The following is a 57,671-nucleotide window of genomic DNA, read 5'->3' on the forward strand; positions in this document are numbered from 1 at the left end:
ACATGGCGCAGGTGTGCGCCACGCAAATTCGCGACTGGCTTAAGGCCGGGCATTCTGGCGCAGCGCAACTGGTAAGTGGCAAAGCATCCAGCCCGGTACGCGCGTCGGACATTAGCGTATTGGTTCGTAGCCGCCAGGAGGCGGCGCTGGTCCGTGATGCACTGACGCAACTGGCCATTCCCTCTGTCTACCTCTCCAACCGTGACAGCGTATTTGAAACGCTGGAAGCACAGGAGTTGCTGTGGGTACTGCAGGCGGTGATGACGCCGGAGCGTGAGAACACGCTGCGTAGCGCGCTGGCAACGTCAATGATGGGGCTGAATGCGCAGGATCTTGAAGCGTTAAATAACGACGAAAATGCCTGGGATGCGGTGGTCGAAGAGTTCGATGGCTATCGTCAGATCTGGCATAAACGCGGCGTGATGCCGATGCTGCGTGCGCTGATGACAGCTCGCCAGATTGCGGAGAACCTGCTGGCGACGGCGGGAGGCGAACGTCGACTGACCGACATTTTACATATCAGCGAACTGTTGCAGGAAGCGGGCTCGCAGCTGGAAAGCGAGCATGCGCTGGTGCGCTGGTTGTCCCAGCATATTCTTGAACCCGACAGCAACGCGTCAAGCCAGCAGCTCAGGCTGGAAAGCGACAAGCATCTGGTCAAAATCGTCACCATCCATAAATCGAAAGGGCTGGAATATCCGCTGGTCTGGCTGCCGTTTATCACCAATTTCCGCGTCCAGGATCAAGCTTTCTATCACGATCGCAGCTCTTTTGAAGCGGTGCTGGATCTCAGCGATGCCGAGGAGAGCGTTGAGCTAGCCGAAGCAGAGCGTCTGGCGGAAGACCTGCGTTTGCTGTATGTCGCGCTAACCCGTTCGGTATGGCACTGCAGCCTTGGCGTTGCGCCGTTGGTACGACGTCGGGGCGATAAAAAAGGGGATACCGATGTGCATCAGAGCGCCCTTGGTCGCCTGTTGCAAAAAGGCGAGCCGATGGATGCCGTGGGTCTGCGTAGCGCGATTGAAGCGCTTTGCAGCAACGATATTGCTTGCCAGACCCCCGCGCAGCCTGACGGTGAACCCTGGCAGGTTGCGCAGGCTGTTAGCAGCGAACTGAGTGCAAAAATACTGCAGCGTAAGCCCGGTGATAGCTGGCGCGTGACCAGTTATTCCGGTCTGCAACAGCGTGGACAGGGTATCGCGCAGGATCTGATCCCACGACTGGATATCGATGCCGCAGGCGTCGGTGAGGTTATTGAAGAATCAGGACTTACACCGCATCAGTTCCCGCGCGGCGCTTCGCCAGGTACGTTCTTGCATAGCCTGTTTGAAGATCTCGATTTTACGCAACCGGTGGATCCGCATTGGGTCGAGGAGCAACTGGCGTTGGGCGGTTATGACGCACACTGGACGCCGGTTTTGACCGAATGGCTGGACGCCATTTTGCAGGCGCCTCTCAACGAGACGGGCGTGAGTTTGAGCCAGCTATCCGCGCGTGAAAAACAGGTGGAGATGGAGTTTTATCTGCCGATTTCGCAGCCGTTAATGGCCAACCAGCTTGATGCGTTAATTTGCCAATACGATCCGCTCTCGGCGGGGTGCCCTGCGTTGGACTTTATGCAGGTTCGCGGCATGCTGAAAGGCTTTATTGACCTGGTATTCCGCCACCAGGGGCGTTATTACCTGCTCGATTACAAATCGAACTGGCTGGGCGAAGACAGCTCTGCCTATACGCAGCAGGCGATGGCCTCTGCCATGCAGGCGCATCGCTACGACCTTCAATACCAACTTTATACCCTCGCGCTGCATCGCTACTTACGCCATCGTATTGCTGATTACGATTATGAACGCCATTTTGGCGGCGTTATCTATCTCTTCCTGCGCGGCGTTGACAGTGAAAATCCGCAGCAGGGAATTTACGCGACCCGACCTGACGGAGAGTTGATTGCATTGATGGACGAGATGTTTGCCGGTGCGGTGCAGGAGACGATGTTATGACAATCCAGAAACGATTTCTGGAGGCTGTTGAGCAAAAACAGCTCCGGCCTCTGGATGCTCAGTTCGCGCTGGCGGTTGCCGGAAGTGACAACCCAGCTGTTGCGCTGGCTGCGGCGTTGCTCAGCCGTGAAGCGGGAGAAGGGCACGTCTGCTTACCGCTATCACGGTTATCTCTGAGCGAGGACGCGCATCCTCTGTTAAGCGCCTGGCTCGCTGAAACGGGCGAGCCTGAAGACTGGGCGGAATGTCTGCTGGCTTCCAGTGCGGTAAGCCGTGGCGAGCAACCTACGCCGCTAGTGCTGTACGGCGATCGCCTGTATCTGAACCGGATGTGGCATAACGAACGTACGGTAGCTCGCTTTTTTAGTGAAGTGAACCACGCCATTGAAGTGGATGAACAACGGCTGACCCACACGCTGGCATCGCTGTTCCCATCCTCTGAGGAGGTTAACTGGCAAAAAGTGGCCGCTGCTGTCGCGCTGACCCGCCGGATATCGGTGATCTCCGGCGGACCGGGGACGGGAAAAACGACAACGGTTGCAAGGCTGCTGGCGGCGTTGATTCAAATGGCAGACGGTGAGCGCTGTCGTATTCGACTGGCGGCGCCAACGGGAAAAGCGGCTGCGCGCCTGACCTCCTCACTAGGAGCGGCGCTACGAGAGCTACCGCTAACCGACGAGCAAAAGAAACGCATCCCCGATGACGCCAGTACGCTGCATCGATTATTAGGCGCTCAGCCTGGCAGTCAGCGTCTGCGTCACCACGCGGGAAACCCGCTGCATCTGGATGTGCTGGTGGTGGATGAAGCCTCGATGATCGATTTGCCGATGATGTCGCGCCTTATCGATGCGCTGCCGCCGCACGGGCGGGTGATTTTTCTGGGCGATCGCGACCAGCTCGCTTCCGTCGAAGCGGGGGCGGTGCTGGGGGATATCTGTGCTTTCGTCGGTGACGGGTTTACCCCGGAACGCGCCCGCCAGCTCAGTCGCCTGACCGGAAGCGCTATTCCGGCAGGTACGGGAACTCAGGCTGCTGCTCTGCGCGACAGTCTGTGCCTGCTGCAAAAGAGCTACCGTTTCGGCAGCGATTCCGGAATCGGTCAGTTGGCCGCTGCGATTAATTGCGGCGATAAATCTGCGATAAAAACGATTTTCCAGCAGGGATTTAGCGACATCGAAAAACGCACTCTACACAGCAGCGAGGATTACGCCGCGATGCTGGATGAGGCGCTGGCGGGTTATGGGCATTACCTGGATTTGCTGCGCGAGGCCGCAGAGCCGGGAGCTGTCATTCAGGCCTTCAATGAGTATCAACTGCTATGCGCCCTGCGGGAAGGTCCGTTTGGCGTTAGTGGTTTGAATGAACGCATTGAGCAGGTGATGGCGCAAAAACGTAAAATACATCGTTCGATGCATAGCCGCTGGTATGAGGGAAGGCCGGTGATGATCGCGCGCAATGACAGTTCGCTGGGATTATTTAACGGTGATATCGGCATTGCCCTCGACCGTGGACAGGGCCTGAGAGTGTGGTTTGCGTTGCCGGATGGTTCTATCAAATCGGTGCAGCCCAGCCGCTTGCCTGAACATGAAACCACCTGGGCGATGACGGTGCACAAATCGCAGGGATCTGAGTTTGACCACGCGGCGTTGATTTTACCCAGCCAGCATTCACCCGTGGTTACCCGCGAGCTGGTCTATACCGCCGTTACCCGCGCGCGTCGCCGCCTGTCGCTGTATGCCGATGAGCAGATATTGAGCCGCGCCATTGCCACCCGCACTGAACGTCGCAGCGGACTGTCAGCATTATTTAATGACGGCATGATGTAGATGTAGGCCGGATAAGGCTGTTATGCCGCATCCGGCAACCACTCCTATGCCAAATCCGCCATCAGCACTTTTGACCGCCGCTGATAGTTGTACATCTCTTTCTTGCTTTCCGGCAGCAGGTCGATATCCACCGGCGTGAAGCCGCGCTCCTGGAACCAGTGGATGCTGCGTGTGGTTAACACAAACAGCTTGCTCAACCCCATTTGCCGGGCCTGCGCGGCGATTCGTTCCAGCAACACTTCCCCGCGTGACGAGCTACGGTAGTCCGGATGCACTGCCACGCACGCCATTTCGCCAATTCTCTCTTCCGGGAAAGGGTACAGAGCGGCACAGGCGATGGTCAGGTTATCACGCTGAATAATCGTGAATTTGTCGATCTCCATTTCCAACTGCTCGCGCGAGCGGCGAACCAGAATACCTTGCTGCTCCAGCGGGCGGATAAGCTCCAGAATCCCGCCGATATCGTTAATGGTAGCGCGACGGATCTGCTCGGCGCTTTCCATCACGATCTGCGTACCGATCCCGTCGCGGGAGAACAGTTCCTGCAGCAATGCACCATCTTCCTGATAGCTGATCAGATGGCAGCGGCGTACGCCACTGCGACAGGCCTTCACTGCCCCACGCAGGAAGCGCACCGTGCCGGAGCTGTAATCGCCTTTCTCTTCCTGCAACTCAACGCGAGCCTGAGCTTCGTTAGGAAACAGCTCGGAAATAATATCGCCGTCATCGTTGGTGACACCCTGAGAGGAGCAAAAGCCGATCATTTTCTCGGCCTTCAGTTTGATAGCCAACTGCGTGGCGACCTCTTCTGACGTCAGGTTAAAGCTCTCACCGGTGACGGAAACGGCAACCGGGCCCATCAGCACAATTGCGCCGCTGTCTAACTGGCGGTGAATGGCATCTTCATCAATACGACGAATACGCCCGCTATGGCAGTAATCTACGCCGTCATCAACGCCCAGCGGCTGAGAGATAATAAAATTACCGCTGACCACATTGATGTGAGCACCCTGCAATGGCGTATTATTTAGGCTCATCGACAGGCGGGCGGTAATATCAAGCTGAAGTAAACCCGCAGCCTGTTTGACCAGCTCCAGCGTTTTAGCGTCGGTAACGCGCGTATTTTTGTGGTACACCGGCTCATGATGATGCGCCGCAAGATTGGCATCAATCTGCGGTCGTGCGCCATAGACCACGACCAGGCGGATGCCGAGGCTATGAAGAAGACCAATGTCATTGACGATACTGGAAAAGTTTTCATGCTCGATGGCTTCGCCGCCCAGCATAATGACAAACGTTTTTCCCCGATGGGTATTGATATAGGGAACAGAATGGCGGAATCCCTGTACCAGTTCGGTTCTACGCTCCTTCACCACGGCACACCCTCATTGCATGATTATTCGTAATTTGTGTATTTTTATTCTGTTTTTGCGCTGTGCGCAAGCGTAATTTTTACCCATGCCGAAGATTTTTCTCAGTAATGCCGTGAATATAAAAAGAATGTTTACCCTTTTATAGATGACAGATTATGCGTCATTCGCTAAAGTTTCCGGTCAATTCGGACGTTTTACGTATTACCTCTAAAAAAGATTTCTTTGCTCGGGAGAAGCATGTCGGGATCCAATTCAGCAATCAGTCGCCGCCGTTTATTGAAAGGTGCGGGTGCTATGTGGCTTTTGAGCGTCAGCCAGGTGGGTCTGGCGGCCGTGAGTCAGGTCGTTGCCGTCCGTATCTGGCCTGCGTCCAGCTACACTCGCGTCACGGTAGAATCTAACCGTCTGCTGAAATACAAACAGTTTGCCCTGAGTAATCCTGAGCGTGTGGTTGTGGATATTGAAGACGTTAATTTGAACTCGGTGCTCAAGGGCATTGGGACGCAGATTCGTCCTGACGATCCGTATATTAAGTCTGCGCGCGTTGGCCAGTTTGATCCAAAGACCGTGCGGATGGTGTTCGAGCTGAAACAGAATGTGAAGCCGCAACTTTTCGCGCTGGCTCCGGTGGCAGGCTTTAAAGAACGTCTGGTGATGGATCTCTATCCCGCGAATGCCCAGGACGTTCAGGACCCGCTGCTGGCATTGCTGGAAGATTACAACAAGGGCGATCTGGATAAACAGGTGCCACCTGCACAAAGTGGCCCACAGCCGGGTAAAGCGGGGCGCGATCGTCCCATTGTCATTATGCTGGATCCGGGCCACGGCGGAGAAGACTCCGGTGCGGTGGGGAAATACAAGACGCGTGAAAAGGATGTGGTGCTGCAGATTGCCCGCCGCCTGCGAGCCCTCATAGAGAAAGAGGGCAACATGAAGGTCTTTATGACACGAAATGAAGATATCTTCATTCCGCTTAAAGTCCGCGTGGCGAAAGCGCAGAAGCAGCGTGCTGACCTGTTTGTCTCTATTCACGCCGATGCCTTTACCAGTCGACAACCCAGCGGTTCGTCGGTGTTTGCGCTCTCGACCAAAGGCGCGACAAGTACCGCCGCTAAATATCTGGCGCAGACCCAGAACGCTTCGGATCTCATTGGTGGCGTCAGTAAGAGCGGTGACCGCTACGTCGACCACACCATGTTCGATATGGTGCAGTCGCTGACCATCGCCGACAGCCTGAAGTTTGGTAAAGCGGTATTGAACAAGCTTGGCAAAATCAACAATCTGCACAAGAATCAGGTTGAACAGGCCGGGTTTGCGGTACTAAAAGCGCCAGATATCCCGTCTATTCTGGTCGAAACGGCATTTATCAGTAACGTTGAGGAAGAGCGTAAACTCAAAACGGCGACCTTCCAGCAGGAAGTTGCAGAGTCGATTCTGGCAGGGATTAAAGCCTACTTTGCCGATGGGGCGACGCTGGCGAGAAGGGGATAACAAAAAAGCGCTGAAAAGCGCTTTTTTTATGGGCAACAGAAACAAAAAAACACCCGTTAAGGTGTTTAATGTGTTGGTTGCGGGGGCCGGATTTGAACCGACGACCTTCGGGTTATGAGCCCGACGAGCTACCAGGCTGCTCCACCCCGCGTCACCGTACTGCTTATATTTTATCAAATTTGATTGGTTGCGGGGGCCGGATTTGAACCGACGACCTTCGGGTTATGAGCCCGACGAGCTACCAGGCTGCTCCACCCCGCGTCACCGTACTGCTTATACTTCATCAAATTTTAATTGGTTGCGGGGGCCAGATTTGAACTGACGACCTTCGGGTTATGAGCCCGACGAGCTACCAGGCTGCTCCACCCCGCGTCCGTGGATGCGCACTATACTCTGCTCGCATTTTCATGCAACCCTTTTTTCACCTTGATCACGTTTTTAGGGTGAAAATGAACAAAAACAACGCATTCTGGATTATTTTTTGCTCAAAATTTGCGTTCGGGTATGTATACGCATTTCATTAGGTTCGGGGGTTTGTTATCTTCGTCTCGCATTCAGGCAACATAAGACGAGAACAATGAAAGGACGTTGGGCAAAATATCTTCTGGCGGGAGCTGTAGTCGCGATGCTCGCCGCGTGTTCCTCAAAACCCACCGATCGTGGGCAGCAGTATAAAGACGGGAAATTTACCCAGCCTTTCTCACTGGTGAACCAGCCTGATGCGGTTGGCGCGCCAATCAATGCCGGTGATTTCGCCGAGCAGGTTAATCAAATTCGCAGCGCTTCGCCACGTTTGTACGGCAACCAGAGCGACGTCTACAACGCTATCCAGCAATGGTTACGTGCGGGCGGTGATACGCGCAGTATGCGCCAGTTTGGTATTGATGCCTGGCAAATGGAAGGGGCGGACAATTACGGTAACGTCCAGTTTACCGGTTACTACACACCGGTTATCCAGGCGCGCCATACGCGCCAGGGCGAGTTTCAGTATCCTATCTATCGCATGCCGCCAAAACGTGGGCGCTTACCCTCTCGTGCCGAGATCTACGCGGGCGCGCTAAGCGACAATTATATTCTGGCATACAGCAACTCCCTGATGGATAACTTCATTATGGATGTTCAGGGCAGTGGCTACATCGATTTTGGCGATGGCAGCCCGCTCAACTTCTTTAGCTATGCCGGGAAAAATGGCCACGCCTATCGCAGTATCGGTAAAGTGCTTATCGACCGTGGCGAAGTGAAAAAAGAAGATATGTCGATGCAGGCTATTCGCCACTGGGGTGAGACGCACAGCGAAGCCGAAGTGCGTGAGCTGCTGGAGCAGAACCCATCGTTTGTCTTCTTTAAACCGCAATCTTTTGCTCCGGTGAAAGGGGCCAGCGCGGTGCCGCTGATTGGCCGCGCGTCCGTAGCTTCTGACCGTAGTATCATTCCTGCGGGCACAACGTTACTGGCGGAAGTCCCGTTACTGGACAATAACGGCAAGTTTACCGGCCAGTACGAACTGCGCCTGATGGTGGCGTTAGATGTGGGTGGGGCTATTAAAGGGCAACACTTCGACATCTATCAGGGTATTGGCGCTGACGCCGGACACCGTGCCGGGTGGTATAATCACTACGGTCGCGTATGGGTACTAAAAACAGCGCCGGGTGCGGGTAACGTGTTCAGCGGTTAATTGCCGGATGGTTCTTCGCTTATCAAGCCTACATTATTGAGTAGGCCTGATAAGGCGTAGCCGACATCAGGTAGTCAGACTGCTCGGTATTAATGAATTTGAGGTTCTATGTCTGTGGTTATTAGCGATGCCTGGCGCCAACGTTTTGGTGGTACGGCACGTCTGTATGGCGAAAATGCGTTGCAGCTGTTTGCCCAATCGCACGTTTGCGTGGTTGGGATTGGCGGAGTAGGGTCATGGGCGGCGGAAGCGCTGGCGCGAACCGGTATTGGCGCTATCACACTCATTGATATGGATGATGTGTGCGTCACCAATACAAACCGCCAGATCCATGCGCTGCGTGATAACGTCGGTCTGGCAAAAGCTGAAGTGATGGCGGAGCGTATCCGACAAATTAACCCGGAGTGCCGGGTGAACGTGGTCGATGATTTTGTTACGCCAGATAACGTTGCTGAATATATGAATGCAGGATTTTCGTACGTCATCGATGCGATTGATAGCGTGCGCCCAAAAGCGGCACTGATCGCGTACTGTCGGCGTAACAAAATTCCGCTGGTGACCACCGGTGGTGCGGGCGGACAGATCGATCCTACGCAGATTCAGGTCGTTGATTTGGCAAAAACCATCCAGGATCCGCTGGCGGCCAAGCTGCGTGAGCGGCTGAAAAGCGATTTTGGCGTGGTGAAAAACAGCAAAGGCAAGCTGGGCGTGGACTGCGTGTTCTCGACCGAAGCGCTGGTTTACCCGCAGGCGGATGGCTCGGTATGTGCTATGAAAGCGACGGCGGAAGGGCCGAAGCGTATGGATTGCGCGTCCGGGTTTGGCGCGGCTACCATGGTGACAGCCACCTTTGGCTTTGTTGCTGTCTCCCATGCGCTGAAGAAGATGATGGCGAAGGCCGCGCGTCAGGCCTGATTGTGTCGGATGGCGCTATGCTTATCCGACCTACGGTTCGTGCAGTGTTGTAGGCCGGATAAGACGTATCTGCGTCGTCATCCGACTTTCTGGGCCGCCTCGAGAATCGCCTCGTTTAGAGCATGCAGCCCCTGGCTACGCGAGGCGCTGAGCTGCGCGCGTAAACCCAGTTCGTCAAATAACGCCATCGGCGAACGCGCCAGTAACTCGGCTGCGGTTTTACCTTCGACCGCCGTGAGTAATACCGCCAACAGCCCGCGTACTATTCGACCTTCGCTGTCGCCGAAGAAATGCAGAGTGCCATTCTCATGAAGAGTATGCCCCAGCCAGACGCGGTTTTCGCAGCCCGAAATTTCTTTGGCCTGCGCCTTTAGCGTATCCGGAAGCGCCGGCAACTGCTTACCCAGCAGAATCAGCTGGCGATATTTATCTTCCCACTGAGTAAGCGGGATAAAGGTATTGCGTAACGTCTCTTCGGTTACGGTTGTGCCAAACGGGTGTCCGGCGAACAGAGGGCTTGTCATTAATCCACCAATATTTCCAGCGCGCGGTCGACGGCTGCGACCAACGCATCCACATCGCTTTGGGTATTATAAGGGGCAAATGAGGCGCGTAGTGTTCCGGATACGCCAAGTTCCGCCAGCAGAGGCTGTGCACAGTGTTGCCCCGCGCGCAGCGCAATGCCATATTCGGCCAGCAGAGTGACCATATCGCTGTGATGAACACCCGCGAAATCAAAGGCTAACAGACTGGAGTCCTGGCAGCGGAAGGAACGAAAGCCAGGGCGTTTCGCCAGGGCATCTTCTGCCAGCGTCGCCAGACCCCGGCTCCAGTTTTCGGCCTGTGCAACGTCGACGTCCGCCAGCCATTCGAGCGCCGCGCTTAGCCCGATAACGCCTGCAACGTTAGGCGTACCGGCTTCCAGCTTCCATGGTGCGGGCTGAGTGGTGAAACCGTCAAAACTGACTTCGCTAATCATCTTACCGCCCCCAAGCCAGGGAGACATGGCTTCCAGCAGTTCCGGCTTACCGTACAGCACGCCAATACCGGTGGGGCCATATAGCTTGTGGCCTGAAAACGCATAGAAATCAATATCCAACTGCTGTACATCGGCAGGGTAATGCACAATTCCCTGGGCACCATCAACCATCACCACCATGCCAGCCGCATGGGCGAGCGTAATGGCGCGGGCCAGATCCGGGCAGCCACCAGTGACGTTCGACATTTGCCCGAGCGCCAGAATGCGGCTGCGCGGGGTAATGAGCTGCGTGAGGCGCTCAACGTCTGGCAATAAATGGGGGTTGAGTGGGAGTTTGACGACCTTAGCCCCCGTTTGCTCCGCGACCATCAGCCAGGGAACGAGGTTGGCGTGATGTTCCGCTGCGCTAACGATAATCTCATCACCCGGTTGTAGGCGTGGGCGCGCATAGCTTTGGGCAACCATGTTGATCGCTTCCGTTGTGCCGCGGGTCCAGACGATGGTTTTGTCATCCGACGCATTAATCAGGTGTGCGACTTTTTCCCGCGCGGCTTCATAGCGTGCGGTCAGGCGCTGGGCTTCAGCAAACTGGCTGCGATGGACGTTCCCGGCACTCAGGCTATAAAACTGATGGGTTGCCTCAATGACCGCCTGCGGCTTCAGTGCCGTAGCAGCGCTGTCGAGATAAACGCCAGCATCGTTGAGTGCGGGAAATTGTGCGCGAAACTGCGCGGGGTTAAAAGCGTTCATGGTATTCCTCAGTTCAGTAAACCGATCGTGGCGCAAAAAGGGCATTGATACAAGGGTTGTGCTAACCATCGGAATACTCTGGATATCCTGGCAAAGCCCGTTCAGTGTCTTATGCTAAATAGCGTTAGGCGAACAATTTTGCCTGTTACGGAGTATGTTTTTAATAGCATAAATCGCTTTAAGGAGAAGAAGATGAAAAAGACTGCCGCCATAATTTCTGCCTGTATGCTGACTTTTGCCCTGAGCGCCTGTTCTGGTTCGAATTACGTGATGCACACCAATGATGGCCGATCAATCGTAGCTGATGGTAAACCACAGACCGATAATGAGACGGGGATGATTTCGTATAAAGACGCTAACGGCAACAAACAGCAGATTAACCGTACTGACGTGAAAGAGATGGTAGAACTGGAGCAATAATAGCAGGTCGGCCATCGACGAAACGTGGACAAAAAAAAGCACCGCAATTTGGCGGTGCTACATTAATCACTATGGACAGACAGGGTAAATGTACAGGAAGTGAAAAAGGGTAGCTTTGCTACCATGGTCTGAATCGCAGACCAATTGCAAACACAACAACACAACATCACAACCGTAAGCCAAAAGCCCACCAGAACACGCATTCCGATAAAACTTTTCGTTCCGGCTTCAGGAAGTGCCGCCACTATAGGTATTTGCTGGTAGAACCTCAACGGACAATTTATAATGGCTCAGATAAAAAAAACTAATAGGTTACAGCCTGTTAGCTAATTGTTAAATTCATTTAACATCAAAGCCTAAAAGTCATGTCAAAACGATTACCACCCTTAAATGCGTTACGTGTTTTTGATGCTGCCGCGCGTCATTTAAGCTTTACTCGCGCAGCAGAAGAGCTTTTTGTGACGCAGGCCGCAGTAAGTCACCAAATCAAGTCACTTGAGGATTTTTTGGGGCTAAAACTGTTTCGTCGACGCAATCGATCTTTGCTGTTAACGGAAGAAGGTCAAAGCTACTTTCTCGACATTAAAGAGATTTTTTCGCAATTAACCGACGCGACGCGTAAACTTCAGGCACGCAGTGCAAAAGGTGCGCTTACCGTGAGTTTATTGCCCAGTTTTGCGATCCAATGGCTGGTGCCCAGACTCTCTAGCTTTAACTCAGCTTATCCGGGAATCGATGTCAGGATCCAGGCGGTGGACCGTCAGGAAGACAAACTGGCTGATGATGTTGATGTGGCGATTTTCTACGGACGCGGCAACTGGCCGGGTCTGCGCGTGGAAAAATTGTACGCAGAATATTTATTGCCGGTCTGCTCTCCGCTGTTGCTTACCGGTGATAAACCGCTAAAGACACCGGACGACCTGGCAAAACACACTTTATTGCATGATGCGTCGCGACGAGACTGGCAAGCCTATACGCGCCAGCTTGGCCTGAATCATATCAACGTACAGCAAGGACCTATCTTCAGCCATAGCGCCATGGTGCTACAGGCTGCAATCCATGGACAGGGGATCGCGCTGGCTAACAATGTCATGGCGCAGTCCGAAATTGAAGCCGGACGTCTGGTCTGTCCGTTTAACGATGTTCTGGTCAGCAAAAACGCATTTTATCTGGTTTGTCATGACAGTCAGGCAGAACTGGGTAAAATAGCCGCCTTCCGTCAGTGGATTCTGGCGAAAGCGGCCACGGAACAAGAAAAATTCCGCTTTCGTTATGAACAATAATTTACGTAGGGTATTCAAATGACCAGCCGTTTTATGCTGATTTTTGCCGCCGTAAGTGGCTTTATTTTTGTGGCGTTGGGCGCCTTTGGGGCACATGTTCTGAGTAAAACCCTCGGTGTTGTTGAAATGGGGTGGATTCAGACCGGCCTTGAGTATCAGGCGTTTCATACGCTGGCTATCTTTGGCCTGGCCGTCGCCATGCAACGGCGCATTAGTATTTGGTTTTACTGGAGTAGCGTGTTTCTGGCATTAGGTACAGTGCTGTTTAGCGGCAGCCTGTATTGTCTCGCGCTCTCTCATTTACGCCTGTGGGCGTTTGTTACCCCTGTTGGCGGCTTCAGCTTCCTCGTAGGCTGGGCGCTGATGTTAGTGGGCGCTATTCGATTGAAACGTAAGGGCGTTAGCCATGAATAAGGTTGTATTGTTGTGTCGCCCGGGTTTTGAAAAAGAGTGCGCCGCAGAAATTACGGATAAAGCAGGACGCCGGGAAATCTTCGGTTTTGCCCGCGTGAAAGACAATGCGGGTTACGTCATCTTCGAATGCTATCAGCAGGACGATGCTGAAAAGTTAGTGAAAGAGCTGCCGTTTAGTTCGCTGATTTTTGCTCGTCAAATGTTTGTGGTGGGCGAGTTGCTGCAATACTTACCGCCGGAAGATCGCATTACGCCGATCGTTGGCATGTTGCAGGGCGTGGTGGAAAAGGGTGGCGATCTGCGAGTAGAAGTTGCCGACACCAATGAAAGCAAAGAGCTGGTTAAATTTTGCCGTAAATTTACCGTACCGTTGCGTGCAGCGCTGCGCGAAGCGGGCGTACTGGCAAAGTATGAAACGCCAAAGCGTCCGGTGGTTCACGTCTTCTTTATTGCCCCTGGCTGTTGTTATACCGGCTATTCCTGGCCTGACAATAACTCACCGTTTTACATGGGGATTCCGCGTCTGAAGTTTCCAGCCGATGCGCCGAGCCGTTCAACGCTCAAGCTGGAAGAAGCGCTGCACGTGTTTATCCCTGCCGATGAATGGGATGAGCGTCTGGCGAACGGGATGTATGCGGTGGATTTAGGCGCCTGCCCGGGCGGATGGACCTATCAGCTGGTTAAACGCAACATGTGGGTTTACTCCGTGGATAACGGCCCGATGGCGCAAAGCCTGATGGATACCGGACAGGTCACCTGGCTGCGTGAAGACGGATTTAAGTACCGTCCGAATCGCAACAACATTTCGTGGATGGTCTGTGACATGGTGGAGAAGCCGGCGAAGGTTGCCGCGCTGATGGCACAATGGCTGGTCAACGGCTGGTGTCGTGAGACGATCTTCAACCTCAAACTGCCGATGAAAAAACGCTACGAAGAGGTGTCACAGAACCTGGCTTACATTCAGGCCCAGCTTGATGAACATGGTGTAAATGCCCAGATTCAGGCGCGTCAGTTGTATCATGACCGTGAAGAAGTAACCGTTCACGTACGTCGTCTGTGGGCTGCCGTCGGCGGTCGTCGCGACGAGCGATAAGGCTACAACCCAGGTCGGATGGCGGCGTAATCGCCCTATTCGGCCTGGATTGCTTCAATCAGCTGTGTATCTGAAACAATATGCGTCACATCATCCAGATGCCCAATTCTGGCCTCTCCCGAACGATTAAATTTACTTTTATCGATCAGTAATAAAGACTGCGATGCACGCTTAAGCAGAATGGATTTGAAGTCTGCGTTGGTTGCATTTGAGTCCCAGAGCGCACCGTCGCTGTCGATCCCTTCGCAGGAAAAAATAAACAGGTCAATCTCGAGTGGTTTTAGCTGCGAGATAAGCGAGGGATTAACGTAGCAACCGTATTTGCGCTCAAGACGACCGCCGGAGCTGATAAGCTGAATGTGTTCACGTTTAGCCAATTCCTGGCAGATGGGCTGGCTGTTGGTAAAAACGTGAATGTTGATGTCCGGTAACTGTCGCGCCAGATACCAGCAGGTAGAGCTGGCGTCTAAGGCAATTACCATACCTTCTTCGATCCATGCCAACGCTTCACGGGCGATATCCGCTTTGTGTGCATAGTGGCTTTTGAGTCGAATATGAAATGGGTCACCGCTGTCCTGATTTTCCCGGTGAATAACTTTGGCCCGACCGTGGTTGCGTAACACTTTTCCCTGGGTCTGTAACTCGCTGAGATCGCGGCGGATGGTCTCTTTGCTGACGTTAAGCTGCAAAGCCAGGGCTTCGGTTGTCAGGCTTTTGTGGTTAGTAAGCAGATCTACGATTGCCTGCTGGCGCGCCGCTTTCATGTTCTGATCCTCATCTAATGATGAATGCCCGTACCTGACGGGCATTCTGACCAGAGATTACGGCGTTACCCCTTTTTTTAAAAGAATATTCCCGTACTTTGCCCGCTCTCCTGTGATAACGATCGCAAACGCCTTTTGTGCTCGTTCGTAAAAGGCATAGCGGTCAATACGCGTGATGTCCGGGCAGGGGGTCTGTAATGAAAGTGCCTGACGATAGCGAGCCTCAACGTCAGGATCGAGAGTGTCACCTTCAACCGCAGCCATCATCACCAGCGGTGGGGCGTAGCTGTCCAGTTCAAATAGCGGAATAAGCGCCCGCAGCAGATCGCTGACCAGCAGACCGTCAGCGCGGATGACCTGCGGCCCCATGCTGTTGGCCGGGAAGTGGGCATCGGAAAAGATAATCTCATCGCCGTGTCCCATTTCGGCCAGCACTTTCAGTAAGTCGGGGGAAATTAAGGGAGATATCGTTTTAAGCATGTTACTCGACTCCTGTGAGTTCGGATTCGGTTTGCGGATAGAAGTAACGGTACTGATAGCGCACCTGTTCGCGCGCCTGCTCCGGGGAGGTAAATTCCCCGATGCCTGACCAGGCAAACATTGCGGCGCCTGCCACGGTAGTTTCGGCATCATCCAGCACTTTGACTGGGATCCCGAGTACGTTCGCTTTGATTTGGTTCCACAAGATGTTGCGGCTGCCCCCGCCAACTAATAGCAGTTCAGTGGCCTGGAAATGGCCGATTTTTTCCAGCGTTTGCAGATTCCGCTGCAGCTGTTCTGTCAGTCCTTCCAGCGCGGCGCGATAAAAGTGTCCACGGGTAGTATTGAGGGTAACCCCTTGCCAGCCCGCATTCTGACAGGCCAGCAGGTCGCAGTGCATCTTCACCCCTTCGGCACCAGCGGGAATATCCCGAGCTTCATCAATCAACGTTTGCCAGGGCGTGTCCTCGGTCCATAACAGCTTTCGAACCCATTCAAGCACGCCGGAGGCCAGCCACTGCATTCCGGGATTGTTAAGCCCAGCCTGACTATCCAGCTCACAGGTGGAGCCCGCATAATGGCTGAGCAGGGAGGTATTTACCTGCGCACTGCGCACCATCAGAATTTCCCATGTGCCGGAAGAGAGTACCGGTTCATCCTGTTGGGCTCCTGCGCCAAATAGCGCAAACTGTGTGTCGTGTCCGGCAGAGATGACCGGAATACCCTCTGGAAGTCCGAGCTGGCTGGCGGCCTCGCGTTGCAGTACCCCAATTTGTTCGCCTGCTTCAACCAGGCGCGGAAACAGGCGACGCGGTATGCCTGTTGCCTGCAAAATGTCCTGGCTGAAATCACGTTGCTGGATATCCAGCATCTGGCTGGTTCCCGCCATGGTGATGTCAGTTGTGAACTCGCCGGTTAAACGTTGGTTGATAAGCGACGAGATAAACAGCCAGGCGTGCGCCTGTTCCAGTAATTGCGGGTGGTTCTCTTTCAGCCATACCAGTTTGTACAGCGTATTGAAGCTAAACGCCCCAACGCCGGAGATTTCCTGCAGTTGCTGCGGTGACATGTAGCGATGGATATTCTCCATAACCGCTGCGGTACGTGGGCATTTCCAGCTGATCACCGGATACAGTTGTTTTCCGTTCTTATCCACCAGCGCGCCATCCACGCCGAAGGTGGTGACGGCGATCCCGCGAATTTGGCAGGCGGCCAGTTGTAAGGAAAGCCGCTGACAGCAGTCGGCAAAGCGTTGCAGAATGGCCTCCAGCGACCATTGGTGCCAGGCACTGTTTTCTGCGGCGATGTCACTGGCGTTCGGGGTCGCTGCGCGGGCGACAATCTTTCCCTGTCGGTCAACGGCAATGGCCCGCACGTTGGTCGCGCCACAGTCGAGAACCAGAATAACCTCTTGTTTCATAATTGCTCCTGGGAGATTACCTATTTCCGGATGGCGGCTTCGCCTTATCCGGCCTACAAAACCGTGTGCTTCGTAGGCCGCGCCGCCATCAGGCAATCGCTCGATGTTTAACGCTTATACAGCGGACCGTAGTTCTGACAAGCGCGGTAATCCTGACCTTCCGTATCCATACCGTGGGCGGCCCAGGAGGAAGGACGATAAATTTTCTCGTCTTCCACGTTGTGCATGCACACCGGGATACGCAGCATGGCAGCCAGAGTGATAAAGTCCGCACCTACGTGACCAATCGTCAGCACCCCGTGGTTAGCGCCCCAGTTAGCCATGACGGAATAGACGTCGCTGAACGGGCCCTTGCCGGTTAAGCGCGGAGCAAACCAGGTGGTTGGCCATGTGGAGTTGGTACGCGCATCAAGCTGGTCGTGCATATCTTTCGGCAGCTCCACGCTCCAGCCTTCCGCGATTTGCAGCACCGGCCCCAACCCTTTGATGATGTTGATACGGCTCATGGTGAACGGCACACCGCCTTCAGTCAGGAAGCGAGATGAGTAACCGCCCCCACGGAAGTATTCGTGAATAGCCGGGCACCATTCGGTTGCCGCCAGGCATTCATCCGCCTCTTTCTGCGAGATTTCCCAGTGTGGTTTCATGGTCGGTTTACCTTCGCTGTCGCGCTGTTTGCAGGAACCGTCCAGTGCCGCAGAACCGGAGTTAATCAAGTGAATAATGCCGTGCTCAGCAAGACCGGTCAGTGGTTTACCCGTGACGCGTTCAACCGCCTCTGGCGACCAGTAGGTGCGCACATCGGCAAAGACCTGGGCCGTGCCGGTGAGTTGATGGCCGAACAGCATCGCCACGCCGTTCAGGCTGTCGTTTTCTGTCGCGACAACGAACGGTTCACGAACGCCATTCCAGTCAAAGGAGCTGTTGAGCAACGCTTCGGCGGTATCGCCATTTGGGTATTGATCGGTCCAGTGACGCTGGCCCTGGAAGCCTGCGGCGATCGCGTTATAGCCCAGGGATTCTTCGACCAGACCTTTGTCTGCCAGCTTTTTGTTACCCTGCATCATGTCGCGAATGCACATAGCCATCAGCAGACTTTCTTTCAGCACCGCGCGGCTTTGTTCTGCGTTACGCTTATATTGTTGTGCGTTCTGATCTTCGCCGTAGCGGAAGTTTTTGTCCGCCCACGCCAGCGCCATTTCCAGCTCGGTTTCATCATAGATTTTCTGGTCAATGCGACGACGCAGCTCGGTCATATCAACCGCCTGCACCTTCATACCCAGCCAGGATTCAAAGAAGTTATGGTCGACGATAGAACCGGCGATGCCCATTGATACTCCACCGACAGACAGGTAGCTTTTCCCTTTCATACTGGCAACCGCTAAACCGGCACGGGCAAAACGCAGCAGTTTTTCTTCAACATCGGCAGGGATAGAAGTGTCGTCTGCATCCTGTACGTCATGACCATAGATGGAGAAGGCAGGAAGGCCTTTTTGGCTGTGAGCTGCCAGTGCGGCGGCCAGGTAAACCGCCCCCGGACGTTCCGTACCGTTGAAGCCCCAGATCGCTTTCGGGCGCATCGGATCCATGTCGATGGTTTCACTGCCGTAGCACCAACATGGGGTAACTGTAATCGTCACGCCAACATTCTGGCTGCTGAATTTTTCTTCACAGGCCGCGGATTCTGCCATGCCGGCGATACAGGTATCGGCAATCACACATTCAATTTGTGCGCCGCAGGCATGACGAAGTTTTTCAGTGATAAGCGCTGCGATAGCTTTAGCCATATTCATGGTTTGCTCTTCGAGCGACTCACGTACACCCATACGACGTCCGTCAATAACCGGGCGAATACCAATTTTTGGTAAGCTGATTTTTTTCATCACAGATTCCTCACGTTATTCGGATAAATATTCAGTTGGCTGCCGTTTGTGAACGGAAGCGGGCAAAAATAAAGATGATGGCGAAGCAAAGCGCCGGGACCAGTTCAGCGGTCGGGATATTGCCAGCGGCATCGCTGACAAAGCCCATCACCGGGGTCACAATGCCGCCGCCAATGATGGTCATGACGATAAAAGACGAGCCATATTTGGTGTCTTGTCCCAGATTTTTGATCCCCAGAGAAAAAATGGTTGGGTACTGAATCGACATAAATGCGCTGCACAACGTCAGGGCCAGCAGGCCGATCTGGCCACCGGTGAAGGCGGAAATCAGGCACAGGATCATGGCAAGCAGGGCATATGCGGCCAGCACTTTATGCGGCGCAAAGCGACTGATAAGCCAGGTGCCGGAGAAACGACCGATAAAGAAGCACACCATGGTGCCGGTCAGGTAGTTGGCGGCGAAACCTGGCGTCATGCCTGGGATCTCTTCGATTGCGTAGCGAATCAGGTAGCTCCAGCAGGCAGTTTGTGCACCGACGTAGCAGAACTGCGCCAGTACCGCCCAACGCCAGTGGCGAATGCGCACCAGGCGGGAAAGGGACGCGGAGAATGAACTCTGAGCGTTGTCACTGTGATCGTCACTTTGCAGGGTCGGAAACTTGGTAAACATGATCAGCAGGGCGACCAGCAAAACGACCGCGACGATGATCATATAAGGGGTTTGAACCGATAACACCAGGCTGTGCTTGTAGGCGCTTAGCTGTTCTGGCGCCATCTTATCGAGTACGTCTTGAGATTGATGTGGCACATTAGACAAAATAAGACTTTGCCCAAAAACAACCGCAATAATGGCACCAAATGAGTTAAAAGTTTGCGCGAGATTTAATCGGAAGTGACCACCGCTTTCCGGGCCCAGTACGGTTACAAAAGGGTTGGCAGCCGTTTCCAGACAACCTAAGCCCGCCGCAATAATAAATAGGCCAATCAGGAATAAGGTGTAATTCATTACCTCAGCCGCTGGCCAGAATAATGCTGCACCGATGGCATATAAGAATAATCCGGTAATAATGCCTGCTTTATAACTTAGTTTTTTCATCAGGATCCCGGCTGGGATTGGAATGACGAAATAACCAAAATAAAAAGCAGATTGAATCAGACCAGCCTGAAAGTTTGTTAATGTAAATGCTTGCTGAAATTGTGGTAATAAAATGTCATTAAGATTATTGGCAACCGCCCAAAGAAAAAACAGTGAACAGAGTAACGCGAAGGGAATGACATAATTTTTTGTCTGCCCCCGCTCTACCGCATGAAAACTTTGTGTTTGTATTGATGTGTTTCCCATAGCATCCTCATCAGTTCATAAGCATGTTCAACAGCTTAAGAGTACGATTGGTGATTTTTACCAACCTGCTAATCCAGGTGAGTTCCGGTAACCTGCCAGATAAAATTGGCCTTCATGAATGAACTCATGAATTCATTTTCAAATAAAAACCGGCCATTAATATGATGGTGGTCACATTTATGCTCAGGGTGTGGGTTTATGTGATTATCATCACTTTAATTTCTTTAAAACAATGACCGTTTGAGGAAAATAAATTAAAAAGCCACAGGGATAATGCCCGAATTAATTAGTTAAGTGGAAAACGGGCAATGGTAACAATTTATTCGCAAATGACCGTTTTACAATGGTTTTATTAAGAACGGACATTTTGCAATTGTAATATTATGCTTGCATGTTTTTATTCATCGTTATTAGTTGATGAACATCACAAAATCCAGTGCTAAAAATTCCCTTCTCTTTATTCAGCATGATGATAGTTAGCAAATACCCGCTTAAATCAACAGAGCGTCGAGGTATTAGCAATGTTCTGTTGTCGAATTTTGACTCACTGAGAGAGGTAAGTAATGGAACGAAATACGCTGGCACGGCAGATTATCAATACCTGCCTGGAAATGACCCGTCTGGGGCTGAATCAGGGGACTGCGGGTAATGTAAGTGTGCGTTACCAGGACGGGATGTTAATTACCCCGACGGGTATTCCCTATGACAAACTCACCGAATCCCACATAGTGTACATCAATGCTGAGGGGCAGCACGAAGAAGGGAAATTACCTTCCAGCGAGTGGCGGTTCCATATGGCCGCTTATCAGACGCGTCCCGATGCTCAGGCGGTGGTCCATAATCATGCCGTGCATTGTACTGCTGTTTCTATTCTCAACCGGCCAATCCCGGCAATCCATTACATGATTGCGGCGGCTGGCGGTAACTCAATTCCCTGTGCGCCATATGCGACGTTTGGCACGCGTGAGCTTTCCGAGCACGTTGCGGTAGCGCTGAAAAACCGAAAAGCAACGCTGTTGCAGCATCATGGGCTGATCGCCTGCGAAGAAAATCTGGAAAAAGCCCTGTGGTTAGCGCATGAAGTGGAAGTGCTGGCGCAGCTTTATCTCAGCACGCTGGCGATTACCGATCCGGTTCCGGTACTGGATGATGAGGCTATCGCTATTGTGCTGGAAAAATTCAAAACATACGGATTGCGTATTGAGGAATAGGAGATAAAACGATGGCGAACAGAATGATTCTGAACGAAACGGCATGGTTTGGCCGGGGCGCTGTTGGCGCATTAACCGATGAAGTTATTCGTCGTGGTTATCGCAAAGCGTTGATTGTGACTGATAAAAATCTGGTGCAGTGCGGCGTTGTTGAGAAGGTGACTTCCCGAATGGATGCTGCAGGTCTGGCATGGGAAATCTATTCAGGCGTTATTCCTAATCCAACCATTGCGGTAGTGCAGGAAGGATTGAGTGTCTTTCAGCAAAGCGGCGCAGACTATCTGGTCGCCATTGGTGGAGGCTCCCCGCAGGATACCTGTAAAGCGATTGGCATTATTAACAATAACCCAGAGTTTGCGGATGTACGCAGCCTTGAAGGGTTATCGCCGACACGCTTCCCGAGCGTGCCAGTTATGGCTATCCCAACCACTGCGGGAACGGCGGCGGAAGTGACCATTAACTACGTGATCACTGACGAAGAGAATCGGCGTAAGTTTGTTTGTGTCGATCCACATGACATCCCGCAGGTGGCGTTCATTGATGCTGACATGATGGACGGCATGCCTGCTGCATTAAAAGCGGCTACTGGCGTAGATGCACTGACTCATGCCATTGAAGGCTACATCACGCGGGCTGCGTGGGCGCTTACCGATGCGCTGCACATTAAAGCCATCGAAATTATTGCCGGGTCATTACGCGGTTCCGTTGCGGGCGACAGCCAGGCGGGGGAAGCGATGGCTCTGGGCCAGTACGTTGCCGGGATGGGTTTCTCCAACGTAGGTCTGGGATTAGTGCATGGTATGGCGCACCCGTTAGGCGCGTTCTACAACACGCCGCACGGCGTCGCGAATGCCATTTTGCTGCCGCACGTGATGCACTATAACGCCGAATTCACCGGGGAAAAATTCCGCGATATTGCCCGGGTAATGGGGGTTAAGGTTGAAGGACTGACGCTGGCAGATGCACGCAAAGCGGCGGTGGATGCCGTCTTCACCCTTAATCGCGATGTAGGTATCCCACTGCATCTACGCGATGTTGGCGTCCGTAAAGAGGATATTCCTGCGCTGGCGCAAGCCGCATTTGACGATGTTTGTACCGGGGGAAATCCGCGTGAAGCGAGCCTTGGGGATATCGTTGAGCTGTACCATACTGCCTGGTAATCACCTGGCGCTTATCCGGCCTACAGGGTTGTACGATAAGTAGGCCGGATAAGCGCAGCGCCATCCGGAAATAAGACTACCGCGCCAGCCGTAACTGCTGTAGGTTTCCGTCGATATGTAAGTCCGTTTGCAGCCGCGCGATATCGCGGCACAAAAACGCCATCTCCCGATGTTCTTCGAGTTTCTTGCGCCATTTCTCCGGTACGTCATCCAGATGTTCATACAGCGCCTCCAGCGTTGGAAACTGTGCCAGCAGTTGTGTGGCGCTTTTAGGACCAATACCGGCAACCCCCGGTATTTTAGAACTGCTGATCCCGGCCAGTCCCCAATAATCTGGCAGCTGTTGCGGCAGTACGCCGAACTCTTTCTCGATAAACGGCGCATCCAGCCAGCGTTTCTGGAAATAATCGCGAATCCGCAGCGTTGGGGAGAGTAGCTGACAGTAGCCTTTATCGGTTGAGACGATAGTCGCCTGGTGTCCCGCCTGGCTAACTTTCACCGCCAGAGTGGCGGCTAAATCATCGGCTTCATTCCCGCTGGATACCCAGCAGCAGACGCCGCGCTGTTCAAAAGCGGCGCGTAAGGCGGACATTTCCTGGTGTAAATCGTCAGGCATCGGCGGGCGACCGGCTTTGTAGTCAGGTAACCGTTGGTGACGCCAGCCGCTGTTACGCGCTTCGTCATCAAATACCGCCACGGCGTGCGTGGGTTGACTGTGCACAATCAGCTGATCGAGCGCGTGCTGGCATGTCTCCACGCAGGGGGAGCCCTGTACGGCGTGAATACGGCGGATGAGATTCAGTGCATCAACAATGAGCAGGTGGACGGCCAAGGTGTTCTCCCTAACAAATTAGTCTGTAGGGTAACATTCACGACGAGTGGAGACGAGCATTGCGAAAGAGCGCTATCCGAAAGCCTGATAAGCGAAGCGCCAGCAGGCAATAAAAGCCGGATGCGGCGAGCGCCTTATCCGGCCTACAGATACGAAAATGTGCTGAGAATTAATCGCAGGTGACAATCTTCATCGCCAGACCACCACGAGAGGTTTCGCGGTATTTGGCATTCATGTCTTTACCGGTTTCGTACATGGTCTCGATAACTTTATCGAGGCACACGCGTGGTTCACTGGTACGGCGCAGCGCCATACGTGCAGCGTTCACCGCTTTAACCGAAGCAATGGCATTACGCTCAATGCACGGTACCTGAACCTGGCCGGCAACCGGGTCGCAGGTCAGACCCAGGTTGTGTTCCATACCGATTTCTGCCGCGATGCACACCTGCATTGGGCTACCGCCCAGCAGTTCAGCCAGACCAGCCGCTGCCATGGAGCAGGCGACGCCAACTTCACCCTGACAGCCGACTTCGGCACCAGAGATAGAGGCGTTCATCTTGTACAGTGAACCAATGGCGCTCGCGACCAGCATGTAGCGTGCCAGCGAGTTAGCGTTCACTTCACGGATAAACTTGTCGTAATACGCCAGTACGGCAGGAACAATCCCGCATGCACCGTTGGTTGGTGCAGTCACCACGCGTCCACCGGCTGCGTTTTCTTCGTTCACGGCCAGCGCGAACATGTTGATCCAGTCAACAACCGCCATCGGGTCGGTGGTGGTTTTGTCGCTGCTGACCAGCATGCGACGCAGCGCAGCAGCACGACGCGGAACGCGCAGTTTGCCCGGCAATACACCTTCGGTGGTGATGCCGCGTTCAATCCCGCTACGCATCACTTCCCAGACGTTAGCAAAGTGCTGTTCCAGCTCTTCTTTGCTGTGCAGCGCCAGTTCGTTTTGCATCATCAGACCGGAAAGCGACAGGCCGGTTTCCTGGCAATGACGTTGCAAATCAGCTGCGGATTTATACGGATATGGCACGTTTACCGGAGAGTTGTTCGGTAAACCAAAATGTTCTTCATCAACGATGAACCCACCGCCAATGGAATAGTAAGTCTGGCTGTAAATGGCCTTTTCGCCCGCCAGTGCGGTAATGCGCATCCCGTTTTCGTGCAGGGACAGATTGTCCGCATGGAAATTCATGCACTTATCGACCGGGAACTCGACCTCATGTTGACCGTCTGCCAGCAGCAAACGCCCATGAGTATTCACATCCTGGATAAAGGACGGAATGGCATCAATGTCTACGGTATCCGGCAGATTACCCGCCAGGCCCATAATAATCGCGATGTCGGTATGGTGACCTTTCCCCGTCAGAGATAAAGAGCCATAGACATCAACCACTACGCGGGTTACGTCAGTGAGAATTCCGCGTGCAATCAGGTCATCCGTGAATTGTTTGCCTGCTTTCATCGGGCCAACAGTGTGGGAGCTGGAAGGGCCAATGCCGATTTTGAAAATATCGAATACGCTAATCATGAGGCGTCCATTGTGTATCGAGGTGCGCCGCCCCGAGGAGCGGCGCAGGGGAATTAACTGAACAGAGAGTAGAAAATAGCGGAGATAGCGATCAGGCCCATAATCACAACGAAGACGTTGCTGATATGGCCGCTGTACTTACGCATTGCCGGTACTTTCTGAATGGCATACATCGGCATCAGGAACAGAATCATCGCGATGATTGGGCCACCCAGGGTCTCAATCATGCCGAGGATGCTTGGGTTCAGCGTCGCCACAATCCAGGTGGTTACCAGCATGAACAGCGCAGTGATTTTGTTCAGTTTGTTGATTTCGATGGATTTGCCTTTGCCGCGCAGAGACTTAATCACCATACCATTGAAGCCTTCACGTGCGCCCAGGTAGTGGCCCAGGAAGGATTTGGTGATAGCGATAATCGCGATGATCGGTGCCATCCAGGCAATAATCGGCGCGTTAAAGTGGTTCGCCAGGTAAGACAGAATCGAGATGTTCTGCTCTTTCGCTGCTGCCAGGTCTGCCGGAGTCAGGCTGAATACACAGCTGAAGACGAAGAACATAACGGTCAGTACCATCATGATGTGAGCGAATGCCAGAATCTTGGAGCATTTTTTCTCTGCTTCATCACCGTACTCTTCACGCTTCGCCACGGCGAAGGAGGAGATGATCGGGGAGTGGTTGAAGGAGAACACCATTACCGGAATTGCCAGCCACAGGGTCAACAGCAGGCCGTTGCCGGTGGTTGCCGCAGAGTCAAAAGACATGGTTTCCAGAATCGCACCGCTCCACTGAGGGATCAGGTACAGCGCCAGCAGCATCAGCGCCGCAACGAACGGGAATACCAGGATGCTCATCGCCTTAACGATCATCTGCTCACCGAAGCGCACGATGGTCATCATGCCGACAATCAGGATCAGTGACAGGATTGCGCGCGGCGGCGGCGTAATCGCCAGCTGGTGGGTCAGGAAGCTTTCAACCGTGTTGGTGATGGCTACGCTGTAAACCAACAGAATCGGGTAGATAGCGAAGAAGTAGAGCAGGGTAATCAGTTTACCTGCACCAACACCAAAGTGTTCTTCTACAACTTCGGTGATGTCTTCACCCGGATTTTTACCGGACAGCACAAAGCGAGTCAGGCCACGGTGTGCAAAGAAGGTCATTGGGAAGGCAAGGATCGCCATGATGATCAGCGGGATCATACCGCCTACGCCTGCGTTAATCGGCAGGAACAATACACCCGCCCCAATCGCCGTGCCGTAAAGGCCCAGCATCCACATGGTGTCTGTTTTGCGCCATGCGCTGCGGGTCTGGCCCGTAACGATAGTGCTGGTTTGAGTGTTTTCCATCTATTTCTCCTGGAGGAAGCTTAAAAAGTCGGGTTTGGGGTCAATCCAATGAGAAAGTACCCGACTGTAAATCGAAATTCGTTGAGCGATTTTTATATAATTTTTCGCCGTAATAATTTTCGGGCGGAAAGATACATTTTAGTAATGAATGTATCAGTGATCGGGATCCCAAATGCAATAATCCACCTTTTATGTGGATAAATTTGGGCCATTAATCTGTTAAAAAATAGTCAAAGCGAATTTACGGGCGCGAAGGCTAACATTAACGACATATCTCATGAAAGCGAAGGCGCGAAGATAGGCGTGTTCAGCTGTAAAAACTGTTGTTTTTAGATGATTTCGGCGACTAATAATAATTTTCTAAGATAAATCACGGTTGGTTTTTCAAGGTAATCGTTTGCGTAGCTCGCTGTTTTTTATGAATCATCACTGACATTTATATGATTGTCGGAGTTATGTGACTGGTATCACTAAAAAAAGCCGGGAGGCAAGTGCGCCAAACCCGGCTTTGATATGGACAAAACTGTCACCGCTATAGCGCTGCTAGCGGGTGTTGAAGGTTAGGCGCAGATCTCGTAACAAGGGATATACGCAGTGCCCGGTAACTTCATACGATGTTGTGCAACAAAGCCCTGCAGGAGATCGTCCATGCGGCGCATCATTTCGCGGTCACCGTGGATTTTGTACGGGCCAAACTCTTCAATAGCGCGGATCCCGACTTCCTTCACGTTACCTGCCACAATACCGGAGAATGCACGCCGTAAATCGGCGGCCAATACTTCAACGGGTTGATCCGGGTACAGCTTCAGGTTGGCCATGTTTTCATGGGACGGCTCGAACGGCATCTGCAGATCGGGCGCGATACGAATCGACCAGTTAAAGCTGTAAGCATCTCCTGTGTCGCGACGGTTTTCTTTCACCAGCGGCATCGCTTTTTTCATCAGACGCGCCACTTCTGCCGCATCGTCAATGATGATGCGATAGTGGCGACGCGCATCTTCCCCCAGCGTGTGCACGATAAATTCGTCCAGCACGCGGAAGTAATCCGCACTCTCTTTTGGTCCGGTCAGGATCAGCGGTAGAACCTGATCTTTGTTGGCAGGATTCATCAGGATCCCCAGCAGATACAGCAGCTCTTCTGCTGTCCCTACGCCACCCGGGAAGATGATAATACCGTGGGCGATACGCACGAACGCTTCCAGACGTTTTTCAATGTCCGGCATGATGATCAGTTCGTTTACCAGCGGGTTAGGCGGTTCAGCGGCGATGATTGACGGTTCGGTCATGCCAATAAAGCGGCTGTCTTTGTATCGCTGCTGGGCGTGGCCGACCGCAGCGCCTTTCATTGGCGCTTCCATCGCCCCCGGACCGCAGCCGGTACAGATGTTCAGTTCGCGCAGGCCCAGTTGGGTGCCGACGCGACGGGCGTACAGGTATTCATTCTCGTTGATTGAGTGACCGCCCCAGCAGACGACCATGTTCGGCGCTTCACCAACGTGCAGCGCCCGTGCATTACGCAGGATCGAGAATACGAGGTTGGTAATATGCACCGAGCTTTCGAGATCCAAATGCTGAAAACGACCAGCGTTATGGATCTGGCCATTGACGAACAGAATGTCACGCAGCACGGCAAACAGGTTTGCCTGTAGTGCACGAATAATGCGTCCGTCAACAAACGCATCTTCAGGTGGGTTGATCAGTTCCAGCTTCACGCCCCGTTCGCGGCGCAGTACGTTAATATCGAAACTTTCAAAGCGTGACAGCAGTTCTTTGCTGTTGTCGGTCAAACTGCCGGAGTTCAGAACGGCAAGCGAACAGTTACGAAACAGTTGATACAGGTCGCTGCTGGCCGTGCGTTTAAGCATATCGACTTCCAGCTGCGACAACATGTCCATTGAGCCAAGCGGGCTAATATGTGTAATCAAGTAAACTCCTTATGGGACGCAACACGTCATTCCCTATTGATTACAATAGCCCTGGCTTATGACCTTTCACAACCTTGCGCGCGGAATCCGACACGCAAAATTGAGAAAAAAGATTACTGACGTACCAGACGACCGGTTGCCGGAGTGAAATCGGTGTTGGTGCGCCATGGGTTAATGTCCAGGCCGCCACGTCGCGTGTAGCGTGCGTAGACGCTCAGTTTCTCTGGCTGGCAGAAGCGCAGAATGTCATTGAAAATACGTTCCACGCACTGCTCATGAAATTCATTATGGTGGCGGAAGGAGACCAGATAACGCAGCAGCTTCTCTCTGTCGATTTTCCGTCCACGATACTGAATTTGTATGGAGCCCCAGTCGGGTTGATGGGTAATCAGACAGTTGGATTTCAGCAGGTGGCTGACCAGCGTCTCTTCCACTGCTTTTTCACCGCTCACGGCATTTTCCAGATACGCAGTGCTGAACTGGTAGTTGTCGATGACGATATCCTGATTGTCGATACAGGTCCCATTAAAGTGGGCTATCGGCTGCCCTTCCAGTTCGTCAAGGCGGTACAGCGCCACGCTGACATCACCTTGAGCGCAGGCGCGAAGATCGTTTTCCAGTGTCTGGCGTACCGCGTCCCAGGAATCAAAACGCGTCTGGTTAAAACTGTTCAGGTAAAGCTTAAAGCTTTTCGACTCAATCAGATTTACGCTGGTGTAATCCAGTTCCACGTGACCGACCGCGACTTGCGGTAAGCCGTTGGCATTCAGCCACGACAGTTCATATAGCGTCCAGATATCCGCACCGTGAAAAGGCAAGTTATCGGCCTTTAAATCCAGCGGGTCGCGATTCAGGCTGCGCGGAACGCCCTGCAACAGACTTGCATCGTAATTGTCTCGGTAATCCGTTGATTTACCAAGAGTCAGGCCGTTAAGCGCCTGATGATTTTCATAAGAGGACATGTTTCACCGTCATAAACCAGATACACTATGCGACAAGTGTATCCTGGCTTTTGTGAAGAGAGAAATCAGTGGACGAATTGACAGCGCAGGCGTTGATAGCCTTTACGACGCGTTATTGCGACGCATGGCATGAAAAAAACAACAGTTGGCCGCTCAGCGAAGAGCTGTATGGCGTACCTTCTCCGTGTATCATTTCTTCCACAGACGATGCCGTATTTTGGCGGCCTCAACCTTTTGTCGGCGAAAATAACCTCAATGCGGTTGAACGGGCCTTTGATATTGTGGTACAACCTGCCGCTCACGCTTTTTACACCACCCAGTTTGCTGGTGATATGCACGCGCAGTTTGCGGATGAAAAGCTCACGCTGCTGCAAACCTGGAGTGAAGATGACTTCAGGCGCGTTCAGGAAAACCTGATTGGTCATCTGGTTACGCAAAAGCGCCTCAAGCTATCACCTACGCTTTTTATTGCCACACAAGATAATGAGCTTGACGTCATTTCGGTGTGCAATCTGTCCGGTGAAGTGTGCAAAGAAACGCTGGGAACCCGTAAACGAACGGTGCTGGCGGCTTCACTTGCGGAATTCCTCACTCAACTTAAGCCAGTTCTGTAATCCAGTTTGCCCTGAATCTTGTGAGAGATCTCTTACAAACCCTGTAGGACATTGCCAGGTGATAAGTAAAGACTTAATGAATTGATAAAATAATAATTTATTATTATTCAATTGGTTAGTGTCTTATTGTCAACTTTCATACGAAAATAATCGTAAGGGTAAGCCTGTAAGCATCTTGTAAGACAAAGCGAAACAGGCGATTCTATATCTGTCGACAAGGAGTCGCACAACGAAGAGAACATCAGGATGATGGCTCTTCGACAGGACACACCAGGACGGTGTTGCAAGGACAGGCTTCAGGACGAAGCAAAGAGGAAGACGCTGGATGCGTTAAAGGACACCTCCAGGATGGAGAATGAGAGCCGGTCAGGATGTTCGGCGGGTCTGGATGGCCAGGATACTTCAGGATGAAGTTTTCACATCGGGGTGATGTGAGCAGGATGCAAAAGTTCAGGATGAACACGGTCGTAAGACCACAGGAAAAGTTGTCACGGATGAGCAGGGAGCACTAAAAGTAGCTGGAATGCTGCGAAACGAACCGGGAGCACTGTTTTTACAGTGCTCCCTTTTTTTATTTCCCTTCACTAGTGCTATTCTTCGCGCCAGATTTTTTCATCATTGAGGTTAATTTCATGACGACTCATGACCGTGTGCGCCAGCAGTTACACGCACTTGAAGCGCTACTGCGTGAACATCATCACTGGCGGATGGATGAGCCAGCAGAGCATCTGTTTACCAGTACGCAGCCTTTTTGTATGGATACCATGGAGCCGGTCGAGTGGCTGCAGTGGGTGTTGATTCCCCGCATGCATACGTTGATTGATAACGCGCAGCCGCTTCCGCAGGCTTTTGCCGTCGCACCGTATTACGAAATGGCGCTGGCAGCCGATCACCCGCAGCGCGACATTCTCCTGGCTGCATTGCAGGAGCTGGATGCGCTGTTTACAAGTGATAACGCCTGATGCTGGAAATTCTTTATCAGGACGAATGGCTGGTCGCCGTCAATAAACCTTCGGGCTGGTTGGTTCACCGCAGTTGGCTCGACCGGGATGAGAAAGTGGTGGTGATGCAAACGGTGCGCGACCAAATTGGTCAGCACGTATTTACCGCCCATCGACTCGACAGACCAACCTCCGGCGTGCTGCTGATGGGACTGTCCAGCGAAGCCGGGCGTTTACTGTCCCAGCAGTTTGAACATCATCAAATTCAGAAACGCTATCATGCGATTGTGCGTGGCTGGCTGATGGATGATGCCGTGCTGGATTACCCGCTGGTCGAAGAGCTGGATAAGATTGCCGATAAGTTTGCCCGCGATGATAAAGGCCCGCAGCCTGCTGTCACCCATTATCGTGGCCTGGCAACGGTAGAAATGCCGGTAGCGACCGGGCGTTATCCGACTACCCGTTACGGGCTGGTGGAGCTGGACCCTAAAACCGGTCGCAAGCACCAGCTCAGACGCCATCTGGCGCACTTGCGCCATCCGATTATCGGCGACAGCAAGCATGGTGATTTGCGGCAAAACCGCAGCGCCGCGGAGCATTTCGGTTGCCAGAGATTGATGCTGCATGCCAGCCAGCTTGCGCTGACCCATCCTTTCACCGGCGAACCGCTGGTTATTCGCGCCGGGCTGGATGACGTCTGGATGCAGGCGTTATCACAGTTTGGCTGGCGTGGACTTCTCTCTGAGAATGAAAGGGTTGAGTTCAGCGGGCTGTCAGGTCAGGATGAGCAGATAGATTCTTAAGTCCCAGGAGATTACGGTTATGGCGGAAATTGGAATTTTTGTCGGCACGATGTACGGAAACGCGCTGCTGGTTGCCGAAGAGGCCGAAGCTATTTTGACGGCGCAGGGTCATAAAGCTACGGTGTTCGAAGATCCGGAGCTTAGCGACTGGCAGGCATATCAGGATAAATATGTACTGGTGGTGACTTCCACGACCGGGCAGGGCGATCTGCCGGATAGCATCGTGCCGCTGTTTCAAGGGATCAAAGATAATCTCGGTTTCCAGCCAAATCTGCATTACGGGGTAATTGGGCTGGGCGACAGTAGCTACGTTAATTTCTGCAATGGCGGCAAACAGTTCGATGCCTTGTTGCAGGAACAAAGCGCCCACCGTGTAGGAGAAATGCTGCTGATTGATGCCAGCGAGCATCCTGAACCGGAAAGCGAATCCAATCCCTGGGTAGAAAACTGGGGAACCTTGCTTAAGTAACTCCCTCGCCCGTACGGGCTGCAACCCCCATTTGAACCGCAAGCCGGGCCAGGCGAAGCCGCCACCCGGCAATAAAACCCCAATTACGTGAACTAACTTCCACTACTTTGGGCTTATGCCCCAAACAACTTCTCACTGCCTCCCTAATGTTGTGTTCATGCACGGTGAGGGCAAGTGGCACTCCTTCATATACTTTTCCCGTCAGTTCCCGGAATGGCAGCGAGTCAGAATAAAACGGCCCTGAGCTGTACCAACACTGCCACACACTAACCTCTCATTCTGATCACCCTACAGGTGCTGTACAGAATGAACTGGCGAAAGCCAGGATTCAGGAGTGCAACAATGAGTTCATTAAGTCAGGCGTCGAGCAGCGCGGAAAAACGCACTAACGCTCGCTACTGGATAGTGGTGATGCTGTTTATCGTCACATCCTTCAACTACGGCGATCGCGCCACCTTATCCATTGCCGGTTCGGAGATGGCCAAAGACATTGGTCTGGATGCGGTAGGGATGGGGTATGTATTCTCCGCTTTCTCATGGGCCTATGTTATCGGCCAGATTCCTGGCGGCTGGTTGCTCGACCGCTTTGGTTCAAAACGCGTTTATTTCTGGTCCATCTTTATTTGGTCCATGTTTACCCTGTTGCAGGGTTTTGTCGATATCTTCAGTGGTTTCGGCATTATCGTTGCGCTGTTTACTCTGCGTTTCCTCGTCGGTTTAGCTGAAGCGCCCTCCTTCCCCGGCAACAGTCGTATTGTGGCGGCGTGGTTCCCGGCACAGGAAAGGGGCACGGCGGTCGCTATCTTTAACTCTGCGCAATACTTTGCCACCGTTATCTTCGCGCCAATCATGGGTTGGCTGACCCATGAAGTGGGCTGGTCGCATGTGTTCTTTTTTATGGGCGGCCTCGGGATCATTATAAGCTTCGTCTGGCTGAAGGTGATTCATGAACCGAACCAGCACCCGGGCGTAAACCAAAAAGAGCTGGAGTACATTGCCGAAGGTGGGGCGCTGATCAACATGGATCAGGCGGCAGCCAAAACTAAAGTGCCGTTTAGCGTGAAGTGGGGGCAAATCAAACAGCTGCTGGGTTCACGGATGATGATCGGGATTTACATCGGCCAGTACTGCATTAACGCGCTGACCTACTTCTTTATCACCTGGTTCCCGGTTTATCTGGTGCAGGCTCGCGGTATGTCGATTTTGAAAGCTGGCTTTGTTGCTTCGGTTCCGGCCATTTGCGGATTCGCCGGCGGCGTGCTCGGCGGCATTATTTCCGACTGGTTGATGCGCCGTACCGGTTCGCTGAATATCGCCCGTAAAACGCCAATCGTACTCGGTATGCTGCTGTCGATGGTGATGGTGTTCTGTAACTACGTCAATGTGGAGTGGATGATCATCGGCTTTATGGCGCTGGCCTTCTTCGGCAAAGGTATCGGTGCGCTGGGCTGGGCGGTGATGGCTGATACCGCACCTAAAGAAATCAGCGGTCTGAGCGGCGGTTTGTTCAACATGTTTGGCAACATCTCCGGCATCGTCACGCCAATTGCTATCGGCTATATCGTAGGGACCACCGGCTCATTTAACGGCGCGTTGATTTACGTCGGGGTACATGCGCTGATTGCGGTGGTGAGCTATCTGGTGCTGGTGGGCGATATTAAACGTATCGAACTGAAACCTGTCGCAGGACAATGATGATGACAACACAATCAAGTCCCGTTATTACCGATATGAAGGTCATCCCGGTGGCCGGTCATGACAGCATGCTGCTCAATATTGGCGGCGCGCATAACGCATACTTTACTCGTAATATCGTGGTGCTCACCGATAATGCCGGAAACACCGGTGTCGGTGAAGCGCCAGGTGGCGAAGTGATTTATCAGACGCTGGTGGATGCGATTCCGCAGGTGTTGGGCCAGGGAGTCGCGCGCCTGAATAAGGTGGTGCAGCAGGTGCATAAAGGCAACCAGGCCGCTGATTTTGACACCTTTGGCAAAGGCGCCTGGACCTTTGAACTACGGGTCAATGCGGTAGCGGCGCTGGAAGCCGCATTGCTCGACCTGCTGGGTAAGGCGCTGAACGTGCCGGTTTGTGAACTGTTAGGGCCGGGCAAGCAGCGCGATGCGGTCACCGTACTCGGCTATCTGTTCTACGTGGGCGATCGCACAAAGACCGATTTACCGTATCTGGAAAGCACGCCGGGAAACCATGAGTGGTATCACCTGCGTCATCAGCAAGCGATGAATAGTGAGGCTGTGGTACGTCTGGCTCAGGCTTCGCAGGATCGCTACGGCTTTAAAGATTTCAAACTCAAGGGTGGTGTACTGCCTGGCGAGCAGGAAATCGACACCGCTCGTGCGCTGAAAAAATGCTTCCCGGATGCACGTATTACGGTTGATCCCAACGGTGCCTGGCTGCTGGATGAAGCCATCTCCCTGTGTAAAGGGCTGAACGATGTTCTGACCTACGCCGAAGATCCATGCGGCGCCGAACAGGGTTTTTCTGGCCGCGAAGTGATGGCCGAGTTCCGCCGTGCAACCGGTCTGCCGGTAGCAACGAACATGATAGCCACCAACTGGCGTGAAATGGGCCATGCTGTGATGCTGAATTCAGTAGATATTCCGCTGGCCGATCCGCACTTCTGGACCCTTTCTGGCGCGGTACGCGTGGCACAGTTATGCGACGACTGGGGCCTGACCTGGGGCTGCCATTCTAACAATCATTTTGATATTTCCCTGGCGATGTTCACCCACGTTGGTGCGGCTGCACCGGGTAATCCAACGGCTATTGATACCCACTGGATCTGGCAGGAGGGCGATTGCCGCCTGACCAAAAATCCGCTGGAGATTAAAAACGGAAAAATTTCGGTACCCGATGCGCCCGGTCTGGGCGTGGAACTGGACTGGGATCAGGTACAGAAAGCGCATGAAGCCTATAAGGCGCTGCCCGGTGGCGCGCGTAATGACGCAGGCCCAATGCAGTATCTGATCCCCGGATGGACTTTTGACCGTAAACGTCCCGTTTTCGGCCGCCACTAATTTTGAATAAGGACTTAATTATGAGCGCACAATTTTCTACCCCATTGGTTACCTCTATGCAGGTTATTCCGGTTGCGGGTCATGACAGCATGCTGATGAACCTGAGCGGCGCACATGCTCCGTTCTTCACGCGCAATATTGTGATTATTAAAGATAACTCCGGTCATACCGGCGTGGGTGAAATTCCCGGCGGCGAAAAAATCCGCAAAACGCTGGAAGATGCGATCCCGTTGGTGGTAGGTAAAACGTTAGGTGAATACAAAAACGTGCTGAATGCGGTACGCAATACTTTTGCCGATCGTGATGCGGGCGGTCGCGGTTTGCAGACCTTCGATTTACGTACCACTATTCATGTGGTTACTGGGATCGAAGCGGCCATGTTGGATCTGTTAGGTCAGCATTTGGGCGTAAACGTCGCCTCTTTGCTGGGGGATGGCCAGCAGCGTAGCGAAGTTGAAATGTTGGGTTACCTGTTCTTTGTGGGTAACCGTAAGGCAACGCCGCTGCCGTACCAGAGTCAGCCGGATGAGAAATGCGACTGGTATCGTCTGCGTCATGAAGAAGCGATGACCCCGGATGCGGTAGTGCGCCTGGCGGAAGCCGCATATGAGAAGTATGGTTTTAATGATTTTAAACTGAAAGGCGGCGTGCTGGCCGGGGAAGAGGAAGCAGAATCTATCGTTGCGCTGGCGAAGCGCTTCCCGCAGGCCCGCGTCACGCTGGATCCGAACGGCGCGTGGTCGCTAAATGAAGCGATTAAGATCGGCAAATATCTGAAGGGTTCTCTGGCCTATGCGGAAGATCCGTGCGGTGCCGAGCAGGGCTTCTCTGGTCGTGAAGTGATGGCGGAGTTCCGCCGCGCCACCGGTCTGCCGACCGCCACCAACATGATCGCCACCGACTGGCGTCAGATGGGGCATACGCTGTCGTTGCAGTCTGTTGATATCCCACTGGCGGACCCGCACTTCTGGACCATGCAGGGTTCTGTCCGTGTGGCGCAGATGTGCCATGAGTTCGGGCTGACCTGGGGATCGCACTCTAACAACCACTTTGATATTTCGCTGGCGATGTTTACGCATGTTGCGGCGGCGGCTCCGGGTAAAATAACCGCTATCGATACCCACTGGATCTGGCAGGAAGGCAATCAGCGCTTGACCAAAGAGCCGTTTGAAATCAAAGGCGGCATGGTGCAGGTTCCGGCAAAACCGGGTCTGGGCGTGGAGCTGGATATGGATCAGGTCATGAAAGCGCATGAACTGTACCAGCAACATGGACTGGGTGCGCGTGATGATGCGATGGGTATGCAGTATCTTATCCCGAACTGGACGTTTGATAATAAGCGTCCGTGCATGGTTCGCTAAGTGATCCAGGACCGCTCCTATAGAGTGAGCGGTTTTGCTCCTGGTGTATGCTTAACATAGTCAACATGCGTAAGGATGCTTTATGAAAATAGTAATCGCACCAGATTCCTATAAGGAAAGTTTGAGTGCGCTTGAGGTGGCAACGGCTATAGAGCAGGGGTTTCGTGAGATCTGGCCCGATGCGGATTACGTGAAGATTCCGGTTGCAGATGGCGGTGAAGGAACGGTCGAAGCGATGGTTGCCGCAACGCAAGGTCACCTTGTGCATGTTGATGTTACCGGCCCTTTGGGCAACACAATTCAGGCATTTTATGGTTTATCTGGTGATGAGCGCTCGGCGTTTATCGAAATGGCGGCCGCCAGCGGACTGGAACAGGTTCCTGTGGGGTTACGCGATCCGCTGAAAACGACATCCTGGGGAACCGGGGAGTTAATCCGTCATGCGCTGGACGCTGGCGTTGAACATATCATCATTGGGATTGGCGGTAGCGCCACCAATGATGGCGGTGCCGGGATGGCGCAAGCGCTGGGAGCAAAACTGCTGGATGCGCAAAATAACGAAATTGCGCAAGGCGGAATCGGTCTGGAATCTCTGTCCCGGATTGATATTTCTCAGTTAGACAGCCGTCTTGCCGGGTGCCGTATTGAAGTTGCTTGCGATGTGACCAACCCGTTGACTGGAAAAAAGGGCGCATCTGCGGTTTTTGGTCCGCAAAAAGGGGCGACGCCGGAGATGATTACCCGCCTGGATCGGGCGCTCACGCACTATGCGCAACTCATTGCCCGCGATCTGGGCGTCAACGTGCTGGATCTGGCCGGTGGTGGTGCGGCTGGTGGTATGGGGGCGGCGCTGTATGCGTTTTGCGGCGCACAGTTACGCTGCGGTATTGAGATAGTGACCGATGCGTTACACCTTGATGCCTGCGTTGCGGATGCGGATTTAGTGGTCACGGGTGAAGGGCGCATTGATAGTCAGACTATTCACGGTAAGGTTCCGGTTGGCGTGGCGAAGGTCGCAAAACGTTACAACAAGCCGGTTATCGGTATCGCAGGTAGCCTGACGGCCGATGTCGGTGTGGTCCATGAGCATGGGCTGGATGCGGTTTTCAGCGTCATCTACTCCATTTGTACCCTGGATGAGGCGCTGAAGAACGCGAGCGACAACGTACGAATAACGGCGCGAAACGTAGCCGCAACGCTTAAAGCAGGGCAGCAATTACGCTGAGTTGTAGGGCGTTTACGCCGCATTCGGCGATGTGCCCGATGCGCGACGCTTATCGTGCCTACGGTAAACAGCGAAACCTGTAGACCGGATAAGGCGGTCACGCCGCCTTCCGGCAAATATTACCCCAACAGCTTCTTTGCTTCGCGTGCAACGTTGTCCATCTCATCCAGAAGCTCTAAAAACTCAGGTTCCAGCTCTTCTTCTTTGGTTCCACTGCGTAGCTGTTGTTCAATGAGCTGACACAGGTTTTTCATGCGGGGGACACCACTATAACCGCAACTGCCGTGCAGCTTGTGAATCATATCCACTAGCCCTTCGGGGTTCTCTCCGACCAGTTGCTCTTCGATTTTGTTACGCACCTCAGGCAGAAAATCGATCAGCATTTGCAGCATATCCCGCGCCAAATCGTTCTTACCCGCGGCTTGCCTTAATGCCAGTTGCCAGTCGAGCGTCGTGTTCGGATTGACGACTGGCTCAAGAGGTTCTGCGGTGAGTGCCCGCAGCGATGTGCTTGCACCCGGTTTGTAACGTAACAGCAGATTATGCAGCTTATCTTCTTCGATAGGCTTCGCCAGGTAATCGTTCATCCCGGCGCTGAGCAGCTTCTCTTTCTGCCCGGCCATGGCGTGTGCGGTGACCGCAATGACAGGTGTCTGCTGTTGATGAGGAAGCTGGTGGATAAGTTCACAAGCGCGAATGCCGTCCATATCAGGCATCTGAATATCCATCAGGATAAGATCAAATTGCATTTGTCTGGCGCGATCCACCGCCTGATGCCCGCTGTCGCAGAGCACGACGTGCTGTACCTTATCTTCCAGCAATGCGCCAATCAGCTTGAGGTTCGCCGGGTTGTCGTCCACCGCCATGACGGTCATCGCGATTTTGCTCTCGTCTACCAGCAGCGGATCCGCGCTGTGGTTCAGCTGACAATACTCTGTCAGCGCAGGCAGTAAGCGGGTTGAGGTGAGCGGTTTCAACAGACACGCCGCCGCGCCGCCCTGTTTTAACTTCTCGGCGTTAATCTGCGCATGGCAAGGGAGGGCCAGTAACAAAAAGTCGGTCATCGCCGCTGCGCTTGCCAGCCGCTCATGCTGCATGGTGAGCGGTTCGCGTAAAGTGACCGGAATGCCGAGCAGCAGAATATCGTAGTGATCCTTCGGCAGCCCGGAGAATGAAGGGCTGTAAATCACCTCCAGCGGTGTTTCACTCAATATATCTAACGTGCATTGTGCGGCGGTGGCGTTAGGTTCGACGTAGGCCAGTCGTTTACCGGCCAGGCAGAGCGTGGTTGAGCGGTCAACGAGAACATTAGGGTTAAGATCGAGGCTGATATGGAACCAGAACGTGGAGCCCCGGTTCGGCTGGCTGTGGAAGGAGATATCCCCACCCATTTCGTTGACCAGTTTTTGCGTAATGACCAGGCCTAGCCCGGTTCCGCCATGACGCCGGGAAATACTGGCATCCGCCTGGCGGAAGGCCTGGAACAGACGGGATTGATCGCGCTCAGGAATACCGATCCCGGTATCGCGGATTTGTACTTCAATTTGCACTTTCGTGTTACTAAGGGCTCGCTTCTCGACCAGGATGTCGATGTTGCCGCCTTCGGTAAATTTGATGGCATTGCCGACCAGATTGGTGATCACCTGCTGTAAACGCAACGGGTCACCGATGACGTTGTCCGGTACGTCATTCTTAATATTCAGCGTCAGCTCAAGCCCTTTATCATGGGATGAATGTGCTAACAGTGTGACGACATCATCCAGCGTGCTGCGCAGCGGGAACGGAATGCTTTCCAGAATCAGCTTGCCCGCCTCAAGTTTGGAGAAGTCGAGTACATCATTGATGATGGCCAGCAGATTGTTAGCTGAGCGTTCAATGGTATTCAGGTGATCGCGCTGTGTGGTGTTGAGTTCGGTTTTTAGCGTCAGACGGGTGAAGCCAATCACGCCATTCAGCGGTGTTCGCAGCTCGTGGGACATGTTTGCCAGAAACTCAGACTTAATACGTGCCGCTTCCTGGGCGCGTTTCTTCGCCAGATCCAGCTCGACGTTCTGGATTTCCATCTGCTCCAGCGTTTCGCGCAGGTCAGAGGTGGCCTGATCGATGTTGTGCTGCATCTCTTCATGGTAAGCCGCGAGAGACATTGCCATCGAGTTGATGCCATTTTTAAGCATATCCAGCTCGCCCAGCATGAAACCTTCCACGCGGCTGTCGAGCTGTCCTCTACGTATTCGGTCAACGGTATTCACCATATTGCGAATCGGGCCGGTCACGTCGCGCATAAGACGCCAGCCGAAAATTAACGCGATACCAATACAAAACAGCATCATTACGCTGGAGATAAAGATCTCTTTGTACTGCTGCAATCGTACGGACTTAAGGTCCAGCTCAAGCGCCACATACCCCAGCATATTTTTGGTGTTTTTGGCGTCGCTTACGGCGGATTCATCCGGTGAATAGCTTTCCGATATAATAGGGGTTCGCAGGATCATGATATCCCCGTGCCGGGTGACGCTCAGCTTACGGGGAAACGGTGAACCGGTCGCCAACTGCATTTCAGACGGATCGAGATGAAAATTAGAGGTGACGAACAGTCGGTTATTTTCGTCATAAACAGAAATTGCCCGCACGATATCGGAATGGCGACGATGCAGCACGCTGATAAGCTGGCCGATGGATTCCCTGTTTTGCAGGTTCATGCCATATTCGCTGGAGACCGCGAGTGGTTCAATGATGCTGGCACCAGCATCTTCCAGTTGACGCTGCAAGTCGTTATAGCGATGCACAACAAAAAAGATACTGAGCAACAAACCTATCAGGACGGTCGGGGCCAGGATCAGAATCATCATGCGTGCGCGCAGGCTGTAGTTGGTCATGGAGTTCCGTTATGGGACAATTAGGGTCACACTGTTAAATAGAGAAATATCTCGTCGATGGCGCAATTCTACTCTGCAAAACGACGCGTGACGACGCGTCAGATCATAACCGTTACCGTCAATGACCTCGATCCTTTTGGTCAGGGCGTCGCTCGCCATAACGGAAAGGCGTTGTTTATACCGGAATTGCTACCCCAGGAAAGCGCCGAGGTGGTGATTACCGAAGATAAAAAACAGTTTGCCCGCGCGCAAGTAAAACGACGTTTAAACGACAGCCCACAGCGTGAAGTGCCACGTTGCCCGCATTTTGGCGTGTGCGGCGGTTGCCAGCAGCAGCATGCCAGCATCTCATTGCAGCAGCGTAGCAAAAGCGCGGCGTTGTCGCGTTTAATGAAATGTGAGGTGTCGGATGTTATAGCTGATGCCCCGTGGGGCTATCGTCGTCGCGCACGTTTGAGCCTGAACTATCGGCCAAAAGAACAAAAATTGCAGATGGGGTTTCGCAAATCCGGTTCCAGCGACATTATCGATGTCAAACAATGCCCTATTTTGGTGCCCCAGCTTGAGGCGTTATTGCCCCATCTCAGAGCGTGTCTGGAAAGTCTGCAAGGGTTACGCCATCTAGGCCATGTTGAGCTGGTACAGGCGGGAAGCGGAACCCTGATGATTTTGCGCCACACGGCGCCATTGAGTGCTGCGGATAAAGAAAAACTGGAATGCTTTTCGCATTCTCAGGGTCTGTCTTTGTTTCTGGCCCCGCAAAGCGAGATACTGGAATCAATATCAGAAGAATCGCCCTGGTATGACTCAAATGGACTACGGTTAACCTTCAGCCCGCGCGATTTTATTCAGGTCAATGAAGGGGTAAACCAACAAATGGTCGCCCGTGCGCTGGAATGGCTCGATGTACAACCTGAAGATCGTGTACTCGATTTGTTCTGTGGCATGGGCAATTTTACCCTACCGCTGGCAACTCGGGCAGCAAGCGTGGTTGGTGTGGAAGGTGTTCCTGCGTTGGTGGAAAAAGGCCGAGAAAACGCGCTGAATAACGGATTACACAATGTGACATTCTTTCATGAAAACCTTGAGGAAGATGTTACCCGACAGCCGTGGGCGAAAAACGGATTCGACAAAGTATTGCTCGATCCTGCGCGTGCGGGGGCTGCAGGTGTGATGCAACATATTATAAAATTAGAACCTATACGCGTTGTTTATGTATCCTGTAACCCAGCAACGCTGGCTCGTGACAGCGATGCTTTGCTCAACGCTGGATACGCCATACGGCGACTGGCGATGCTCGATATGTTTCCGCACACTGGACACCTGGAATCAATGGTCCTGTTTGAGCGTTTGTAATGAATTTTGTACCCATTGGATTTCGGGTTGTAATGCAGCATGAAAGACAATGGGTAGGGCTTGTCGACTTCGACAGGCCTGGCCCCTTAAGGAGAGGACAATGGTTGCGGTAAGAAGTGCACATATAAATAAAGCTGGTGAGTTTGATCCAAAGAAATGGATCGCGAGTCTGGGGATCTCCAGCCAGCAGTCGTGTGAACGCTTAGCCGAAACCTGGGCGTACTGCCTCCAGCAGACACAGGGGCATCCGGATGCGGATCTGCTGCTGTGGCGTGGCGTGGAGATGGTAGAAATTCTCTCTATGTTGAGCATGGATATCGACACGCTGCGTGCAGCAATGCTGTTCCCTCTGGCTGATGCCAACGTGGTCAGTGAAGACATCCTGCGCGAGAGCGTGGGCAAATCTATTGTTCATCTTATCCACGGTGTGCGTGATATGGCGGCGATACGCCAGCTTAAAGCCACGCATACCGATTCAGTTTCTTCCGAGCAGGTCGATAACGTCCGCCGCATGCTGCTGGCAATGGTAGATGACTTCCGCTGTGTGGTCATCAAGTTGGCAGAGCGGATTGCCCATCTGCGTGAAGTGAAAGACGCGCCGGAAGATGAACGCGTTCTGGCGGCAAAAGAGTGCACCAATATTTATGCGCCGCTGGCCAACCGTTTGGGAATCGGGCAATTAAAATGGGAGCTGGAAGATTATTGCTTCCGTTATCTGCACCCGGCTGAATACAAACGCATAGCCAAGCTGCTGCATGAACGACGTATCGACAGGGAACATTATATTGATGAGTTCGTCGGTCATTTGCGCTCAGAGATGAAAACGGAAGGCGTCAAAGCTGAGGTGTACGGACGTCCGAAGCATATCTACAGTATCTGGCGCAAAATGCAGAAAAAGCAGTTAGCCTTCGATGAACTGTTCGATGTACGCGCAGTGCGTATCGTGGCAGAGCGTTTACAGGATTGCTATGCCGCACTCGGGATAGTACATACTCACTATCGCCATCTGCCGGATGAGTTCGATGATTACGTTGCTAATCCGAAACCCAATGGCTACCAGTCAATCCATACGGTTGTGCTGGGGCCGGGCGGGAAAACCATCGAAATTCAGATCCGTACCAAACAGATGCACGAAGATGCCGAACTGGGCGTCGCGGCGCACTGGAAGTACAAAGAGGGTACCGCTTCAGGCGCGGCGCGTTCTGGTCATGAAGATCGCATTGCGTGGCTGCGTAAGCTGATTGCCTGGCAGGAAGAGATGGCGGATTCCGGTGAAATGCTGGATGAAGTCCGTAGCCAGGTCTTTGATGACCGCGTGTACGTCTTTACGCCAAAAGGCGACGTTGTAGACTTACCTGCGGGCTCCACGCCGCTCGATTTTGCTTACCACATTCATAGCGATGTGGGGCATCGATGCATTGGCGCGAAAATTGGTGGGCGCATTGTACCGTTTACCTACCAGCTGCAGATGGGCGATCAAATTGAAATTATCACCCAGAAACAGCCAAACCCAAGCCGCGACTGGTTGAACCCTAACCTTGGCTACGTAACCACCAGTCGTGGGCGTTCGAAGATCCACGCCTGGTTCCGTAAACAGGACCGTGATAAGAACATCCTTGCAGGTCGCCAGATCCTCGACGATGAGCTGGCGCATTTAGGCATCAGCCTGAAAGAGGCGGAAAAACACCTGCTACCGCGCTACAGCTTCAATGAGCTGGACGAGTTGCTGGCGGCGATTGGTGGGGGAGACATCCGCCTCAACCAAATGGTGAACTTCCTGCAGGCGCAGTTTAATAAGCCAAGCGCTGCCGAACAGGATGCCGCCGCACTGAAACAGCTTCAGCAGAAAACGCAGGCACCGCAGAGTCGTCGTAAAGACGACGGTCGTGTGGTGGTGGAAGGGGTAGGTAACCTGATGCACCACATCGCCCGCTGCTGCCAGCCGATTCCAGGCGATGAGATTGTCGGGTTTATTACCCAGGGACGCGGTATTTCCGTGCACCGGGCGGATTGTGAACAGCTGGCTGAGCTGCGCTCCCATGCGCCGGAACGTATTGTTGATGCGGTCTGGGGCGAAAGCTACTCGGCAGGGTATTCGCTGGTGGTTCGCGTCCAGGCCAACGATCGCAGCGGCTTGTTACGTGATATCACCACGATCCTCGCCAACGAGAAGGTGAACGTGCTGGGAGTTGCCAGCCGAAGTGATACCAAACAACAGCTGGCCACCATCGATATGACCATCGAAATTTATAACCTGCAGGTGCTCGGGCGCGTGCTCGGCAAGCTGAACCAGGTACCGGATGTGATCGACGCACGTCGCTTGCACGGTAATTAATGATTTTGTAGGTCGGATAACCTTGTAGGCCTGATAAGACGCGTTAGCGTTGCCATCAGGCATTGCTATGTTGCTGGATGTAGGTTGTCGCGTTATCCGGTCTACTATATTGAAATTTCAGGACATTCCAATGAATCAAATCGACCGACTGCTCGGTATTATGCAGCGCCTGCGCGACCCGGAAAACGGCTGTCCGTGGGACAAAGAGCAGACATTCTCCACTATTGCTCCTTACACTCTCGAAGAAACCTATGAAGTGCTGGACGCGATTGCGCGTGAAGACTTTGACGACCTGCGCGGAGAGCTGGGCGACCTGCTGTTCCAGGTGGTGTTTTACGCCCAGATGGCGCAGGAAGAAGGACGCTTCAACTTTGATGATATTTGTGCTGCGATAAGCGATAAGCTTGAACGCCGTCATCCACATGTTTTTGCTGATGTTTCTGCCAGTAACAGTACTGAGGTTTTGACCCGCTGGGAAAAAATCAAAAGTGAAGAACGCGCCCAGAAGGCACAGCATTCCGCACTCGACGATATTCCCCGCAGTTTACCGGCATTAATGCGCGCCCAAAAAATCCAGAAACGCTGCTCAAATGTTGGCTTCGACTGGAAAACATTAGGACCGGTTGTCGACAAGGTTTACGAAGAGATCGACGAAGTCATGTTTGAGGCTAAGCAGGCTGTTGTCGACCAGGCTAAACTGGAGGAGGAAATGGGCGATCTGCTGTTTGCTACGGTCAATATGGCCCGGCATTTAGGCACTAAAGCAGAGACCGCATTGCAGAAAGCGAACGAGAAGTTTGAGCGGCGTTTTCGTGAAGTTGAGCGAATTGTGGCTTCGCGCGGTCTGGAAATGACTGGTGTTGATCTGGAAACTATGGAAGAAGTCTGGCAACAGGTAAAACGGCAGGAAATTGATCTCTAAGGGATTTCGTCGGTCAAGGGCGATTTGTGTGATTTTTTAAATAACAAGCGCTTGATTTACGTCAAAAACATTTACCCCAAAGGGGCTATTTTCTCACTCCCGATGTTAATGTGAGCCTGGTGAAGAGGAGGAATAATGAAAGTTTGTGGCGCTCGTCATGTTCGGGTATACTACTTTCCCGTCTTGGTAATTCCATCGTTTCACCCTAACTTCTCAGGTCCAGCATGACAACGAACTATATTTTTGTGACCGGCGGGGTCGTATCCTCTCTGGGAAAAGGCATTGCCGCAGCCTCCCTGGCAGCCATTCTTGAAGCCCGTGGCCTCAATGTAACCATGATGAAACTGGATCCGTACATCAACGTCGATCCAGGTACTATGAGCCCAATCCAACACGGGGAAGTGTTCGTTACCGAAGACGGCGCTGAAACCGACCTGGACCTGGGTCACTATGAGCGTTTCATTCGTACCAAAATGAGCCGCCGCAACAACTTCACTACGGGTCGTATCTACTCCGACGTTCTGCGTAAAGAACGCCGTGGCGACTACCTGGGCGCAACAGTTCAGGTTATCCCGCACATCACGAATGCCATTAAAGAGCGCGTTCTGGAAGGCGGTGAAGGTCATGATGTTGTTCTGGTCGAAATCGGCGGAACCGTTGGGGATATCGAATCTCTGCCGTTCCTTGAAGCGATTCGCCAGATGGCCGTAGAAATTGGCCGTGAGCACACGCTGTTTATGCATCTGACGCTGGTTCCGTACATGGCGGCGGCAGGTGAAGTCAAAACTAAACCGACTCAGCACTCTGTAAAAGAGCTGCTTTCTATCGGTATTCAGCCAGATATCCTGATTTGCCGCTCCGATCGCGCAGTTCCGGCTAATGAACGTGCAAAAATTGCATTGTTCTGTAACGTTCCGGAAAAAGCGGTGATTTCTCTGAAAGATGTCGATTCCATCTATAAAATCCCGGGCCTGTTGAAATCTCAGGGCCTTGACGATTATATTTGTAAACGATTCAGCTTGAACTGTCCGGAAGCTAATCTGTCAGAATGGGAACAGGTTATCTACGAAGAAGCGAATCCGGCAGGCGAAGTGACTATCGGTATGGTCGGCAAGTACATTGAACTGCCGGATGCCTATAAGTCAGTTATCGAAGCGCTGAAGCACGGTGGTCTGAAGAATCGTGTCACCGTCAACATCAAGCTGATCGATTCGCAAGATGTCGAAACGCGTGGCGTTGAGATCCTGAAAGGTCTTGATGCAATCCTGATCCCTGGCGGCTTCGGCTACCGCGGTGTTGAAGGTAAAATCGCGACGGCGCGTTTTGCGCGTGAGAACAATATTCCTTATCTGGGCATTTGCCTGGGTATGCAGGTTGCGTTGATTGAGTTTGCACGTAACGTAGTGGGTATGGACAACGCCAACTCCACGGAATTTGTGCCAGACTGTAAGTACCCGGTGGTGGCCCTGATTACCGAATGGCGCGATGAAGACGGCAACGTCGAAGTCCGTACAGAGAAGAGCGATCTGGGCGGCACAATGCGCCTTGGCGCGCAGCAGTGTCAGTTGAGCGACGATAGCCTGGTTCGTCAACTGTACGGCGCGCCGACAATTGTTGAACGCCATCGCCACCGTTATGAAGTCAACAATATGCTGTTGAAACAGATTGAAGCTGCGGGTCTGCGTATTGCAGGCCGTTCCGGTGATGATCAGTTGGTCGAGATCATTGAGGTACCGAATCATCCGTGGTTCGTGGCCTGTCAGTTCCACCCGGAATTTACTTCCACGCCACGTGATGGGCACCCGCTGTTTGCCGGCTTTGTGAAAGCCGCCAGTGAACATCAGAAGCGTCAGGCGAAGTAAGAAGTAAATAAGTTAGAACGGCAATGCACCCATTAGGGTGCATTGTTTGTCTGGAGTTTTAGTTTAACTTGTACTGAGGAAAATCTAATGTCCAAAATCGTTAAAATCATCGGTCGTGAAATCATCGACTCCCGTGGTAACCCGACTGTTGAAGCCGAAGTACACCTGGAAGGTGGTTTCGTTGGTATGGCAGCAGCTCCGTCAGGTGCTTCTACTGGTTCCCGCGAAGCACTGGAACTGCGCGATGGCGACAAATCCCGTTTCATGGGTAAAGGCGTACTGAAAGCTGTTGCAGCTGTTAACGGCCCAATTGCTCAGGCTCTGCTGGGTAAAGATGCTAAAGATCAGGCTGGCATCGACAAGATCATGATCGATCTGGACGGTACTGAAAACAAATCCAACTTCGGTGCAAACGCCATCCTGGCTGTGTCCCTGGCGAACGCCAAAGCAGCAGCAGCTGCAAAAGGCCTGCCGCTGTATGCACACATCGCTGAACTGAACGGTACTCCGGGTAAATACTCCATGCCGGTTCCGATGATGAACATCATCAACGGTGGTGAGCACGCTGACAACAACGTCGACATCCAGGAATTCATGATTCAGCCGGTTGGCGCTAAGACTCTGAAAGAAGCCGTTCGTATGGGTTCTGAAGTGTTCCACAACCTGGCTAAAGTTCTGAAAGCTAAAGGTATGAACACTGCAGTTGGTGACGAAGGTGGCTACGCGCCGAACCTGGGTTCCAACGCTGAAGCTCTGGCTGTAATCGCTGAAGCGGTTAAAGCAGCTGGCTACGAGCTGGGCAAAGACATCACCCTGGCGATGGACTGTGCAGCTTCTGAATTCTACAAAGACGGTAAATACGTTCTGGCTGGCGAAGGCAACAAAGCATTCACCTCCGAAGAATTCACTCATTTCCTGGAAGAACTGACCAAACAGTACCCGATCGTGTCCATCGAAGATGGTCTGGACGAGTCTGACTGGGACGGTTTCGCATACCAGACTAAAGTACTGGGCGACAAAATCCAGCTGGTTGGTGACGATCTGTTCGTAACTAACACCAAGATCCTGAAAGAAGGCATCGAAAAAGGCATCGTTAACTCCATCCTGATCAAATTCAACCAGATCGGTTCTCTGACCGAAACTCTGGCTGCGATCAAAATGGCGAAAGACGCTGGCTACACCGCTGTCATCTCTCACCGTTCTGGCGAAACTGAAGACGCTACCATCGCTGACCTGGCTGTTGGTACCGCTGCAGGCCAGATCAAAACTGGTTCTATGAGCCGTTCTGACCGCGTTGCTAAGTACAACCAGCTGATTCGTATCGAAGAAGCTCTGGGTGAACAAGCACCGTACAACGGTCGTAAAGAGATCAAAGGTCAGGCGTAATCCAGTTCTTTAACTCTTAACGTAAAAACCCGCTGCGGCGGGTTTTTTTATGCCCTTAAAGCAGTAGAGGAAGGGTTGCGCTGGCGGTTTGCTGGCTCACATCACTGTACTTTTCATCCAGAGCAATCAGCGACGTAGTCAGTAGCTCTACCAACAGCATCACTCCCACCTTGGCGTTTAGCGCGCCAGCACTCAACGGACCTTCTGGTTTGGCTGCGACCAGTTGAATATCGCTCAGCGAAGCCAACGGGCTGCGCGGCGTATTACTTAACGCCAGTACGCGCACGCCTTGCTTACGCGCCAGTTTAACGACATGCAGTAGATCGCGCGTCGAACCTGAACTGGAAATCGCTACCACCAGCGTGTCTTTGTTAAGCGTTGTGGCGTTCATGGCTGCACGATGCATGTCACTGAACAATTGTGCAGGTTTGCCGAGGCGCAGGAGTTTGTAATGTAAATACTCCCCCAGAATAGCGCTGGCCGCTACGCCATAAATCTGTACCGACTGGGCCTGATGCAGTGCCAAAGCGGCGGATTCCAGTAATGTCCTGTCGAGTAATTTTGCTGTGTCCTGCAACGCTTGTACGGATTCATTGACCACATTGTCAATTTCATCCCCGCTGTGCTCTACCGGCTGTCCTTGCTGGAGATCGAGTGCCAGCGCCATTTTGAATTCGTTATAACCCTTACACCCAAGTGCGCGGCACAGACGTGTGACGCTCGCCTCGCTGGTGTCGCTTTCACGCGCCAGTTCGGTAATCGTCAGATAGACAACTTTTGCCGGATCGCTGAGCACAAACTCTCCCAGCTTCTGCTGTGTTCGGCTATATCCGTCAACGCCCTGGCGCAATCTCAGCAGCAGGTTTTCATTTTCTGACATGCAAAATCCTTAATGCGTTTCTCTGTTGATAGTGTGGCGGAAAGCAGGGGAGAGATGCCAGTCATTTTAAAAAAGTATGATCGGCTTCCTGGATTTTGATGATAATTTTCATTGTCTATATTAAATGTGATAAAAATTTTCATCATTAATCGGAGAGATGAAAAAATGATGCAAATGTTTAGCGGCGCTTCATCGGGCGCATGGTTCGAAAAGGCACAGCGGTTCGGCAAATCGTTCATGCTGCCGATTGCGGTACTGCCTGCTGCGGGGCTGTTGTTAGGGATTGGCGGCGCGCTGTCGAATCCAAACACATTGACTGCTTATCCATTTTTGGACGTTGACTGGTTACAGGCAATTTTCACGATCATGACCAGCGCAGGTTCTATTGTGTTTGCCAACCTGTCGGTGCTTTTTGCGGTAGGTGTCGCAGTAGGACTGGCGAAAACGGATAAAGGCACCGCCGGGCTTGCGGCATTGCTGGCATTTCTGGTGATGAACGCCACCATCAACGCTTTATTGACGCTCAACGGAACGCTGGCGCACGAGAATCCCGGTGCCGTAGGCCAGGGGATGACGCTGGGTATTCAGACACTGGAAACGGGTGTGTTCGGTGGGGTGGTGATTGGGCTTGTCACCTGCGCGCTGCATAGCCGTTTCAATAAAGTCTCATTACCTCAATTCCTTGGTTTCTTCAGCGGTTCGCGCTTTGTACCGATTATTAGCTCCCTTGCCGCGATTGTCGTGGGTGCGGTCATGACGGTGGTTTGGCCGCATTTCCAGAAACTCATTTTTGGACTGGGAGGTCTGGTGGATGCGACAGGCTATCTGGGGACGCTGTTGTACGGCTTCATCCTGCGTATGCTTGGCCCACTGGGGTTACACCATATCTTCTATTTGCCGTTCTGGACGACGGCGCTTGGCGGTAGTGAAATCGTCAACGGCCAGTTAGTTGAAGGTACGCAGCGTATTTTCTTCGCGCAACTTGCCGATCCGAATACGCAGCAGTTCTATGCGGGCACCTCGCGCTTTATGTCAGGGCGCTTCATTACCATGATGTTTGGCCTGCTTGGCGCATGTCTGGCGATGTACCACACCGCCAGGCCTGAGAACAGAAAACTTGTCGCCGGTCTGCTGTTGTCTGCGGCACTGACCTCTTTCCTGACAGGGATCACTGAGCCTATCGAGTTCTCCTTCCTGTTTGTCGCACCCGTGTTATACGTCATTCACGCCTTCTTCGATGGTCTGGCGTTTATGATCGCGCATATTTTACATATCACCATCGGGCAAACCTTTTCGGGTGGGCTTATCGATTTCCTCCTTTTCGGCGTGCTACAGGGGGAAGCTAAAACCAACTGGATGTACGTCCCCATGGTGGGGATCCCGTGGTTCTTCCTTTACTACTTCACCTTTCGCTATTTGATTAACCGCTTTAACTGGTTGACACCAGGTCGTGAAAACGCGGCGCCGACTGAATCCGGCCTGCCGCAGAGTGAGCGAGCAGCGGCAGTGATCGCCGGGCTGGGAGGCAAAGAGAATCTGGAAGAGGTGGATTGTTGTGCCACACGCCTGCGCGTGACGGTGAAAGAGAGCAGCAAGGTCGATGAAGCGGCGCTGAAAGCGACCGGGGCCCGTGGCGTAATTATTCGCGGCAACGGGGTTCAGGTGATTTATGGCCCGCATGTCACCATCATTAAAAACGAAGTCGAAGAGATCTTATCGTAATGAAAACTGTACTGGATTCCCTGAAAGGTAAATTAATTGTCTCCTGTCAGGCGCTGGAAAATGAGCCTCTGCACAGCCCGTTTATTATGTCACGTATGGCGCTGGCGGCAGCGCAGGGCGGTGCGGTAGGTATTCGTGCGAACAGCGTGGTGGACATTCGCGCGATCAAAGAGAGTGTCTCCCTGCCGGTGATTGGGATTATCAAGCGTGATTATCCGGGTAGCGATGTGTTTATCACGGCCACTTTGCAGGAAGTCGATGAACTGATGACCGTTGAGCCGGAAATTATTGCTCTGGATGCGACAGCGCGCCCGCGCCCCGGTGGGCAATCGCTGGAAGAACTGGTCACGCAAATCCGCGCTCGTTACCCGTCCGTACTGCTGATGGCGGATATCGCCACCGTAGACGAAGCGGTGACCGCTGAGCGCCTGGGTTTTGACTGTGTGGGCACTACGCTCTACGGTTATACCGCTGACACTGCCGGGCATGTGCTGGCGGAAAACGACTGCGGTTTTTTACGTGATGTGTTGGCTGCAGTTAGCGTACCGGTTGTGGCAGAAGGAAACGTCGATACTCCGGAACGTGCTGCACGATGCCTGGCATTAGGCGCCCATACCGTGGTGGTTGGTGGGGCTATCACCCGTCCGCAGCAGATAACGGCACGCTTTGTCGCAGCGATCGCCTCGTAAAGCATCGATGGGGCATGATACTTTGGCGGGGATCTGCGATAATTATCGTTTATCCCCATATTGAGAGCGCTATGCAGTACCCGATTAACGAGATGTTCCAGACCCTGCAAGGTGAGGGTTACTTTACCGGCGTCCCCGCCATTTTTATTCGTTTACAGGGATGCCCGGTTGGCTGTGCCTGGTGCGATACCAAACACACCTGGGATAAGCTTGAGGATCGGGAAGTCTCCCTGTACAGCATCCTGGCCAAGACCAAAGAAAGCGATAAATGGGGTGCTGCGAGCAGCGAAGATCTGCTGGCGGTCATTTCGCGTCAGGGCTATACCGCCCGTCACGTGGTGATCACCGGTGGTGAGCCCTGCATTCATGACCTGATGCCGCTGACTGACCTGCTGGAAAAGAACGGCTTTAGTTGCCAGATTGAGACCAGCGGCACGCACGAAGTACGCTGTACGCCGAATACCTGGGTGACCGTATCGCCGAAAGTGAATATGCGCGGTGGCTATGATGTGCTGTCACAGGCGCTGGAGCGCGCGAATGAAATCAAGCATCCGGTTGGCCGTGTCCGCGATATTGAAGCACTGGATGAACTGCTGGCGACGTTGAGTGACGACAAACCGCGAATCATCGCCTTACAGCCAATCAGCCAGAAAGAAGATGCGACGCGTTTGTGCATTGATACCTGTATTGCGCGTAACTGGCGTCTGTCGATGCAGACCCATAAGTATCTGAATATTGCCTGATAACTGTGCCGGGGGCGTTTCGCTTACCCGGCCATAGTTTATTGCTCAATGCAGGCCGGAGAAGATGCGTTGCCATCCGGCAAGCCTACAATCACTCGCCGCGATAAACGCAGCCCGCTGTGCAGGTCTCTTTCACCATTACAGCACTCAGCAGAGGGACCACAGGTTTAACCTGATCCCAAATCCATTTGGCCAGCACTTCGCTGGTTGGATTTTCTAAGCCAGGAATATCGTTCAAATAGTAGTGATCGAGTCTGTCGTAAGTCGGCTTAAACGCGGCTTTTAACTCAGCAAAATCCATGATCCAACCGGTATGCGGATCGACTTCACCGGTAATTTCAAGACGCACCATAAATGAGTGACCATGCAGGCGGCCACACTTATGCCCTTCCGGTACATGCGGCAGGTGGTGAGCGGCTTCGAAGGTGAAATCTTTAAACAAGGTGGTGGACATTATTTACTCTCAAGAATGCGAAAAACCGCGGTAGGGTACCGTAAAGAGGAAATTTTATCATTATTTAAAAGGGTGCTGAGTATCAGAACGATTCATTCATGACGTTAATATTTGGTAATTTTTTATATATCAAATGCTTATATAATCTGTTTTGCAGTTAATAACTATAACTAAAACAGGTTAGTCCATTTGGTTATTTGTTATTTCCATCCCTTCTTTAGTTGTTACTATCCCCGCCGTTAACCTTATCTTCAGTTTGGGTTTTATTGCTGAAATCCGCTTTGCTTACTGGAACATGACAACGCATGACGACACAGGCCCCACCTTCTGCTTTGCTACCGCTAAACCCGGAGCAACTGGCACGCCTTCAGGCGGCCACGACCGATTTCACTCCCGCACAGCTTGCGTGGGTTTCTGGCTATTTTTGGGGCGTGCTGAATCAGCAGCCAGGCAGCAACGCGGTGGCGCCTGCGCCTGTCGCTGAAATGCCAGGCATTACGCTTATCTCCGCCTCACAAACCGGTAATGCGCGCCGTGTGGCGGAAGCCCTGCGCGATGATCTGATCGCCGCGAAGCTCAACGTCACTCTCATCAACGCTGGCGACTATAAATTCAAACAAATCGCCAATGAAAAACTGCTGATCGTGGTGGCGTCAACGCAAGGGGAAGGTGAGCCGGCGGAAGAAGCCGTGGCGTTGCATAAATTCCTGTTCTCGAAAAAAGCGCCAAAGCTTGATAACACTGCTTTTGCCGTGTTTGGTCTTGGCGACACCTCTTATGAGTTTTTCTGCCAGGCAGGAAAAGACTTCGATACCAAATTGGCTGAGCTGGGCGGTGAACGTCTGCTCGATCGTGTAGATGCCGACGTCGAATACCAGGCCGCCGCTGCGCAGTGGCGTGCTCGCCTCGTTGATGTCCTGAAAGCGCGTGCGCCTGCGGCACCGTCTGTGCAAGTTGCCGCGAGCGGTGCAGTAAATGAAGTACACACCAGCCCATACACCAAAGAAGCGCCGCTGACGGCGTCGCTTGCGGTGAATCAGAAAATTACCGGCCGCGACTCTGAAAAAGACGTGCGCCATATTGAGATTGATTTAGGCGATTCCGGCCTGCGTTATCAACCGGGCGATGCGCTGGGCGTCTGGTATCAGAATGACCCGGCTCTGGTTAAAGAACTGGTTGAATTGCTGTGGCTGAAAGGTGATGAGCCGGTCACGGTTGAAGGCAAAACCCTGTCGCTTGCTGAAGCGTTGCAGTGGCATTTCGAGCTGACGGTTAACACCGGCAATATCGTAGAAAACTATGCCACCTTAACCCGCAGCGAAACTTTGCTGCCGTTAGTGGGTGACAAAGCACAGTTGCAGCATTACGCCGCAACCACGCCCATCGTCGATATGGTGCGCTTCTCTCCGGCGCAACTGGATGCTCAGGCGTTAGTTGATCTTCTGCGTCCGCTGACGCCGCGTTTGTACTCCATTGCTTCTTCCCAGGCGGAAGTGGAAAGCGAAGTGCACGTTACCGTGGGTGTGGTGCGTTATGAGATAGAAGGTCGCGCCCGTGCTGGTGGTGCTTCCAGTTTCCTTGCCGACCGCGTGGAAGAAGAAGGTGAAGTTCGTGTGTTCATTGAACACAACGACAACTTCCGTCTGCCGGCGAACCCGCAGACGCCGGTAATTATGATTGGACCGGGTACGGGGATTGCGCCGTTCCGTGCATTCATGCAGCAACGTGCGGCTGACGGAGCCGAAGGCAAAAACTGGCTGTTTTTTGGTAACCCACACTTTACCGAAGATTTCCTGTATCAGGTGGAATGGCAGCGTTACGTCAAAGAGGGCGTACTGAGCCGTATCGATCTCGCCTGGTCCCGCGATCAAAAAGAAAAAGTCTACGTACAAGATAAACTGCGCCAACAGGGCGCGGAACTGTGGCGCTGGATTAACGACGGTGCGCACATTTATGTCTGCGGCGACGCCAATCGCATGGCGAAAGACGTTGAGCAGGCGTTGTTGGAAGTGATTGCCGAATTCGGTGGTATGGATATCGAAGCGGCGGATGAATTTTTAAGTGAGCTGCGCATTGAGCGCCGTTATCAGCGAGATGTCTACTAATGAGCGAAAAACATCCAGGACCATTGGTGGTCGAAGGCAAACTGTCCGACGCTGAGCGTATGAAGCTGGAAAGCAACTATCTGCGCGGTACCATTGCCGAAGATTTAAACGACGGCCTGACCGGCGGGTTTAAAGGCGACAACTTCCTGCTGATCCGTTTTCACGGTATGTACCAGCAGGACGACCGTGATATCCGCGCCGAACGTGCCGAGCAAAAGCTGGAGCCGCGTCACGCGATGCTGCTGCGCTGTCGTCTGCCGGGGGGGGTGATCACCACCAAGCAGTGGCAGGCGATCGATAAGTTCGCCCATGACAACACCATTTACGGCAGCATTCGTCTGACCAACCGTCAGACTTTCCAGTTTCACGGCATTCTGAAGAAGAACGTTAAGCCGGTACACCAGATGCTGCATTCCGTCGGGCTTGACGCTTTGGCGACCGCCAACGACATGAACCGTAACGTGCTGTGCACCTCCAACCCGTATGAATCTGAGCTGCACGCGGAAGCCTACGAGTGGGCGAAAAAGATCTCCGAACATCTGCTGCCGCGAACCCGCGCCTATGCAGAGATCTGGCTGGATCAGGAAAAAGTCGCGACCACCGACGAAGAGCCGATCCTCGGTCAAACCTATCTGCCGCGTAAGTTTAAAACCACGGTCGTGATCCCACCGCAGAACGACATCGATCTGCACGCCAACGACATGAACTTCGTGGCGATTGCGGAAAACGGCAAGCTGGTGGGCTTTAATCTGCTGGTGGGCGGTGGTTTGTCGATTGAGCACGGCAATAAGAAAACCTATGCCCGTACGGCAAGCGAGTTTGGTTATCTGCCGCTTGAGCATACGCTGGCCGTGGCTGAGGCGGTGGTGACCACGCAGCGTGACTGGGGTAACCGTACCGATCGTAAAAACGCGAAAACCAAATACACGCTGGAACGCGTAGGCGTTGAGACCTTTAAAGCTGAAGTTGAGCGCCGCGCGGGGATCAAATTTGAGCCGATCCGCCCGTACGAGTTTACCGGTCGCGGCGATCGTATCGGCTGGGTGAAAGGGATCGACAATAAATGGCACCTGACGTTGTTTATTGAAAACGGCCGTATCCTCGATTATCCGGGCCGACCGCTGAAAACCGGTCTGCTTGAGATCGCGAAGATCCACAAAGGTGAGTTCCGCATTACCGCGAACCAGAACCTGATCATTGCCGGTGTTCCTGAGAGTGAAAAGGCGAAGATCGAAAAGATTGCGCAGAAGAGTGGCTTAATGAACGCAGTCACTCCGCAGCGTGAAAACTCGATGGCCTGCGTCTCGTTCCCGACCTGTCCGCTGGCGATGGCGGAAGCTGAGCGTTTCCTGCCAACGTTTATCGACAACATCGACACGCTGATGGCGAAGCACAGCCTGAGTGATGAAAACATTGTCATGCGCGTGACCGGCTGCCCGAACGGTTGTGGTCGTGCGATGCTGGCGGAAGTTGGTCTGGTGGGTAAAGCTCCCGGGCGTTATAACCTCCATTTAGGGGGCAACCGTATCGGAACCCGAATTCCCCGGATGTTTAAAGAGAATATCACCGAGCCGGAAATTCTGGCATCGCTGGATGAACTGATTGGGCGCTGGGCGAAAGAGCGCGAAGCGGGTGAAGGCTTCGGCGACTTTACGGTGCGTGCGGGCATTATTCGCCCGGTGCTCGATCCAGCGCGTGATTTCTGGGAATAACCTGAATTGCCGGATGGCGGCATAAATGCCTTATCCGGCCTACAGCCTGCGTAGGCCTGATAAGCGAAGCGCCATCAGGCAAGGCATACAGTGAGGAACTTATGTCCCAACTCGATCTAAACAAGCTAAACGAACTGCCAAAAGTGGATCGCGTATTAGCGCTGGCCGAAACCAACGCCCAGCTGGAAAAACTGAGCGCCGAGGATCGCGTAGCGTGGGCGCTGGAAAACCTGCCTGGTGAATATGTACTGTCATCAAGTTTTGGTATCCAGGCGGCAGTGAGCCTGCATCTGGTAAATCAGATTCGCCCGGATATCCCGGTGATCCTCACCGATACTGGCTACCTGTTCCCGGAAACCTATCAGTTTATTGATGAGTTAACGGACAAGCTTAAGCTTAATCTGCAAGTCTACCGGGCGAAGGAAAGTGCGGCCTGGCAGGAAGCGCGCTACGGCAAACTGTGGGAGCAGGGCGTTGAAGGTATTGAAAAATACAATGACATCAACAAAGTCGAGCCGATGAACCGGGCGCTGCAGGAGCTGAACGCGCAAACCTGGTTTGCCGGTCTGCGTCGAGAGCAATCGGGCAGTCGTGCGCATTTGCCGGTGCTGGCTATCCAGCGCGGTGTGTTTAAAGTTCTGCCGATCATCGACTGGGATAACCGTACGGTTTACCAGTATCTGCAAAAACACGGTTTGAAATACCATCCGTTGTGGGATCAGGGCTATCTGTCGGTAGGCGATACCCACACCACCCGCAAATGGGAGCCGGGTATGGCGGAAGAAGAGACGCGTTTCTTCGGATTGAAGCGTGAGTGCGGACTGCACGAAGGATAACAGGAAAGGGGGCCGGTAAGATTTACATCCTACCGGATCCCTTCTTCAGGATTTACCCGCTTTTGCCAGTTCTTTTACCAGTGGCAGCATAATGCGTACCACGTCGCGGCTACGGTGCTCTATCCGGCCCGGTAACGCTTTATCGATATGCTGCTGGTTATCCAGTCGCACATCGTGCCAGCTGTTGCCTGCCGGGAATGAGGCGCTTTTGGCGCGCTGCTGATAGCCATCTTTCTTGCCCAGGTTCCAGTTGGTCGCTTCAACGGA

General features: G+C 53.0%; 47 protein-coding genes and 3 tRNA genes (2 of these 50 cut by a window edge). 30 read left to right on the forward strand and 20 right to left on the reverse strand.

Annotation, left to right across the window (positions count from 1 at the left end):
- Nucleotides 1-1,997, forward strand: partial view of an exodeoxyribonuclease V subunit beta gene (gene recB / locus OGX94_RS08210; RefSeq protein ID WP_003825623.1) — the 3' portion only. The gene continues 1,549 nt to the left of window position 1, outside the view; only the last 1,997 of its 3,546 coding nucleotides appear in the window; its start codon lies off the left edge, out of view; the stop codon is at nt 1,995-1,997.
- The gene (gene recD, locus OGX94_RS08215; RefSeq protein WP_257662058.1) at nt 1,994-3,823 is read left to right on the forward strand and encodes an exodeoxyribonuclease V subunit alpha; all 1,830 of its coding nucleotides are present in this window, start codon (nt 1,994-1,996) and stop codon (nt 3,821-3,823) included. Before recB ends, recD begins: the two co-directional genes overlap by 4 nt.
- A gap of 44 nt (nt 3,824-3,867) precedes the next feature.
- On the opposite strand, the gene argA is transcribed toward recD, so the two are convergent.
- Entirely contained in the window at nt 3,868-5,199 is a 1,332-nt protein-coding gene (gene argA, locus OGX94_RS08220; RefSeq protein ID WP_003034012.1) for an amino-acid N-acetyltransferase, read from the reverse strand.
- A gap of 234 nt (nt 5,200-5,433) precedes the next feature.
- Here argA and amiC point away from each other — a divergent pair, with 234 nt between their 5' ends.
- Nucleotides 5,434-6,687 carry an N-acetylmuramoyl-L-alanine amidase AmiC gene (gene amiC / locus OGX94_RS08225; protein WP_003034016.1) on the forward strand — a complete coding sequence of 418 codons (1,254 nt, stop codon included), beginning with the start codon at nt 5,434-5,436 and terminating at the stop codon, nt 6,685-6,687.
- 74 nt (nt 6,688-6,761) lie between these two features.
- Here the strand turns inward: amiC and OGX94_RS08230 are convergent.
- The 3 genes from OGX94_RS08230 to OGX94_RS08240 form a co-directional block, all read right to left on the reverse strand.
- Nucleotides 6,762-6,838, reverse strand: a tRNA-Met gene (locus tag OGX94_RS08230).
- A gap of 33 nt (nt 6,839-6,871) precedes the next feature.
- Nucleotides 6,872-6,948, reverse strand: a tRNA-Met gene (locus tag OGX94_RS08235).
- A 34-nt stretch (nt 6,949-6,982) separates the two neighbouring features.
- Nucleotides 6,983-7,059, reverse strand: a tRNA-Met gene (locus OGX94_RS08240).
- A 205-nt stretch (nt 7,060-7,264) separates the two neighbouring features.
- Here OGX94_RS08240 and mltA point away from each other — a divergent pair.
- Entirely contained in the window at nt 7,265-8,362 is a 1,098-nt protein-coding gene (mltA, locus tag OGX94_RS08245; RefSeq protein WP_008785702.1) for a murein transglycosylase A, read from the forward strand.
- 108 nt (nt 8,363-8,470) lie between these two features.
- Complete coding sequence (gene tcdA, locus OGX94_RS08250; protein ID WP_003825630.1) at nt 8,471-9,277, forward strand: tRNA cyclic N6-threonylcarbamoyladenosine(37) synthase TcdA; 807 nt, start codon at nt 8,471-8,473, stop codon at nt 9,275-9,277.
- A gap of 77 nt (nt 9,278-9,354) precedes the next feature.
- Here tcdA and csdE read toward each other — a convergent pair whose 3' ends face one another.
- Nucleotides 9,355-9,801 carry a cysteine desulfurase sulfur acceptor subunit CsdE gene (gene csdE, locus OGX94_RS08255; RefSeq protein WP_126956651.1) on the reverse strand — a complete coding sequence of 149 codons (447 nt, stop codon included), beginning with the start codon at nt 9,799-9,801 and terminating at the stop codon, nt 9,355-9,357.
- On the reverse strand, nt 9,801-11,006 hold the full coding sequence (csdA, locus tag OGX94_RS08260; protein WP_126956653.1) for a cysteine desulfurase CsdA: 1,206 nt from the start codon (nt 11,004-11,006) through the stop codon (nt 9,801-9,803). Before csdA ends, csdE begins: the two co-directional genes overlap by 1 nt.
- Before the next feature lie 192 nt (nt 11,007-11,198).
- On the opposite strand from csdA, the gene OGX94_RS08265 reads away from it, so the two are divergent.
- The 4 genes from OGX94_RS08265 to rlmM all read left to right on the forward strand — a co-directional run bounded on the left by OGX94_RS08265 (nt 11,199) and on the right by rlmM (nt 14,216).
- A complete protein-coding gene (locus OGX94_RS08265) occupies nt 11,199-11,426 on the forward strand; it encodes a YgdI/YgdR family lipoprotein (protein WP_003825635.1) in 228 nt (75 codons plus the stop codon).
- Between the two features lie 365 nt (nt 11,427-11,791).
- Nucleotides 11,792-12,709, forward strand: a complete 918-nt coding sequence (gene gcvA / locus OGX94_RS08270; RefSeq protein WP_003034035.1) for a glycine cleavage system transcriptional regulator GcvA — start codon at nt 11,792-11,794, stop codon at nt 12,707-12,709.
- A gap of 18 nt (nt 12,710-12,727) precedes the next feature.
- Nucleotides 12,728-13,123 carry a DUF423 domain-containing protein gene (locus tag OGX94_RS08275; RefSeq protein ID WP_003034037.1) on the forward strand — a complete coding sequence of 132 codons (396 nt, stop codon included), beginning with the start codon at nt 12,728-12,730 and terminating at the stop codon, nt 13,121-13,123.
- Nucleotides 13,116-14,216, forward strand: coding sequence for a 23S rRNA (cytidine(2498)-2'-O)-methyltransferase RlmM (gene rlmM / locus OGX94_RS08280; RefSeq protein WP_003034040.1), 1,101 nt, complete (start codon nt 13,116-13,118; stop codon nt 14,214-14,216). The genes OGX94_RS08275 and rlmM overlap by 8 nt, the downstream gene beginning before the upstream one ends.
- Nucleotides 14,217-14,251: 35 nt before the next feature.
- On the opposite strand, the gene fucR is transcribed toward rlmM, so the two are convergent.
- The 5 genes from fucR to fucP all read right to left on the reverse strand — a co-directional run bounded on the left by fucR (nt 14,252) and on the right by fucP (nt 20,105).
- Nucleotides 14,252-14,980, reverse strand: a complete 729-nt coding sequence (gene fucR / locus OGX94_RS08285; protein ID WP_003825642.1) for an L-fucose operon activator — start codon at nt 14,978-14,980, stop codon at nt 14,252-14,254.
- Between the two features lie 57 nt (nt 14,981-15,037).
- Nucleotides 15,038-15,460 carry an L-fucose mutarotase gene (gene fucU, locus OGX94_RS08290; protein WP_048215640.1) on the reverse strand — a complete coding sequence of 141 codons (423 nt, stop codon included), beginning with the start codon at nt 15,458-15,460 and terminating at the stop codon, nt 15,038-15,040.
- Between the two features lies 1 nt (nt 15,461).
- Complete coding sequence (gene fucK, locus OGX94_RS08295; RefSeq protein WP_149334898.1) at nt 15,462-16,880, reverse strand: L-fuculokinase; 1,419 nt, start codon at nt 16,878-16,880, stop codon at nt 15,462-15,464.
- A gap of 107 nt (nt 16,881-16,987) precedes the next feature.
- Complete coding sequence (fucI, locus tag OGX94_RS08300; RefSeq protein ID WP_257662055.1) at nt 16,988-18,763, reverse strand: L-fucose isomerase; 1,776 nt, start codon at nt 18,761-18,763, stop codon at nt 16,988-16,990.
- 31 nt (nt 18,764-18,794) lie between these two features.
- Nucleotides 18,795-20,105 (reverse strand): L-fucose:H+ symporter permease, encoded by a 1,311-nt coding sequence (fucP, locus tag OGX94_RS08305; RefSeq protein WP_008785696.1) that lies wholly within the window; start codon nt 20,103-20,105, stop codon nt 18,795-18,797.
- A 563-nt stretch (nt 20,106-20,668) separates the two neighbouring features.
- Between fucP and fucA the strand changes: the two genes are divergently transcribed.
- Both fucA and fucO read left to right on the forward strand, forming a co-directional pair.
- Nucleotides 20,669-21,316 carry an L-fuculose-phosphate aldolase gene (gene fucA / locus OGX94_RS08310; protein WP_003825656.1) on the forward strand — a complete coding sequence of 216 codons (648 nt, stop codon included), beginning with the start codon at nt 20,669-20,671 and terminating at the stop codon, nt 21,314-21,316.
- A gap of 11 nt (nt 21,317-21,327) precedes the next feature.
- On the forward strand, nt 21,328-22,476 hold the full coding sequence (gene fucO / locus OGX94_RS08315; protein WP_149334897.1) for a lactaldehyde reductase: 1,149 nt from the start codon (nt 21,328-21,330) through the stop codon (nt 22,474-22,476).
- Between the two features lie 76 nt (nt 22,477-22,552).
- Here the strand turns inward: fucO and xni are convergent, their stop codons facing one another.
- The 5 genes from xni to queF form a co-directional block, all read right to left on the reverse strand.
- On the reverse strand, nt 22,553-23,308 hold the full coding sequence (gene xni, locus OGX94_RS08320) for a flap endonuclease Xni (protein ID WP_063940943.1): 756 nt from the start codon (nt 23,306-23,308) through the stop codon (nt 22,553-22,555).
- 169 nt (nt 23,309-23,477) lie between these two features.
- Nucleotides 23,478-24,845, reverse strand: coding sequence for an L-serine ammonia-lyase (locus tag OGX94_RS08325; protein ID WP_003034070.1), 1,368 nt, complete (start codon nt 24,843-24,845; stop codon nt 23,478-23,480).
- A gap of 53 nt (nt 24,846-24,898) precedes the next feature.
- Complete coding sequence (locus OGX94_RS08330; protein ID WP_003034073.1) at nt 24,899-26,188, reverse strand: HAAAP family serine/threonine permease; 1,290 nt, start codon at nt 26,186-26,188, stop codon at nt 24,899-24,901.
- A gap of 560 nt (nt 26,189-26,748) precedes the next feature.
- Nucleotides 26,749-28,113, reverse strand: a complete 1,365-nt coding sequence (ppnN, locus tag OGX94_RS08335) for a nucleotide 5'-monophosphate nucleosidase PpnN (protein WP_003034076.1) — start codon at nt 28,111-28,113, stop codon at nt 26,749-26,751.
- Between the two features lie 113 nt (nt 28,114-28,226).
- Complete coding sequence (gene queF / locus OGX94_RS08340) at nt 28,227-29,075, reverse strand: NADPH-dependent 7-cyano-7-deazaguanine reductase QueF (protein ID WP_003825665.1); 849 nt, start codon at nt 29,073-29,075, stop codon at nt 28,227-28,229.
- A gap of 68 nt (nt 29,076-29,143) precedes the next feature.
- Between queF and syd the strand changes: the two genes are divergently transcribed.
- The 8 genes from syd to OGX94_RS08380 all read left to right on the forward strand — a co-directional run bounded on the left by syd (nt 29,144) and on the right by OGX94_RS08380 (nt 37,526).
- Complete coding sequence (gene syd / locus OGX94_RS08345; protein WP_257662054.1) at nt 29,144-29,689, forward strand: SecY-interacting protein; 546 nt, start codon at nt 29,144-29,146, stop codon at nt 29,687-29,689.
- Between the two features lie 632 nt (nt 29,690-30,321).
- On the forward strand, nt 30,322-30,651 hold the full coding sequence (locus OGX94_RS08350) for a YqcC family protein (protein ID WP_003825670.1): 330 nt from the start codon (nt 30,322-30,324) through the stop codon (nt 30,649-30,651).
- Nucleotides 30,651-31,433: a tRNA pseudouridine(65) synthase TruC gene (gene truC, locus OGX94_RS08355; RefSeq protein ID WP_126317471.1), complete on the forward strand. Its 783-nt coding sequence runs from the start codon at nt 30,651-30,653 to the stop codon at nt 31,431-31,433. The genes OGX94_RS08350 and truC overlap by 1 nt, the downstream gene beginning before the upstream one ends.
- Nucleotides 31,434-31,452: 19 nt before the next feature.
- Entirely contained in the window at nt 31,453-31,902 is a 450-nt protein-coding gene (locus OGX94_RS08360) for a flavodoxin (RefSeq protein WP_003825676.1), read from the forward strand.
- A gap of 342 nt (nt 31,903-32,244) precedes the next feature.
- Nucleotides 32,245-33,597 (forward strand): galactarate/glucarate/glycerate transporter GudP, encoded by a 1,353-nt coding sequence (gene gudP, locus OGX94_RS08365; protein ID WP_200921230.1) that lies wholly within the window; start codon nt 32,245-32,247, stop codon nt 33,595-33,597.
- 2 nt (nt 33,598-33,599) lie between these two features.
- On the forward strand, nt 33,600-34,940 hold the full coding sequence (locus OGX94_RS08370) for an enolase C-terminal domain-like protein (protein WP_286569034.1): 1,341 nt from the start codon (nt 33,600-33,602) through the stop codon (nt 34,938-34,940).
- Nucleotides 34,941-34,960: 20 nt separating this feature from the next.
- Nucleotides 34,961-36,301, forward strand: coding sequence for a glucarate dehydratase (gudD, locus tag OGX94_RS08375; protein ID WP_003034111.1), 1,341 nt, complete (start codon nt 34,961-34,963; stop codon nt 36,299-36,301).
- An 82-nt stretch (nt 36,302-36,383) separates the two neighbouring features.
- Entirely contained in the window at nt 36,384-37,526 is a 1,143-nt protein-coding gene (locus tag OGX94_RS08380; protein ID WP_257662052.1) for a glycerate kinase, read from the forward strand.
- Between the two features lie 119 nt (nt 37,527-37,645).
- Here OGX94_RS08380 and barA read toward each other — a convergent pair whose 3' ends face one another.
- Nucleotides 37,646-40,402 carry a two-component sensor histidine kinase BarA gene (gene barA / locus OGX94_RS08385; RefSeq protein ID WP_003825687.1) on the reverse strand — a complete coding sequence of 919 codons (2,757 nt, stop codon included), beginning with the start codon at nt 40,400-40,402 and terminating at the stop codon, nt 37,646-37,648.
- A 57-nt stretch (nt 40,403-40,459) separates the two neighbouring features.
- Between barA and rlmD the strand changes: the two genes are divergently transcribed.
- The 5 genes from rlmD (at nt 40,460) to eno (ending at nt 48,263) form a co-directional block, all read left to right on the forward strand.
- Nucleotides 40,460-41,758, forward strand: a complete 1,299-nt coding sequence (gene rlmD, locus OGX94_RS08390; RefSeq protein ID WP_008785684.1) for a 23S rRNA (uracil(1939)-C(5))-methyltransferase RlmD — start codon at nt 40,460-40,462, stop codon at nt 41,756-41,758.
- Nucleotides 41,759-41,858: 100 nt separating this feature from the next.
- The gene (relA, locus tag OGX94_RS08395) at nt 41,859-44,093 is read left to right on the forward strand and encodes a GTP diphosphokinase (protein WP_003825690.1); all 2,235 of its coding nucleotides are present in this window, start codon (nt 41,859-41,861) and stop codon (nt 44,091-44,093) included.
- 130 nt (nt 44,094-44,223) lie between these two features.
- On the forward strand, nt 44,224-45,015 hold the full coding sequence (gene mazG / locus OGX94_RS08400) for a nucleoside triphosphate pyrophosphohydrolase (RefSeq protein WP_003825693.1): 792 nt from the start codon (nt 44,224-44,226) through the stop codon (nt 45,013-45,015).
- A gap of 224 nt (nt 45,016-45,239) precedes the next feature.
- Complete coding sequence (gene pyrG / locus OGX94_RS08405) at nt 45,240-46,877, forward strand: glutamine hydrolyzing CTP synthase (protein WP_003034127.1); 1,638 nt, start codon at nt 45,240-45,242, stop codon at nt 46,875-46,877.
- Nucleotides 46,878-46,964: 87 nt separating this feature from the next.
- The gene (gene eno, locus OGX94_RS08410; RefSeq protein WP_003034129.1) at nt 46,965-48,263 is read left to right on the forward strand and encodes a phosphopyruvate hydratase; all 1,299 of its coding nucleotides are present in this window, start codon (nt 46,965-46,967) and stop codon (nt 48,261-48,263) included.
- 55 nt (nt 48,264-48,318) lie between these two features.
- Here eno and OGX94_RS08415 read toward each other — a convergent pair whose 3' ends face one another.
- Nucleotides 48,319-49,143 (reverse strand): MurR/RpiR family transcriptional regulator, encoded by an 825-nt coding sequence (locus tag OGX94_RS08415; protein ID WP_063940947.1) that lies wholly within the window; start codon nt 49,141-49,143, stop codon nt 48,319-48,321.
- Nucleotides 49,144-49,308: 165 nt separating this feature from the next.
- Between OGX94_RS08415 and OGX94_RS08420 the strand changes: the two genes are divergently transcribed.
- From OGX94_RS08420 to queE, 3 genes are all read left to right on the forward strand, one after another.
- On the forward strand, nt 49,309-50,865 hold the full coding sequence (locus OGX94_RS08420) for a maltose/glucose-specific PTS transporter subunit IIC (protein WP_257662050.1): 1,557 nt from the start codon (nt 49,309-49,311) through the stop codon (nt 50,863-50,865).
- Nucleotides 50,865-51,554, forward strand: coding sequence for an N-acetylmannosamine-6-phosphate 2-epimerase (locus tag OGX94_RS08425; protein WP_126956664.1), 690 nt, complete (start codon nt 50,865-50,867; stop codon nt 51,552-51,554). The genes OGX94_RS08420 and OGX94_RS08425 overlap by 1 nt, the downstream gene beginning before the upstream one ends.
- A 71-nt stretch (nt 51,555-51,625) precedes the next feature.
- A complete protein-coding gene (gene queE, locus OGX94_RS08430; protein WP_003034139.1) occupies nt 51,626-52,297 on the forward strand; it encodes a 7-carboxy-7-deazaguanine synthase QueE in 672 nt (223 codons plus the stop codon).
- 91 nt (nt 52,298-52,388) lie between these two features.
- Here queE and queD read toward each other — a convergent pair whose 3' ends face one another.
- Entirely contained in the window at nt 52,389-52,751 is a 363-nt protein-coding gene (gene queD / locus OGX94_RS08435) for a 6-carboxytetrahydropterin synthase QueD (protein ID WP_003825707.1), read from the reverse strand.
- 305 nt (nt 52,752-53,056) lie between these two features.
- Between queD and cysJ the strand changes: the two genes are divergently transcribed.
- The 3 genes from cysJ to cysH all read left to right on the forward strand — a co-directional run bounded on the left by cysJ (nt 53,057) and on the right by cysH (nt 57,404).
- Complete coding sequence (cysJ, locus tag OGX94_RS08440) at nt 53,057-54,856, forward strand: NADPH-dependent assimilatory sulfite reductase flavoprotein subunit (protein ID WP_148361526.1); 1,800 nt, start codon at nt 53,057-53,059, stop codon at nt 54,854-54,856.
- Nucleotides 54,856-56,568 carry an assimilatory sulfite reductase (NADPH) hemoprotein subunit gene (gene cysI, locus OGX94_RS08445; RefSeq protein ID WP_003034148.1) on the forward strand — a complete coding sequence of 571 codons (1,713 nt, stop codon included), beginning with the start codon at nt 54,856-54,858 and terminating at the stop codon, nt 56,566-56,568. The genes cysJ and cysI overlap by 1 nt, the downstream gene beginning before the upstream one ends.
- Before the next feature lie 101 nt (nt 56,569-56,669).
- Complete coding sequence (gene cysH / locus OGX94_RS08450) at nt 56,670-57,404, forward strand: phosphoadenosine phosphosulfate reductase (RefSeq protein WP_003825712.1); 735 nt, start codon at nt 56,670-56,672, stop codon at nt 57,402-57,404.
- A 45-nt stretch (nt 57,405-57,449) separates the two neighbouring features.
- Here cysH and OGX94_RS08455 read toward each other — a convergent pair whose 3' ends face one another.
- Nucleotides 57,450-57,671, reverse strand: the end of a protein-coding gene (locus tag OGX94_RS08455) for an aminopeptidase (protein WP_257662049.1). Its footprint extends 822 nt past the window's final position; 222 of the gene's 1,044 nt are visible here — the last part of the coding sequence; its start codon lies beyond the right edge, outside the window; it ends in the stop codon at nt 57,450-57,452.

Source organism: Citrobacter sp. Cpo037, assembly GCF_030332945.1.
In the GTDB taxonomy this organism is placed as follows: Bacteria; Pseudomonadota; Gammaproteobacteria; order Enterobacterales; family Enterobacteriaceae; genus Citrobacter; species Citrobacter portucalensis.

What these genes read in the sequence shown, in the direction of transcription:
- recD (WP_257662058.1), top strand. Translation starts at nt 1,994, where the DNA reads ATGACAATCCAGAAACGATTTCTGGAGGCTGTTGAGCAAAAACAGCTC.
- amiC (WP_003034016.1), top strand. Translation starts at nt 5,434, where the DNA reads ATGTCGGGATCCAATTCAGCAATCAGTCGCCGCCGTTTATTGAAAGGT.
- mltA (WP_008785702.1), top strand. Translation starts at nt 7,265, where the DNA reads ATGAAAGGACGTTGGGCAAAATATCTTCTGGCGGGAGCTGTAGTCGCG.
- tcdA (WP_003825630.1), top strand. Translation starts at nt 8,471, where the DNA reads ATGTCTGTGGTTATTAGCGATGCCTGGCGCCAACGTTTTGGTGGTACG.
- csdE (WP_126956651.1), bottom strand. Translation starts at nt 9,801, where the DNA reads ATGACAAGCCCTCTGTTCGCCGGACACCCGTTTGGCACAACCGTAACC.
- csdA (WP_126956653.1), bottom strand. Translation starts at nt 11,006, where the DNA reads ATGAACGCTTTTAACCCCGCGCAGTTTCGCGCACAATTTCCCGCACTC.
- OGX94_RS08265 (WP_003825635.1), top strand. Translation starts at nt 11,199, where the DNA reads ATGAAAAAGACTGCCGCCATAATTTCTGCCTGTATGCTGACTTTTGCC.
- gcvA (WP_003034035.1), top strand. Translation starts at nt 11,792, where the DNA reads ATGTCAAAACGATTACCACCCTTAAATGCGTTACGTGTTTTTGATGCT.
- OGX94_RS08275 (WP_003034037.1), top strand. Translation starts at nt 12,728, where the DNA reads ATGACCAGCCGTTTTATGCTGATTTTTGCCGCCGTAAGTGGCTTTATT.
- rlmM (WP_003034040.1), top strand. Translation starts at nt 13,116, where the DNA reads ATGAATAAGGTTGTATTGTTGTGTCGCCCGGGTTTTGAAAAAGAGTGC.
- fucR (WP_003825642.1), bottom strand. Translation starts at nt 14,980, where the DNA reads ATGAAAGCGGCGCGCCAGCAGGCAATCGTAGATCTGCTTACTAACCAC.
- fucU (WP_048215640.1), bottom strand. Translation starts at nt 15,460, where the DNA reads ATGCTTAAAACGATATCTCCCTTAATTTCCCCCGACTTACTGAAAGTG.
- fucK (WP_149334898.1), bottom strand. Translation starts at nt 16,880, where the DNA reads ATGAAACAAGAGGTTATTCTGGTTCTCGACTGTGGCGCGACCAACGTG.
- fucI (WP_257662055.1), bottom strand. Translation starts at nt 18,763, where the DNA reads ATGAAAAAAATCAGCTTACCAAAAATTGGTATTCGCCCGGTTATTGAC.
- fucP (WP_008785696.1), bottom strand. Translation starts at nt 20,105, where the DNA reads ATGGGAAACACATCAATACAAACACAAAGTTTTCATGCGGTAGAGCGG.
- fucA (WP_003825656.1), top strand. Translation starts at nt 20,669, where the DNA reads ATGGAACGAAATACGCTGGCACGGCAGATTATCAATACCTGCCTGGAA.
- fucO (WP_149334897.1), top strand. Translation starts at nt 21,328, where the DNA reads ATGGCGAACAGAATGATTCTGAACGAAACGGCATGGTTTGGCCGGGGC.
- OGX94_RS08325 (WP_003034070.1), bottom strand. Translation starts at nt 24,845, where the DNA reads ATGATTAGCGTATTCGATATTTTCAAAATCGGCATTGGCCCTTCCAGC.
- OGX94_RS08330 (WP_003034073.1), bottom strand. Translation starts at nt 26,188, where the DNA reads ATGGAAAACACTCAAACCAGCACTATCGTTACGGGCCAGACCCGCAGC.
- queF (WP_003825665.1), bottom strand. Translation starts at nt 29,075, where the DNA reads ATGTCCTCTTATGAAAATCATCAGGCGCTTAACGGCCTGACTCTTGGT.
- OGX94_RS08350 (WP_003825670.1), top strand. Translation starts at nt 30,322, where the DNA reads ATGACGACTCATGACCGTGTGCGCCAGCAGTTACACGCACTTGAAGCG.
- truC (WP_126317471.1), top strand. Translation starts at nt 30,651, where the DNA reads ATGCTGGAAATTCTTTATCAGGACGAATGGCTGGTCGCCGTCAATAAA.
- OGX94_RS08360 (WP_003825676.1), top strand. Translation starts at nt 31,453, where the DNA reads ATGGCGGAAATTGGAATTTTTGTCGGCACGATGTACGGAAACGCGCTG.
- gudP (WP_200921230.1), top strand. Translation starts at nt 32,245, where the DNA reads ATGAGTTCATTAAGTCAGGCGTCGAGCAGCGCGGAAAAACGCACTAAC.
- OGX94_RS08370 (WP_286569034.1), top strand. Translation starts at nt 33,600, where the DNA reads ATGACAACACAATCAAGTCCCGTTATTACCGATATGAAGGTCATCCCG.
- gudD (WP_003034111.1), top strand. Translation starts at nt 34,961, where the DNA reads ATGAGCGCACAATTTTCTACCCCATTGGTTACCTCTATGCAGGTTATT.
- OGX94_RS08380 (WP_257662052.1), top strand. Translation starts at nt 36,384, where the DNA reads ATGAAAATAGTAATCGCACCAGATTCCTATAAGGAAAGTTTGAGTGCG.
- barA (WP_003825687.1), bottom strand. Translation starts at nt 40,402, where the DNA reads ATGACCAACTACAGCCTGCGCGCACGCATGATGATTCTGATCCTGGCC.
- rlmD (WP_008785684.1), top strand. Translation starts at nt 40,460, where the DNA reads ATGGCGCAATTCTACTCTGCAAAACGACGCGTGACGACGCGTCAGATC.
- relA (WP_003825690.1), top strand. Translation starts at nt 41,859, where the DNA reads ATGGTTGCGGTAAGAAGTGCACATATAAATAAAGCTGGTGAGTTTGAT.
- mazG (WP_003825693.1), top strand. Translation starts at nt 44,224, where the DNA reads ATGAATCAAATCGACCGACTGCTCGGTATTATGCAGCGCCTGCGCGAC.
- pyrG (WP_003034127.1), top strand. Translation starts at nt 45,240, where the DNA reads ATGACAACGAACTATATTTTTGTGACCGGCGGGGTCGTATCCTCTCTG.
- eno (WP_003034129.1), top strand. Translation starts at nt 46,965, where the DNA reads ATGTCCAAAATCGTTAAAATCATCGGTCGTGAAATCATCGACTCCCGT.
- OGX94_RS08415 (WP_063940947.1), bottom strand. Translation starts at nt 49,143, where the DNA reads ATGTCAGAAAATGAAAACCTGCTGCTGAGATTGCGCCAGGGCGTTGAC.
- OGX94_RS08420 (WP_257662050.1), top strand. Translation starts at nt 49,309, where the DNA reads ATGATGCAAATGTTTAGCGGCGCTTCATCGGGCGCATGGTTCGAAAAG.
- OGX94_RS08425 (WP_126956664.1), top strand. Translation starts at nt 50,865, where the DNA reads ATGAAAACTGTACTGGATTCCCTGAAAGGTAAATTAATTGTCTCCTGT.
- queE (WP_003034139.1), top strand. Translation starts at nt 51,626, where the DNA reads ATGCAGTACCCGATTAACGAGATGTTCCAGACCCTGCAAGGTGAGGGT.
- queD (WP_003825707.1), bottom strand. Translation starts at nt 52,751, where the DNA reads ATGTCCACCACCTTGTTTAAAGATTTCACCTTCGAAGCCGCTCACCAC.
- cysJ (WP_148361526.1), top strand. Translation starts at nt 53,057, where the DNA reads ATGACGACACAGGCCCCACCTTCTGCTTTGCTACCGCTAAACCCGGAG.
- cysI (WP_003034148.1), top strand. Translation starts at nt 54,856, where the DNA reads ATGAGCGAAAAACATCCAGGACCATTGGTGGTCGAAGGCAAACTGTCC.
- cysH (WP_003825712.1), top strand. Translation starts at nt 56,670, where the DNA reads ATGTCCCAACTCGATCTAAACAAGCTAAACGAACTGCCAAAAGTGGAT.